The sequence below is a fragment of the Patulibacter ginsengiterrae genome, from assembly GCF_056269115.1.
This window is the reverse complement of sequence record NZ_JBWDOG010000001.1, coordinates 570,105-627,775: the sequence shown is the minus strand read 5'-3', so window position 1 is coordinate 627,775 and position 57,671 is coordinate 570,105. Positions and strand designations below refer to the sequence as shown.

The following is a 57,671-nucleotide window of genomic DNA, read 5'->3' as shown; positions in this document are numbered from 1 at the left end:
TCAGGGCGTCGCCGTTGCCGCCGCTGATGAACGCCGCGGGGAAGTCCTTGGTGACGTGGAAGTACGGCGACATCTGGCGGATCATGGGATCGTCGAAGTCCCTCGTCCCGGCGTAGGCCCAGACGGTGACGTCCGCGCCCCAGCCGACGATCTTCGGCAGGTTCGGATCGTCCTGCGTCAGCCCCTGCACCTCGAAGATCCCGCAGTAGAGGATCACCCCGCTCAGCTGCTTCGGCTTCAGCGTCGGCTCGATCCCGACCTCGGCCGCGTACGCCGGATTGGTGATCAGCGCCGCGGTCTGGCTCGCCAGCTGGGCCCCGGCGGAGTCGCCGGCCAGGACGACGCGGTCGGGATCGACGTGGAAGCGGGCGGCGTTGGCCTGCATGTACGCGTTCGCGTCGTTGATCTGCCGAATCGCCGTCGGGTAGGTGTGGTTGGGGGCGAGCGCGTAGTTCATCGCGATCACCGTGTAGCCCTCGGCCGCGAGCAGCTTGAAGTACGGCGCCGCCTGGCGCTTGTCGCCGGACAGCCAGGCTCCGCCGTGGGTCCAGACGATCACGGGCAGGCGCTCGTCGGTGTCCCGCACGCGCTCGGGGAAGTACACGTCGAGGGTCGCGTCGTCGTTCTGCGGCTGGTACCGCTGATCGGCGATCGTGCTCACCGGGACCGGCGGCTTGTGCGCCTCCATCGCGTCGCGGACCTTGGAGCCTTCGTAGTTGAAGACGACGCGGATCGCCATCGCTCCCGGCCACGGGCTCACGCGGAGCGCGACGCCGACGACGACCACCAGGCCCAGCAGGCCGAGGCCCGTACGCAGACAGCACTTCCGGTGGCGACGCATCAGCGCACCTCGATCGGGCGGGCGACCGCGTCGGCGTGGTGCTCCACCCGTGCCGCATCGATGCCCCGGCGTCCGGCCCGGACGGTGGGCTCGAGCCCGGTTGGTTGGGGACGCTGCTCGCGGGTGGGGATCACGGTAGCGGCACGCTACACGGTGGGTTCCCGGGACTTCTCCGGCCGCGGGAGCCGGAACGCTCGGAGACGTCCGCGGCTCCCGGTGAGACGGTGGCCCGCTGCTCGATGGACGCCCGGGCCGCGCCGCGCTCGTCGTTCCCGGAGCCGCACCCGATCTGCTGACACGGCGTCTAGCATGGGCCGGAGTGGAGACGCTGCGCGAACGCGACCTCTTCGATCGGGAGCGCGAGCTCCGGGTGCTGGTCGACGCCGTCGTCGCCGCCCGGAACGGCGACGGCACGCTGGTCCTGCTCGACGGTCCAGCCGGGATCGGCAAGACCGCCCTGATCGCGCGGGCGCTGGACGGGGCCGAGGCCGCGACGGTCTCGGTCGTGCGGGGGCGAGGCGGCCCGCGCGAGGCCGGCTTCGCGTTCGGCGTCGTGCGCCAGCTGTTCGAACCGGTGATCGCGCGGCTGACCGACGCGGAGCGGGAGCGGGCGTTCGAGGGGGCGGCGCAGCAGGCCGCGGTGCTCTTCGATGCGGTCGACCCGGAGGCGACGCTGCCGCTCGACGCCGGCTTCACGATGCTCCACGGGCTCTACTGGCTCGTCGTCAACCTGGCGCGCGAACGCCCGTTGCTGATCGCGGTGGACGACGTCCAGTGGGCGGATCCGCCGTCGCGGCGCTGGATCGAGCACCTCGCTCGGCGGCTCGACGGGCTGGCGGTCACGCTGGTGCTCGCCCGCCGTCCCGGCGAGGTCGCGGCCGCCGACGACCTGGCCCGCGAGCTCGCGCGCGAGCCCGCCGCCCTGATCCTCCGGCTCGGCCCGCTCAGCCCGGGTGGGACCGCCCAGCTGATCCGCTCGGCGTTCGACGCGCAGGCCTCGGACGAGTTCTGCGCGACCTGCCACGCGGTCACGGGCGGCAACCCGCTGCTCGTCCGCCAGACCACCGGCGAGCTCGCTCGCCGCGGCGTCGGTCCCGACGACGATGCAGCCGCCGGCGTGACCGACCTGATGGCGTCGGCGATCGCGGAGCTCGTCGCGGCCCGGCTGCGGACGGTCGGCGCCGACGGGCTCGCGCTCGTCGCCGCGCTCTGCGTGCTCGGCCAGCCGGCGGCCCGGGGGCTCGCCGAGCAGGTCGCCCGCCTCCCGCCCGACGCGGCGAGCACCGCGATCGGACGGCTGCACGCGCTGGACATCGTCGCGGTCGGTCCCGAGCTGGAGCTCTGCCACCCGCTCGTCCGGACGGCCGTCGAGCAGCACCTCGGTCCGGAGCTGCTCGAGCAGACGCACCGTCGCGCCGCCGAGGTGCTGGCGGCCTCCGGCGGACGGCCGGACGTGATCGCCCCGCACCTGCTGCTGGCCTCCCCGGCCGGCGATCCGTGGGCGGTCGAGGTCCTGCGGGCCGCCGCGCACACCGCCGCCGCGCGCGGGGCGAGCGACAGCGCCCGCACGATGCTCGAGCGGGCGCTGGCCGAACCACCGTCGAGCGAGGCCGAGACCGCACGGGTCCAGCACCAGCTGGGGGTGATCGTGTCGCACTCCGACATGGCCGCGGCCGTCCCGATCCTGACCGCCGCCCTCGAGGGGACGGCCGACGTCCAGCGGCGGGCGCGGATCGCGATGGACCTCGCGTTCCCGCTGCTGGTGAGCCTGCGGACCCGCGAGTCGGTGGAGCGCCTGGACGCGGCCCGGGTCGCCCTCGGCGCGGAGGACTCCGAGCTGGCGGGAGCGCTGGAGGCGACGGCGCTCTCGAACGCCCAGTGGGACCTGGAGCTGGGGGAGGACCTGACCGCGCGCCTCGGGCGGGCCCGGCGCCTGGCCCGCCCCGACACCCCCGTCGGCCGGCTGGTGCTGGTGCTCGCCGGCGTGCACGACGCCATCACTTCGGGCCCGGTCGGCATCCAGCAGGTGCGGGCAGCGCTCGACGCCGGCCTGATCGACGACGTCGGCGCGCACGGTCCGCCGTTCGGGCTGGCCTGCGTGACGCTGATCCTCGGCGGCGACGTCAGCGGCGCGGTGCGGCACATCGAGACCGGCGCGCGGGCGGTCGCCCGGACGGGCTCGCCGGTCGCCCAGTCGCACCTGGCCAACGCCCGCGCGACGCTGCTCCTGGCCCAGGGCGCGCTCGCCGACGCCGAGGCCGAGGCGATCCTGGGCCTCGAAGCCGCCGAGGTGCCGATGGGGATGCCGACCCTGGTCGGCTCGCTGGTCGACGCGCTCGTCGCGCGGGGCGAGCTGGACCGCGCCGCCGGCGAGCTGGAGCGCTACGGCGGGCAGGGCATCCTCCCGCCCCTGCTCGGGTGCCTGCTGCTGCTCGCCAGCCGGATCCGGTTGAAGGAGGCCCAGGGCGACCACGTCGGGGCGCTGGCGGACTGCGATCTGGCCGCGAGCTGGATGCGGATGGCCGGGGCGGCCACGCCGCTGCCGATCTTCTGGCAGCCCCACGCGGTGGCGTGCCAGCTCGCGCTCGGCGACCGCAGCGAGGCCCGCCGGATCGCCGACGAGGCGGTCGACGTCGCCGGGCGGCTCGGAGAGCCCCGCGCTCGCGCGCTGGCCCTGCTCGCCCTCGCCGGCTGCACCGCGGGGAGCGAGCGGCTGGCGCACTTGAGCGGGGCGGTGGAGCTGGCGACGGAGGCGAACGCCCGGGTGGTGCTCGCGACGGCACAGGTCCGCCGGGGAGAAGCCCTCGGTGCCGCGGACCGGACGCTCGAGGCCCGGGAGGCGCTGCGGTCCGGCTACGAGCTGGCGGCCCGCTGCGGCGCGGCACCGCTGGCGACGCGGGCGCACGCGGCGCTCGTGGCCGGTGGCGCGCGCCCGCGTCGGGCGACGGCGTCGGGCCCATCCGCCCTGACGCCGGCCGAGCTGCGGGTGGCGCGGCTCGCCGCCGACGGGCGCTCGAATCGCGAGACCGCCGAGCAGCTGTTCGTGACGGTCAAGACCGTCGAGATGCACCTCAGCAGCAGCTACCGCAAGCTCGGGATCGGGTCGCGATCTCAGTTGGGGGAGGCCCTCGACGGTGCCCCGGCGCCGGCCAGCGCCGACGTTCGTTAGCGGCCGGCCCGGCGCCGGTCCTGCTGGCCGTTCAGCACCGCGGTCGCTGGTTGCGGGTCAGGGGGATGCTCCGGAGATCGTGGCCGACGCGGACCCGGTAGCGCTCACTGCTGGCGCTGTCCCGACCCTCCACCCAGCTGAGGGTGGTCGGGGTCTCGAAGTCCGGGCTCTGGGAGATCCGGTGGCCGGCGGTGCGCGGGAGGGTCCGAAGGCGGTTTCCGCGGTGTCCGCCGACCTCGGTCAGCCAGCCCGTCCTGGGGCCACAGAGTCGTTCCCCGTTGGTGTCGACGTAGAGGAGCACGCGGTCGCGCCGGATCGCGGACCAGAACAGGACCGGCCGTCGCAACGGCGCCTCCGAGACGCGGTGGATGCGACCGGCGGCGTCGACCACGACGGGCCAGAACGATCGCTCGGCGTCCAGCTCGACCGACAGCGCCAGCGAGCCTTCGGGCGTGAGCTGCGCGTCCTGCACGGCGACGCCGCCCTTCGGCTGGACGGCGGCGCGGAGCGCGCTCTGCCGCAGGTCGTAGATGACCCGGCCGGAGCTGCGGTCGCGGACGTGGATCGCGGTCCAGCTGGGGCCGGCGCTCTGGCTGGGATCCCCGTGCCGCCGATCGTAGGCGTCCGGGTCCCTCCACGACACGAACCGGCCGGCGCCTTGCACGTCGCGAGCGTTGTAGGGGAGGCGCCGAACGAGCCGCCGGGTGATCGCGTCCCGGAGCAACGCCGGACCGGACCACCGCCGGACCAGGTACGAGATCCGGGTGCCGCCGACGAGCAGCGGGGCCTCGCGGGGTCGGGCCGAGCGGAGGACACGACCGGTGCGAAGCGAGAACTGGACGTCGAAGCCGCGGCTCTTCAGGCAGTCGTTCTCGTCGTCGCGCTCCAGGCACCAGTCGCCGGCGACGAATCCGCGCTGGCCGGCGACGAAGAGCTGCGTGTCGCTGCCGCCGAGCGTCTCGGACTGGAGGTCGCTGCCGCGAGGACGAGGGATCCGCACGGCGCGCGCTCCGGCCTGGCCGTCGGAGAGACGACGCCAACGCAGCACCGGTCGGTTCAGGCGGTCGAAGGAGACCTGCCAGATGCGGCCGTTCGCCGTGGCGGTCGCCGATGCGGTCTCCGGCTCTCCGAAGAAGCGGGCCGGCGACACCGACCAGCTCGACAACGCGTGAGCGTCGGCCGTCGTCGCCGCGAGCGCCAGGCCCGTCGCCCCGAGGACGGCGACGATCGCGCTGCGCAACCTGGTCGATGGATGGGGGACGACATGAGCACGCACAGCCGCATAGAACCGCGGGATCGAGCCAAGTTGCGCTGCGCCCCGGGAAGTGGCGCTCGTGGAGGTAGATTCACCGGCATGAGCTTTCGCGTCCTGCCCGCCGACGACGCGTTCTGGCGCCCGTCGAACCAGATGGGCGTCCTGAACACGGACCTCGCCCGGCAACTGGAAGCGACGGCGTTGGGCGCGCGGATGTGGCGCCTGGAGCCGGGGCAGGCGTCGACCCGCCACCGCCACCAGCAACAGGACGAGCTCTACGTCGTGCTCGAGGGCACCGGGCGGATGCGCGTCGGCGACGAACTCCTGACGCTCCCGCGGCTCTCGAGCGTGCACGTCGAGGCGACCGATGTTCGGCAGGTTTTCAACGACACCGAGGAGTCGGTGCTGTGGCTTGTCGTCGGGGCCCCGCTCGAGGCCGCGAACACGCTCGAGATGACCGACGAACAGCTGACGTTCCTCTACCCCGACGGCACCAAGGCGCTCCCGCCGGAGCTGGAGGGGCGGGGCTAGCCACCGGCACCCGGAGGCGCGCGGCCGACGCGCGAGAATCCCGACCATGGTCGAACGCCAGGACCCCGCCGCGCCGGACCGCACCCCGCTCGACTGCATCGTCGCCGCGCCCTACGACTGCTCCGGCCGGTTCGCCGGCTGCGAGCGGATGCCGGCGGCCCTGCGCGGGGCAGGGCTGGTCGCCGCGCTGGGGCTCGAGGACCACGGCAACCTGCAGGTGGTGATCGCCGATCCGGAGCGCGATCCCGCCTGGGGCGTGATCGGGTTGGCAGATCTCGTGGCGGCCAATCTCGTCGTGCGGGATGCGGTCGAGGCCCTCCTGCGGGCGGGCCGGCGACCGTTGTTGCTGGGCGGCGACTGCACCGTCCTGCTCGGCGCCGCCGCTGCGCTTCAGCGGACGCATCCGGAGGCGGGCCTGGCGTTCGTCGACGGGCACCTGGACTGCTACGACGGCGGCAGCTCCGAGAGCGGCGAGGGCGCCGACATGGAGCTGGCGGTGCTGCTGGGCGTCGGGGCACCGCCGCTGACCGGTCTCGGCGACCGCGTGCCGCTGTTCGCCGACGATCGCGTGATCTGCCTGGGGCCGGTCGACGAGGCGGAAGCGGCCGCGCACGGCGCGCCCGATCCGCGCGCGTTCGCTCCGGGCATGGCGATCGTCGACGGGACCGCGCTGGCCGGCTCCCCGGGGGAGCATGGCCGCGACGCGGTCACGCGCCTCGCGGGCGACGGCGGTGGGTTCTGGCTCCACCTCGACCTGGACGTCCTGCACGCCCGGGCCCTGCCCGCCGTCGACTACCCGCAGGACGAGGGCCTGGACTGGGACGAGCTGGAGCGGCTGCTGGTGCCGCTCCTGCGCAGCCCGGCCCTGATCGGCATGGACCTGACGATCTACAACCCGACCCTGGACCCCGACGGCACCTACGCCGGGCGGATCGTGGAGCTGCTGGCGGGGGCGGCGGGGACCGGGGCGTAGGGCCTCCGGTCCCCGGGCCGTTCGCTACTGGATGACCGCGAACCGCAGCCGGCGCACGACCGAGCGCTGGCCGTGGTCGTCGGTCGCGAAGACGGTCAGCTGGTAGCTGCCGGCCTGCAGCTTCCCGTGCTCGCGGTCGACCGTGGTGGAGTGACGGCCGGCGGGCTGCCGGAGCTGCCGGACCTGGCCCGGCGTCCATCGCTGACGGCTCCGCGAGGTCGGGGCGCAGTGGGTCCGGATCCGCGCGTTCCTGCTGCGGCGCAGGCGGAACGTCACCGTGGCCCCCTTGGAGAGGCGGTACCCGACGCGGAGGCTGCGCGGGCGCGCGTCCTTGGTACCGGCCACGGTGATGCAGGCCGTCGACCGGCGGACGCCGGTGAGCTTCGGTCGCCCGCTGACGCGCGTCAGCTTCGGGCGCTTCGGCGTTGCCCGCTTGCCGGCCGCGCGGGCCGTCGCCCGGCTGCTCGCCGGGGCGCTGAACTGGATGCTCAGCGTCGGCGGCTGCCAGTAGTTGTAGGTCACCGCCTGCGCGCTCGCGGCCGGGGTCACGAAGCTCGATCCGCCGCCGCCCCCGCCACCTTCGGCCGCACCAGGATCGCCGGCACCGCCGCCGTAGAGCCCGCCGCCCCCGCCGCCGCCACCGCCCGCGTAGTTGCGGCCCTGTGAGGAGAACGGCGGCAGGCCGCCGTACGACGAGCCGCCGGTCCCGCCCTGGGCGCCGTTGCCGGCGGTGCCGGGCGAGCCGGCGCCCTCGAACGGGAACGAGTTGCGGGCCGACGCCGCGACTCCGGCGGCCCCGGCGCTGGCGCCACCACCGCCGGCACCGAGCTCGTCGTCGGAGCCGAAGGGGGCGCTGTCGGCGTCACGGCCGGCGAGGCCGCCGGGCCCGCTCATGCTGTCGGCCTCGCCGGAGGCGGCCGGGTCGCCGCTGCCCGCCCCGCCGCCACCGGCGGCCACGAGCACCGGGGTCTGCCCGACGCTGATGCGGCTCGCGCCACCGCCCGCACCGCCCGCCAGGGCCGGCACGGTCCCGCCGCCTCCGGCCGCGCCGGGGCGGCCGCCCGCGCCGCCGCCTCCGGTGGTGGCCTGCCAGCCGTTGCCGTCCGCGCCGACGGCGACCGTCAGGGTGCTGCCGCCGGCGACCGGGCTGCTGCCGCCGACGGGGATCGTCGCGGTGACGCTCGCGCCCGCTCCGCCCCGCAGGCCGTAGCTGTTCCCGACCGCCGGGGTGCTCGCGCCGCTGCCGCCGAGGGCGGTCACGGTCATGCTGGTCGCGTCCGGCGGAACGGGCACCGAGCCGATCGCGCCGGCGGCGAAGGAGTAGCTGCAACCGGCCCCGGGACCAGAGGCGACGATCGTCTGGGTGAGCGCCGCCGAGGCGCTGGGCGCGTTCTTCTGGTCGCCGCCGATGGAGTTGTCGCCGCCGTAGGAGGCGATGATCGAGTGGCTGCCTGCGGTCAGGGTCGCGGTCGTCATCGCCGCGTGGCCGCTCGCATCGACCGCGGCCTGGCCGATCTGGTCGCTCCCGTCACGGAACGTGACCGTCCCGGTCGGGGCGCTGCCGGAGACGGTCGCCGTCAGCGTCACCGGCGCGCAGAGGTCGGCCGAGGGCTTCGACGAGGCGAGCGTCGTGGTCGACGGGCCCTCGCAGCCGGCGACGCTGACGCTGATCGGGGCGGAGACGCGCGGCGCGTTCTGCTCGTCGCCGCTGTAGGTGGCGACCAGCTGGTGGGTGCCGCTGGAGAGCGCGGCGTCGAAGGTCACGATCCCGCCCGGCCCCCAGCCCGCTTCCTGGCGGACCGGGTTGGAGGCGACGGTCCGGCTGCCCTCGGTGACGGTCACCGTGCCGGTCAGCGTCGTGGTCGAATCGGGCGCGACGAAGAGGCGGACCGTCGAGCACGAGGAGGCGGGCGCGGGGGAGGCGACGAGCGACAGCGGCTTCGCCGGCTCGAACCGGAGCTGCACGCTCGAGCTGCCCGTGGTGTCGGTGCGCTGAGCGACGTTCGTCACCGCACCGCGGACGAGGTCGGATCCTCCGCCGCCACCGCCGGCCCCGTCACGGACCTCGCCGCGCACGTCGGCGTAGTAGTCCCAACCCTGCGGGGGATTGATCTCCTGCTGGCGGACGATGTCGCTGCCGCCACCACCGCCGCCGCCTCCGGCGTAGCCGCCGCCACCGCCGCCGCCACCCGCGAGCGCGTTGCCGCCGCCACCGCCGTCCCCGCCCGAGAGTCCGCCGCCGCTGTTGCCGGTGGGCCAGCTCGGGGGGACCGTCGGGTAGTAGCTGGAGTAGGCGGGGCCGCCGCCACCGGCGTTGCCGCCGTTCGCGCCGCCGCCGCCCATGCCGCCGAGCCGTCCGCCGGGGTTGAAGCCGTCGAGCATGTAGGGCATGCCCGCGCCCTGGGCGCCGCCACCACCCGGGCCGCCGCCGGCGCCGCCGTTGAAGGTCGTGTTGGTGTAGAACGGGCCCTCGAGGTTGCCGCCACCACCGCCGCCCCCGCCACCGGCGATCACGAGCGTGGAGTCGTCGGTGGAGACGGAGCTGGCGCCGCCACCGGCACCACCGTCGGCCTGGGCGCCGGTCCCGCCGGACCCGCCGCCGCCGAAGGGGGCGGTCCGGCCGCTGTTGCTGCTGCCGACGACGGTCTGGAGCGTGGTGCCCGCGCTCAGGCCCTGGCCGGGACCGACGAAGTACCAGCCGGCCACGTAGTCGCCGGGAGCACCGCCGTCGGACCCGTTGGCGCCGGACCCGTGTCCGCCGGTGGCCCCGACGAAGGCGACGTCGGCGCCGGCGGGAACCGAGCAGGCGTAGGTGCCCGCGGAGGAGTAGGTGGTCGTGGTCGCGCAGTCGGCGGCCGACGCGGACGCGGGCGTCAGCGCCAGGCCGGCGGTCGCGGCGAGCAGGCCGATCCGGCACGCGGCGGCGCGCCCTACGGAATGGGGAGATCGGAGCGACATGGGGCCTCGACGCGGTATGACGACGAGGAGCGAGGCTCCGGGTCGCGGGGAGGGCGAACGGAGGCAGCCTATGGGGTATTCCGGGGATTGACGGGAGGCTGGCCCAATGTTGTGGGGGCGGTCTCGTGGCGTGCTCGTTTCGCAATGGAGCCCCGGCCTCGCGAGTGATTCCGCGGTCGCTCGTCCGCGGCGGAGGGGCGTCACACGGCGGACGGCGACCGCATCGTTCTGGTGGCTCACGATTCCATTTCGGTGCGCTCACGGAACGGCAGGCGGCGACCGCACCGTTCTGGAGCGGGTCGGCCGCATGCTCGCCCGGCTTCCCCGCCTGACGCTCGGTCCCGTAGGGCCTCAGGAGACCGCCGGAACGCGCCCCACGTCCAACGACTCCCCGGGATCAACGACCTAGGACTGGTTCAGCTCGACCGCCGCGCGAACCAGGCCCGCCAGCGCCTGCTCGTCGAGCTCGTCGCCCTCGTGCAGGTCGATCGCCCGCCGGACGTTGCCGTCGAGACTGGAGTTGAAGAGGCCGGAGGGGTCGTCCAGCGAGGCACCCTTGGCGAAGGTGACCTTGACCTTGTCCTTGTACGTCTCGCCGGTGCAGAGCATGCCGTCGAGGTACCAGGTCGGCACGCCGCGCCACTTCCACTCCTCGACCACGTCGGGAGCGGCCTGCTGCACGACCTTGCGAACCCGCGCGAGCGTCTCCCCACGCCAGTCGCCCAGCTCCTCGATCCGCGCGTCGATCAGGTCGGAGGGGGAGGGTTCCTCCTGGCCGTCCTTGGGATTGCCGCCGCCTGTCGCCATGGTTGCCGTCGCCCTCTCTCGGTCGTCCTGTTGCCTGCCCGACGAGACTATTCGCGGCGTGGGCGGTGGTCGCGGGCACCGCGATGGCCCTCCCGGATAGGGGCACGTGCGGATGGGCCTGCTGGTGCTGACCGCCGTGTCGATCGACGAGGCGATGACGAGGCGGGGGAGCGATCGTCCGCGATGAGCCCGCCGCGGGACGAACGAGGGGCAACGGCTCCTCCTCACGACGGACCTCGGTTCCGTCCGTGGCCCGATGCGGGTGGATGCGGACGCGCTCACGCTGAGGGCATGAGCTACGCACCACCCGTGTTCGAGACCCGCGGACGCGCCAAATGTCGCGGCCCGCGCCGCACCATGCGGATCGTGGACCCGGAGGCCCCGCGCGGCGTCGCCGGCTCGTCGCCGGCCGCAGCCGTCAAGCGGTTCGGTCCGAAGACCTCGCACCTCGTCGCGCTGGTCGCCGCGCTCGCCGCGCTCTTCGTGATCGCCCCGGCGAGCCTGGCGGGCGGCAGCTACGGTCGGAGCTTCACCGACAACGGCTCGCTCGTTGACGCGACCCGCACCTCGTTCGCCGCGTTCTGGAGCGCCGGAAGCGGCGACTTCCCGCCGGCGCTCCAGTCCGCGGTCGACTACTGGGCGCGGTACCACGTCGTGAAGGCGCTGATCGCGGGGCTGTTGCTGGCCGTCCTGCTCGTGCTCGGGGCACGCGTCGGGCGGGCGCTCTCCCGGTCCGGGGCCGTGGGCGGAGGAAGGACGGCCACGCTGATCGCGGCAGCGGTCGGCATCGCCATCTCCGCGCTGGTCGCGATCGTCCTGGTGACGGTGAACGTCCAGGGCGCGATGGCGCCGTTCGCCTCGCTGCTGTCGTTGCTGGGACCCGAGCAGCGGGGCGGAGATCTGGCCGCCACGGTCGACCAGGTCCGCCAGGCGCTCGCGCAGCCTGCCGGGGCGTCCGGCGTTTCCCGATCGCCTGCGCTGGACACCATCGTCGACGACTTCGCCCACTACCACGCGGTGTTCGCCGTTGTCGCCGCGGTCCTCGCCGCCGGTTTCGTCGCCGTTGGCGTGCAGGGGTGGCGGGCGCGCCGCTCGGCGAAGATCGCGAGCGTTGGCGTGCGACGGATGCTGGGAGCGTCCGGCGTCTCTTCGGTCGCGCTCACGCTGCTCATGCTGGTCGTCGCGGTGGCGAACCTCTCCAACGCGACGGCACCGGAGGAGGGGGTGCGGATCTTCTTCGGCGGGGTGTAGGGAGCGCCTGTGCGGGGAGGGGCGTCTCCGAAGCTCGCCCCCGGCCCTCACGAACCGGGATCCCCACCAACCCCCAGCGCCGTCCCCATCCGCCCAAACGCCTCCCGGGTCGCGTCATCGCCCGGGACGAACTGGGTCAGCCGCAGGTCGGGATGGCTCGTCGGGACCGACTGCAGGTGGTAGATCTCCAGCCGGCCGAGGTCCGGGTGGTCCATGACCTTCGTGCCGAGTTGGGCGGCCAGGACCTCGTGGCGCGGCCACAGCTCGCGGAAGAGCGGACTCGCCTCGTGCAGCGCCGCGACGAGGGCCTCGAACTCGGGATCGCCGTGCCGGCGGGCGTGCTCGGTCCGGAAGCGCGCGAGGGTCTGGCGGACGGTCGTGTCCCACATCTCACCGCGGCTGTCGGCGGTGAACATCCACCAGAGCAGGTTCTGCCGGCCGTCCGGGCCGGCGGTCGGCGTGCCGAGGAGGCAGGTCGCGGCGGGGTTCCACGCCAGCACGTCCAGGCGTGGGCCGAAGAGGTAGGCCGGGGCGGGGGCGAGGCCGGCGACGATCGCGGCCAGGTCCGGCGGCGCCTCCTGCGGGTACGGCCCCGTGCTCGTCGGGACCGGCACGCCGGAGAGGTGGAACAGGTGCGCCCGCTCGGCGGTGGTCAACTGCAGGACCCGGGCGAGCGCGTCGACGACGCCGGCCGACGGCGTGACGTCGCGGCCCTGCTCGAGCCACGTGTACCAGGAGAGCCCGACCCCGGCCAGCAGCGAGACCTCCTCGCGACGCAGGCCCGGCGTGCGCCGCCGGCCCTCCGGGACCAGTCCGACGCTCTCGGGGGTGGTGCGCTCACGGTGCAACCGCAGGAACTCGCCGAGCTCGGCGTGACGGCTGGGTGGTGGTGCCACTCCCATGATCGCTCCGGTCCTTGTCACCCTTCCGACCGTAGCGCAGGCTGGATCCATGACCCAGCACTCCACCCTCGGTGACAAGACGGTCCGGCGGATCGGCTTCGGCGCGATGCAGCTCGCCGGCCCCGGCGTCTTCGGCCCGCCCGCGGACCCCGAGAGCTCCCGCGCCGTCCTGCGACGGGCCGTCGAGCTCGGCGTCGACCACGTCGACACCGCGCAGTTCTACGGCCCCGACGTCGTCAACGACCTGATCCGCGAGGCGCTCCACCCCTACCCCGACGGGCTGCGGCTCGTGACGAAGGTCGGCGGACGTCGCGACGACGCGGGCGCCTGGCTGCCCGCGCAGTCTCCCGCCGAGCTGCGGGCGTCGGTCGAGGACAACCTCCGGTCGCTCCGCGTCGAGCGGATCGACCTGGTGAACCTGCGCCGGATGGACGAGCATGGCGCGCCGGACGTGCCGCTGGCCGAGCAGTTGGGGGTCCTGGAGGATCTGCGCCGCGAGGGCAAGCTCGACCTGATCGGCCTCAGCACCGTCGACCGCGAGACGCTGGAGGAGGGCCTGTCGCTGACGGAGATCGCCGGCGTCCAGAACGCGTACTCGATCCTCGATCGCTCCGGCGAGGACGTCCTCGAGCTCTGCATCGAGCGCGGCCTGGCGTTCGTGCCGTACTTCCCGCTCGGGTCCGCGTTCACCGGCGGCCCGGCCAAGCTCGCCGCCGACCCCGCGGTTGCCGCGACGGCGCAGAAGCACGGCGTCACGCCCTCTCAGGCCGCGCTGGCGTGGCTGCTGCACCGCTCCGAGCGGATCCTCCTGATCCCGGGCACGAGCTCGATCGGGCACCTCGAGCAGAACCTGGCCGTCGGCGAGATCGCGCTGGACGCCGAGGACATGGCGCTGCTGGAGACGGTCGAGGTGGCGGGGAACCCGCTGGCGGCCGGGCACTAGGCACCGAGGCGCCACCGCCGGGCGCACGTCTGTGGCCCGAGCTACAACTCAGTCGAAAGTGCGAAGGTCGTGAGCGAAGGCCCACTCCAGCAGACGGGTAAGGCGGAGCACTAGGCTGCGGGCCATATTCTGCTTTCCCGAACGCATCTGGTAGATGGAACTAATTGCCTGAGAGATAGTAGGCAGCGCATTGGAACCGCCGACTTCCGGTAGTTTATAAAGGTATTCGAGTCTGCGAAGTAGGCGTGTAAGGTAAGTTGGGCCGACGGCTCCTTCGGATGCCTCTCGTAGGGCCGGCAAAACAACTAGTGCGATCGCCAACCCTGCAAACTCGCTGTCGCTCCGGGGGTTAAGTTCAAGGCGCCGGCATAGCGTGGCGATCGCGAGGTCACGGACTTCTTCGTCGACGGCGGCGGCAGCACGGAGCTCGGCCGCCTCGACCGAAAGCAGCGGCTCGCCAGCGGGGCCGAATAGCGAGAGTCGCGGGCCCGCGATGCCGTCGAGCGTTGCGATCCCGCCGAGCACTGGAATGGCCTTCATGAGCGAGATCTCATCTACGTCGAGAGTGATCTCGCACATTCCGTCGGCGACGGTGAGGACGTGGTACCCCTGGGCTGCGAAAAGCGCGCGGATGATGGTCGTCAAAAGGCCATCTAGAGCGTCAAATTCGGGCGGTTCGCCAAGTTCTGACGACACGTGTTCGCGTGCTGCAAAGCACGCGAGGCCAGCGTCGAGCCCGAGGACGGCGCTCACCAGGTCTTCTACTGCCGCGGTGAGTTCGTCCAGACTCCAGCGTTGCCCTGTTCGAAGGTCTTCCGCCTCGGACGTTTCGCGGAGCCACCGGTATTGGGCATGAGAGGCAGCGTTGCGAATCTTGCGGTTGACACATCCACCGATCTGAACAAGCAGATTGTTTTGGGAGGCGTCCAATCTTTCAGCGAGCTCGCCGAGCATCGGTGGAGGTGTGTTCTCCAAAGCTGCGGCGGAGAGGTGATGGAGTCGATAGACCGTCCAGGCGAAGGTCCGAAATGGGGCCTCGGCAAGCTCGCGATAGGCATTCATTACTTGCATCAACGCGTTTGCTTCATCGACCCAGCCGTGTTCTTCGGCTAGGGCAAGTAGTCGGAGGCCGTTCTGGGCTCTGCTCAGGCCACCCAGCACAAGAGCGGCATCCTCGCTTGTCGTGCGCAAGCAGTCAAGCGTCGCTGCTGCGTTCTCCTCCCAGGCGGATTCCAGCGTCCGCACGGTTCCCCGCAGAATTTGGTGTGCAGTGAGCGGACGATCGAGACTCGCCAGTCCCATCATGGGGAGCGTAAGAATTACTGCGGCGCCCGTCGTGACCTCAACGTCCCCGAGGCAGTCGGCGAAATAGCGCCGTGCTACCGCGTCGATGGCCCCCAGGGGGTTCTCTTCGTTCGAGAAGGCACCGAACACCAGGGAGAAGTCGATGAAGCCTGCTTCGTCCGTGAAGGGCCCCGGCCTCCCGAGCACGAGTTCAAGGCGACTGTTGGCGTCGGGGCGCGTCGCGGCCGTGATCTCATCGAGGACTACGATTGCTTCCTGCACCGCCGGTGATCCTTCGAGGAAACCCTGCAATACGGCGGTGGCGCGTCGCGCCTCGTAAGGAGATGGCGCGACGAGGGCCTCCAGTGTTGCTCTTACTGTGCCGGCAGCCCACTGGCTTCCTGCGATCGTGAGGTTCTGCAACCTGAGGCCAGGGCCTTCAGGTTCAAACCACGCGAGATCTTTCGCAGCGGACACGAGCGCTTGAACTTCTGGCACGAATCGCGCGATCGCTGCCCGGGTGTGCCCTCCGATTTCGGCGGTGTCGTCGAACTCTAGATCCTGGACCTTCCTGGGAAATCCAATCGCACTAGCCGCAAGACCGTAGATGTCGAGGTCAACGACTATCGAGTTGAGCTGGTCGGCGGACACGACGGTAGATCCGGTCCGGATGGCTAGGAGAGCAGCCTCAAGCGCTTCGAACTCCCGGAGGAGCGGGCTGAGGGCGGCGATGCGCGCGGTGACGAGGGCGTGGTCCTCTGCTGGAGCAGGAATGGGTTCGCCGCAATGTACGCAGGCTCCCTCTTCGCCGGCCTCGCCGCACCCTTCGCATTCGACCCCTCCGAATGGGAGGTCGATCGTGAAGCGGTACGCGTCGTCGTCCGTGGCTTCGCTTGAGCCGCCAGGAAGGTCCGACGTGGGTCCACTGGTCAACTTTCGCTGCTTTCGCGTCGATCGACCAGAATCAGGGTGCTGATGGCGCTCTTGGTTGCAAGGTGGCCAGTGCCTTGTGTCTCGATTTCGCCATTGCGGGCACGCCCCTCGAGGTTGCTCCGCTCGGCCTCGCCGATCGGCTCTGCCTCTTCAGGCCAGATTGGAGATATCCACACCCCATGAATTTAGGCGGTGTGCCGGATGCCTGTTCCCAAGGTGCTGGTCGCGTTTGGCTGCGGGAGGCGGGCTGTGCGTGGGCTTGGCCCGCCTCAGTCCTTCGCCAGGACGTCCGGCCCGAGAGCCTTGACGTCCTTGTCCGCGGCGTGGCCGAGGCGGTCGAGGCCGAGCAGGTCCTGGAAGGTCCGCAACAACGAGTAGGGCCCGAAGCTGGTGCCGATCGAGGTGCTGCCGGCGGCGAACGGCGAGAGGACCAGGGCCCCGGTCGGCGCGACCGGGTTCGCGGCGGTCGGGACGATCGCGATCAGGCCCGACGCCTTGAAGGCGGCGCTCTTGCGGATCGGCTCGACGAGCTGCTTCAGCTGGTCGTCGAGCCCGGCGGCGTCGAGGGTCGGGTCGGTCGCGAGGTAGGAGAACGCCGGCGTGGCGTCGTCCGACTCGAGGTCGTCGGGGAGGGCCGAGAAGCCGGCGACCGCGTCCGCGCAGTCCGCCGCCGAGGTCACCAGCGGGAACGCGAGCAGCGGGTTGACGCCGGGCGCGTCGGTGCAGCTCGGGGTGCCCGGAGCGTAGACCCGCCACGACCGCTTGGCGGCGGTCAGCTGGGTGGTGATCGTCTTCGCGTCCGCGGACGGCTCCTGGCCGGCGACCAGCGCGGCGGCACCGGCAAGCGGGTCGGTCGAGGCCGGCGTGTACTTGGGCAGCTCGGTGGCACGGGCGAGCAGGGCCTCGCCGAGGTAGCCGCCGTCGCGCGGGGCCACCGGCGCGCCGATCCCGATCACCCAGATGTGGCTGATCTTCGGCAGGTTGGACGCGACCTTCGTGCCGGACCGCTTGCCGCCCTTGCCGGACGACGGGGTCGCCGCGCGGCGCTTGGAGGCGGGCGTCTTGGCGTTGGTCTTGGCCGGCGAGGGGGAGGGGGACGACGCGCTGGCGTCGTCGGCCGGGGCGGGCGTCGCATCGGCGGGCGCGGGCGTGGCGGCGGGGGAGGAGGTCTCCGCGGCGTCGGAGGAGGACGCGGTCTCGGCGTCCCCCTTCTCGGACGCGGAGTCGGCAGGCGCGTCGTCGGTGGTCGTCGGCGCGGCGGTCGTCTCGGGCACGGCCGTCGACGGCGTCGTCGCTTTGCCGGCCGGTCCGGCCTGCGCCACGGGCGTGCCGCCGGCCGTACCGCCCTGGGGTGCTGTGAGGAAGCCGGCGGTGACGCCCGAGGCGAGGGCGAGCACCGTCGCGATCGACGTGGCGGGCCGGCGCCAGACGCTGACGGGCGCGGCGGGCGCGGGGGGCGCAAGGGGCGCGGCGGGCGCGGGTGATGGCGTCTCGACCGGCGCGGACGGTGCTGCCTCGCGGGTCTCGCGGACGCCGCCGCGATCGTGCCCGAAGGCGATCGCCTGCTCGATCTCGACCGAGCGCTGGCCGATCAGCGCGCCGCACCCGAGGCAGTAGCGCTGCGCGGGACCGTGGGCGGTCCCGCAGGTCGGGCAGACGGCGGCGGTCATCCGCGTGGCTCCGCTGCGGGGCCCGCAGCGGTAAATAGGTGAAAGCGCATCGGATTAGTGTAGTTTCTCCTCGCCGTGTCCGCCACCCTCCCTCTCCCGACCTCCACGCCGGTGCTCGACGGCGCCGTCTGCTCCGTCTGCCACGCACCGCTGGGTCCCGCTGCGCGCTACTGCCTGAGCTGCGGCGCACGCCAGGCCGGAGCGCGCACGGAGCTGCTCGACCTCGTCGCCGGGCCAGGCTCAGCGGGGCCAGTTCCTGGTGTCGCGTGGTCGGCGGCCGCGGTGCCGCCCGCGGCCGCCCCGCCGCCGACGCTGCCTTCCGACGCCGGGCCACGCACGTGGCCGTTCGCGCTGACCGCGGTGGTTCTGGTCGCGCTGGTCGTCGGCCTACTCGTCGGCCGCTGGTTCGCCGATCACCGCGACGGGCCAACCGCGACGCCGGTCGTCCGCGTCGAGGGCGCGGGCGGTGCTGCGTCGCCGTCGCCGTCGACGGCCCGGGCCGCGTCGACCGGTGCGCCTGCGTCGGCCCCCGCTGATCCGGCCTCCGCCGCGTCGGCTTTCGCTGGCCCGCCGGCTTCTGCCGACCCGTCCGCCTCGACCGCTGCGCCCGCGTCCGCCGATCCGCCGGCTTCGGCCGATCCGCCGGCTTCGGCCGATCCGCCTGCTTCTGCCGATCCACCGGGTTTCGCTGATCCGTCGGCCACAGTCGATCCGCCGGCCTCCGCCGATCCCTCCGCCTCCACCGACGCGCCGGCATCGGCGCCGTCCACGACCCCGAAGGCCCCCAGATGACCGTTGACGATCTCACCGCGCTGCGCGCGCGACGTGAGGCGGTCGCGCGTGCCGTGGCCACGCTCACGTTCGACCTCGGCGGCCTGGCCGCCGAGATGGCCAACGCGGGGCAGTTCCGCCTCGACGTGCTGACCCGGCACGCGGCGGAGCTGCGCGCCGTCGACGCCGAGCTCACCGAGCTCGACCGCCAGCTCGCTGCGGCCGAGCAGCACGTCGCCGGTCGCTGTAGTCGCTGCTCTGCGGTGAACGCTTCTGATGCCGCCTTCTGCTCGCGCTGCGGTGGGGCGTTGGCCTCCGCCGCGTCGCCCGCCGCGGGGTAGTGCCCGGTATCGGGTCCTCCTCGCGGGTGGCCGCGCCTCGTGCCGGGCACTCGCCTCGACCTGGGTGTCGTCGCGGGCGGGGTTGCTCCGTTCGCGGGGTCGAATCCGCGGGTCGGGGTGTGGTGGGCGACGCGTTCTGACCCCAGGGCACGACCGGCCTGTCGCTTCTGGCGTCAGGACGCGTCGGGCCCGACGCTCCGGAGTCGTTTCGCGTCGGATAGCGACGCAAGAAGACCCCAGAACGACACGGGCGACGCGTCCTGACCCCGCCTGACCCCGCCTGCCCTCGCCGTTCCGCTTCCGCCGTTCCCCTCCCGCCGCTCCCCTCCCGCCGCTCCCCTTCCGTCGTACGCGCCGCCTGACCCACCTGCCCTCGCCGCTCCCCTTCCGCCGCTCCCCTCGCGCCGCCTGAAGCGCCGCCTGACGCGCCCCCTGACGCCCCGCCTGACGCGCCTCGGCCGCGTCGCGGGCCCGCTCGTTGGGGGGCGATTCGGCGCGACGCTGCGACCTCGCGGATCCCGATCTCGGAGGCGGGATCCGCCGCCACGACGGCCTTTTCGGGGCCTCTCGTGGCCGCTGGCCGAATGTGTGATCCGTTGAATTCGGTAAATCGGATCAACTTAGGGTAGTTTTGTGCGGCGCATCCCTGGCGCACCCCCTAAGCACGGTTGAGAGCACGATGAATCCAAACTGGTCGACACTCGGCCCACTCGCCGCGATTGCGGTCAGCTGGGCCGCCATCTGGTGGCTGCGCAAGCGGCAGATCAACTTCAGCCTGATCGCGATCTTCGCGCTCGCGATCGGGGTCCCGATCGGCCTCCTCGCGGGGGAGCACCTCGACGCGATCAAGCCGATCGGCCACATCTACATCAACGTGCTGCTGGCGACGGTCGCCCCGCTGATCCTGGTGTCGATCATCGCCTCGATCACCTCGCTCGGCAGCCTCGCGAAGCTGCGCAGCATCGGCCTGCGCTCGGTCTCCTGGCTGCTCTTCAGCAACGCCCTGGCCGTCGCCGTCGCCCTCGGGCTCGGGCTGGCGCTCCAGCCGGGAAGCGGCGTGCACCACGCGCTCGGCTCGCTCTCGACCGACACCATCCAAGGTCAGGTGCAGGGCTTCGGCGACGTGGTCGTCGGCTTCTTCCCGACCAACGTCGTCGGCAACTTCGGCGCCAACGACATCATCCCGATCATCCTGATCGCGGTCACGCTCGCGGTGGCGTACCTCGCGCTGGCCGAGAAGGAGCCCGAGAAGGCCCGGCCGTTCGCCGTCGGCACCGAGGCGCTCAAGCTCGTCATCTTCAAGGCCGTCGGCTACGTCATCCGACTGACGCCGTACGCGATCGTCGCGCTGACCGCCGACATGGTCGGCAGCAGCTCGAACCTCGGCGACACCTTCACGTCGCTCGCCGGGCTCCTGGCGCTCGTCTGGGTCGCCTGCCTGATCCACACCTACGTCTTCAACGGCGCGCTGCTCGCGGCGGTCGGCCGGGTCCCGGTGATCGCGTTCTTCCGCAAGATCTTCCCGGCCCAGCTGATCGCGTTCAGCACCCAGAGCAGCGTCGGATCGCTGCCGGTGACGACCCGCCAGCTGACCCACGAGGTCGGCGTCCACCCCGAGATCGCGCACTTCACCGCGCCGCTCGGGACGACCATCGGCATGCCCGGCTGCGCCGGCATCTGGCCGGTCCTGATCGCGATCTGGGGCATCAACGCCTACGGGCTCTCGTACTCCGTCGGGGACTACGCGATGCTCGCGGCCCTGAGCGTCGTCGTCTCGGTGGGGGTGGCGGGTGTGCCCGGCGCCGCGACCGTGTCCGCCGCCACCGTCCTCTCCGCGGCCGGCCTGCCGCTCGAGTTCGTGGCGGCGACGATCCCGATCGGCGTGATCGCGGACATGGCCCGCACGTCGACGAACGTGACCGCGGCGGCCGTCAGCGCCACGCTGGTGGCGCGGCAGACGAACCTGCTCGACGACGAGATCTTCGCGGGACGAGCGGCGTACGTCGAGGAGGCGCCCCTGGCCTCCGGCGCCGCGTCCGGAGCCGTCGTCGCGCCTCCGGCCCCGGCACCGACGTACTCCGGCTTCCCGCCGGCGGCCGCCCTGACGGCGACCTACGCCGCGGTGCCACCGGCCGAGGCCCCGACGGCGACGTACCCGGCGGTGCCTCCGGCCTCGGTGCCCACCTACGCCAGCGCGCCCGCCGGTCCGTCCCCGGACATCCCGGTCCCGGTCTGGTCCGCACCGACCGCGGCCCACGAACCGCTGCCCCGCGTCTTCTGGGGGACGACCGAGCTCTCGCTCGCCGCCGACCCCGATGTCGCGCCCGCCCCGGCCGACCGCCAGCCCAGCCTCACCTGAGACAGCAAAAGGAACCCCCAGTGACCTCCTCTCCCATCCGCTGGTCGCGGTCGCCCAGGCTCGCCCTCGGCGCTGCCGTGATCTCCCTGGCGATCGCGCCTGCCGCGCAGGCCGCGGACATCACGAACCCGGCCAAGAACCCCGCCCCGATCTCGATCAAGATCGACGGCCAGACCTACACCGACGGCGAGGACACGCTGCCGGGCTACGACGATCACGCCTGCACGCCGATCCCGAACGTGCAGTACGACTTCGCCGAGAGCCAGATCCAGTACTACGACGGCGACGGCACCCTCGTCAAGACGGCGCGCTGGAGCGAGTGGGACCGGATCAGCTCGTACCAGACCTGGCTCAAGCAGCAGCAGGGCGGATCCTCGCCCTCGGGTGGCGGCAGCACGACCACGCCGTCGACCGGCACGGGCTCCTCGGGCAGCGGCTCGTCCGGCAGCGGCTCGTCGGGCGGGGGCTCCTCGGCGGGCGCCGCCGGCGCGGGGGCCGCGGCCTCGGGCCCGGCGGCCAGCGCCCCGACCACGACGTCCACGCCCAAGACGACGGCGACGTCCAAGACGCCGAGCGCCGGGAAGCCGAACGGTGGCTCGAGGACCGCGACCAAGACGACGTCGAAGCCCAAGACCTCCTCGGGCGCCGCAGCCACGACCCACAAGACGGGCGCGAAGAGCACCGGCTCGGCGGCGGCCGGGGCCGGCGCCGGTGCGAAGGCCGGACGCTCGAACGGGACCACGACCACCGCCGGCGCCACGACGACCGCGAAGGCGCCCGCCGCGGCCCACGCGAAGGGCCGCGGCGACGCGACCACGACGGCCGCCGCCGGAGCCGCGACACCGGCCGCCGCCGGCGCGGGGGCCGCCACCGCTGGTGCACCGGCCGCGAACGGCGCGGAAGGCGCGAACGGCAACGGCGCGACCCCGGCCGCGGACGGAACGCCGCAGTACAAGCTCGTCAGCGACACCGGATCCGGTAGCAGCGCTGGCGATACGCGCCCGGCCGGCATCGGCATCCTCGCGGCGCTCTTCGCGATCGCCGGTCTCGGCTTCCTGTTCGGCATCGGCCGCCGCAGCTTCCTGCGGCCGACCGCCTAGTCCTCCTCTGATCCCCCCGACAACGAAAGAACGACGATGAACATCCCTCGCCTCCGGCCACGATCGATCGGCGCGCTCGCCGCCGCCGCGGTCGTGACGTTCGCTGCGGCTCCGGCCGCCGACGCCGCGTCCACCACGAAGTACACGACCGCGGGCTACCTGCAGCGCGAGCTCGGTCTGCCGGCGACGGACGCCGACCCCGCCATCGAGCCCATCACCTTCGACCGCTTCCAGTGGCTGCTGCGGCAGGAGGGCCGGCTCGCGATCCTGATCGGCGACCCGGCGACGGACACGACGTTCCGCGCACGTGCACAGGACGCCGAGGCCGCCGCGAAGGCCGCCGGCGCCAAGACCGTCTACTGGTTCAACCCGAACCTGTCGGGCAACGCCGTGGTCGGGAGCACCGTCGAGCCCAACCTCGACATCCGCAAGCCCGCGGGCATCACCTCGCTGGCCGCGCCGTCGCAGGCGATCTACGGGAAGGCCTGGTCGGCGCTCGTCGGCGAGTCGCTCGGCAACGGCCTCAAGATCACCCGCAACCTGCCGGACACCAAGAACGCGACCGTCGACGTCGCCGACGACGCGAGCATCAGCCACGACGCCGGCGGGACCGAGGTCGACCAGAAGCCCGGCGCGCTCTACGACTACGTGGGCGGCGCGGCGGCGGCCCCGGCGGACGTCCAGGACAGCTTCTTCCTCGTCTACGACAAGGACGGGCAGCGCGCCGGCCAGGAGGCGCGGATCCTCGCCTGGACGAACCTCTCCGACCAGCCGAGCACCGCCGCGGCCAAGGAGGACGTGACGAAGGCGATCGGCGTCGTCGGCGGCGCCAACCTCGCCACGATCAGCGAGTTCTCGTGGTGGAAGCACGAGGCGAACGCGAAGCACCTCGCCCAGACGACCCAGGTCAGCCAGGGCCGCGACGTGCCGGTCCTCGGCGACGCCGACGCCCAGGCCGGGTGGCGCGTCAAGCAGATCACCTACCCGCAGCTCGTCGACCTGCTGGAGAACGTCGGCCCCGACGAGAGCGCGCCGCTCCTGTTCGGTGGCACCTGGTGCCCGAACACGCGGCCGGTGCTGCCCGCCACGAACGAGAACGCGGCGGACAACGACGCCACGGTCTACAACTTCGACACCGTGCTCGACGGCGGCCTCGTCGGCGGCACCACGACCAGCGCGGTCAACCCGCTCCAGACGCGCAACACCCAGGACTACACCCCGCGCAACGGCACGAAGATCGACCGCGCGAACCCGAGCTTCCTCTACGGGGACCTCGTCAACACGTACCTCAAGAACATCAAGACGGAGTACGGCTCGGACGTCACCTACTTCCCCGGTGGCCGCGCGGACGTCGCGCAGTCCTCCGCCCGCAAGCTGCAGGTGCCCTTCGTCCTCGGGTACCGGGGCAACGCCTCCGGCAACGGGGTCAAGCGGCAGTGGATCATCAACAAGGGCGACGGCGGCTACGCGGAGTACATGTCGCAGTGGTTCCTGACGAAGCCGCAGCCCAACCAGCTCGGCCTCGCGACGACGATCCCGCTCGATGCCCCGATCTGGGGGACGATCAACGCGCAGGTGCAGGACCTCACCTGGCGGACGGACCCGGCCACGCTGTACCCGAACACGGCGACCGAGACGGACGACGCCCAGTACCTCGTCCCCGCCGACACGGCGAAGGTGACCTACACGCCCGCCGCCGGCTCGACCCCGGCCTCGGTGGCCGTCGTCAGCGGTGGCCCCGTCGTCATCAGCCCGCAGGCGCTGTCGACCGCGCTCGCCGCGCTCGGCTCGCCGGCACCCGCGAACGTCAGCGCGGCCAAGGCCGCCCTGATCACCGCCGAGACGACGACGCCGCGTGACGAGACGCGGATCGCCGATCTCCGGACGGTCGTCGGCGCCTGGAACGTCGCGCAGACGCGCAAGTCCACGCTGCTGGCCCGGTGGGGCGTGGCCACCGACCCGAACACCGTCGTCGGCGGCATCGCCGCGGTCCACGCGCTCGACGTGTTCTTCAGCGGCCTGCCGGACGGCGTGCCGTCCCGCCGCACGCTGACGGCCGAGACCGTCACCGCCGGCAACGCGCCCAAGGTCACCGTCGCGATCGCCGACGACTACGGGTTCGCGCCGACCGGCGCCCTCTCGCTCGTCCTGAAGCAGGACGGCACGGTCGTCGGCTCGGCGTCGGCCTCGGTCTCCGGCGGCAGCGCCACGTTCACGCTCCCGACCCTGGGCGCGGGAACGTACGACTACGCGGTGTCCTACGCCGGCGACGACGAGCTCGCCGCGTTCACGGACACGGGCCGGCTCACGGTCTCGCCGGCCCCGGACCAGCCGACGACGCCGATCGTGACGCCGGACCCGACGCCGAACGTCACGCCGACGCCGAAGCCGGGCCCGATCCCCTCGGGGCCGGCCAAGACCGCGCTCGCGAAGATCAGCAAGGTCAAGGGCACGGTCGTCAAGGCCCCGACCCAGCGCAAGGGCGGCAAGTACAAGGTCACGATCAGCGTGCCGAAGGGCGCCTCGGCGGTCGCCGGCAAGGTGACGGTCAAGCTCAAGAAGGGCGCGATCACCAAGACCCTCACCGGCCGGCTCTCGCGCGGGGTGCTCACGGTCAACGTGCCGAAGCTCGCCAAGGGCACCTGGAAGGTCACGATCAGCTGGCCGGGCGACGCCCGCTTCGCGTCGGCGTCCGCCTCGGGTGGGGCGATCAAGGTCACGAAGTAGGGCAGTAGGGGAGGGCGGCCCCGGGGGAGTGATTCCTCGGGGCCGCGGCGCCTCTCGCTCGCCCGTCGAGTCGATGGCCATGCGCATGCGCCGCGATCCTCCCGGCGGTTAGTGGTCTACGCTCCGGCCGTGAAACCAATCCTGGCGCATGAGACCTGGTTCGTCCACGACGATGTCGGCGCCGATTGGGGGTTCGTGACCCAGACGGCGACGCTCGTGATGCTGGCCGTCGCCGTCGTGTTGACGGTGCTCGCCCGGGTGATCGCGCGGCACTGGCGGTCGGGCGTCGACATACCCAGGATCGCCGCGCTGTCGGACTGGATGCCGTTCGTGATGCGCATCCACCTGGGCGTGTCGTTGATCGGCCTGCTGTCGCTGGGCTACTACCTCTCGCCGACGATGCCGTTGGCCTGGGACCTTCCCGGGGTGCTGCTCGGGGCGGTGATGGCGGTCGTGGCGGTGCTGGTCTTCGCGGGCTGGCACACCAAGGTCGCCGCGTGGCTGCTGATCGCCGCCGGGCCGATCGGGATGCTCGAGTTCGGGGTGCTCGACATCGCCCAGCGGTTCGACCTGTTCGGCGTTGCCGCGTTCCTGCTGTTCACCGGCAGCGGTCGCTGGTCCGCGGACGACGAGGCCGGGCGGGCGCCGGTCCTGACCCCGGAGCGGATCGCGCGGGCGGCGTGGGTCCTGCGCGTCGCCGTCGGCTGCACCCTGATCCTCGTCGCGTTCAACGAGAAGCTCGCCCAGCCGGATCTGGCGTTGAAGTTCCTGCAGGCGAACCCGCACTTCAACGTCTTCGCCGAGCTGGGCCTGGGCACGACCGACCTGCAGTTCACGCGGGTCGCCGGGGCGATCGAGATCCTCTTCGGGCTGCTGGTGATCTCCGGCGCCCTGCCGCAGGTAGGGGTGATCGCGATCGGGATCCCGTTCAACCTGACGCTGTTCTTCTTCGGCAGCGTCGAGCTGCTCGGCCACCTGCCGATCTACGGGACGCTCGTCGTCCTGCTCGTCTGGGGCTCCTCGGGTGCGTACCGAGACCTGCTGATGGATCCGTGGCCGTTCGGCGCGCGGACCCGCGGGGCTCGGCCGGTCGATCCGGTGACGGCGCCCGCAGCGGGCTGAAGTGGTCTGCGGGGGTGCGGTCGCGGGTTGCCGGCCGCGGCCTCGGCTGGCGCCCCACCGGATGCGGCCCGCGAAGCCGTCCGGGCGTGGGAGGATCGAGCGGATGCAGCGCAACCCCGCCTTGGTCTCGCTCTCGCACGACCACCACCAGGCCCTGTTCGTGGCCCAGCAGCTTCGGCGTGCCGACGCAACCGGTGCCGAGGCGGCACGCGCGGCCTTCGGTGACTACTGGGCCTCGCACGGAGCACGGCACTTCGAGCTGGAGGAGCAGGTGCTGCTGCCCGCCTTCGCCGAGGTTGCCGACCCGCATGTCCCGCTCGTCGCCCAGATCCTCTGCGACCACGTCGAGCTGCGGCGCCGAGGCCGCGAGGTGCTCGAGCGCACGGTGCCCGATGTCGAAGCGCTCCAGGTCCTTGGCCGCCGCCTCGCGGAGCACGTGCGGGTCGAGGAGCGCGAGTTGCTCCCGCTGATCGAGGAAGCGCTGTCGCCTGACCGCCTTGCGCGCCTGGCTGCAGAGCTCGAGCGCGCCGAGACCGTGGGCTGAGCGCCACGACCGTCAGAATGTCCCCATGACCATCGAGACGCCCGAAGAGCTGGAAGCGATGGAGCGGGTCGGCGCGCTGGTGGCCGAGGTGCTCGCCGAGATGCGGGCCGCCGTGACGCCGGGGATCACCACGGGCGCGCTCGACGCGATCGCCGCCCGCGCGTTCCGCCGGGCGGGTGCGACCTCCGGCCCGGCCGAGCTGGTCGGGTTCCCGGGGACGACCTGCATCTCGGTCAACGAGGAGGTCGTCCACGGCGTGCCCGGCGGCCGGGTCCTGCGCGAGGGCGACCTGGTCACCCTCGACGTGACCCCGCTGCTCGACGGCTTCTGCGCCGACGCCGCCGTCACCGTCCCGGTCGGCAAGCCGAGCCCGGCGGCCGCCGCGCTGCTGGCGACGGCCAACCGCTGCCTGGCCGGGGCCGTGCGCGCCGCTCGGGCGGGCGATCCGCTGCGGTTGATCGGCCGCGCGACCGAGCAGGCCGCGCGTGCCGCGGGCGCGACCGTCTACACCCAATTCGGCGGCCACGGCGTCGGTCGCACGATGCACGAGCCGCCCCACGTCTCCAACGTCCACGAGCCGCACGTCCGGCAGCGCCTGCACGACGGCCTCGTGCTGGCGATCGAGCCGATGATCGGCCTCGGCACCCGCGAGCTCGTCACCCGCGACGACGGCTGGACGATCGCCACCGCCGACGGCTCGCTCTCGGCGCACGTCGAGCACACCGTGGTCGTCCGCCGGCGCGGCGGTCGGGTGCTGACCGCAGCCTAGTTGTAAGTACCGAGACCGTCGGGTCGCCGACCGGCTCGACCTGGTCGAGGGTCGCGAGGCCGTCGGCCGTCGCCGTGTCAGAGCGAGGCGAACGGGAGTTCCCGCCCCTGGAGTCGGGCACCCTCCTGCTGCTCCCGGCATCGAGCTCCCCGGAAGGACCTGCTGCGCGTTGCGCTTCGACGTGCGCGACGAGCGGTGCCTGGTATAGATGTCGGCGGGTCGCCGAACGGTGGCGAACCCCCGGACGATCGCGCGACGTACCCGGACTGACGACGACGCGCCCCTGAGGTCCACACCATGGATCAGCGCTCGCAACCCGTCCCTACGGACGACCGCAGGACCGGCCCGGTTCTCGCCCGTGAGCAGTACCCGACGCTGCGAGAGTGCGTCTACCTCAACCAGGCGTCGCTCGGGCTGATCCCGGAGGCGACGACGGAGGCGATGGTCCGCCTGCTCCAGGACGTCGCCCAGCACGGCAACGTGCGGCTGTCCGACGAGGCCGAGGCCGGGATCCTCGACGACGTGCGGGCGGCCGGCGCGGTGCTGCTCGACGCGGCGCCGCACTCGATCGCGATCGTCGGCGGTGCGAGCGAGGGGCTCGGCCAGCTCGCGGCGATGCTCGCCGCGCCCGAGGGCGAGGTCGTGCTCGTCGCCTCGGACTTCCCGAGCGTCACCTACCCGTGGCTGAACGCCCAGGCGCGGCTCGGGATGGCCGTCACGTGGGCCGAGGACCGGCCCGACGAGGAGCTGACCGAGTCGCTCGTCGACGCGATCGGCGAGCGCACCACCGTCGTCTGCTTCAGCGCGGTGCAGTACGCCACCGGTACGCGGGTCGACGTCGCCGCGGTGGTCGCGCGGGCGCGCGAGGTCGGGGCGCGGGTGATCGTCGACGTCACGCAGCTCGCGGGTGCCGCGCCGGTGAGCATGCGCGAGTGGGGCGCCGACGCGTTGGTGTCCAGCGGCTACAAGTGGCTCTCGACCCACGGCGGCGTCGCGCTCCTGGCCGTCGGCGACGACCTGCTGCAGCAGACGCCGCAGATCGTTGGCTGGAAGGGCACCGAGCACCCCTTCGACTTCCAGCCCCAAGCGCTGAAGCTGGCACCCGACGCCCGCAAGTTCGAGCTCTCGACGATCGCCTACAGCTCGGCCGCGGGGCTGAGCGCCTCGATCGCGATGCTCACCGACGTGGGCATGTCGGTGATGGCGGAGCACGCCCGCGCGCTGGCCGAGGAGCTCGTCGCGACGGTCGCCCCGCACGGTTGGACGCCCTATCGCCCGGTGGGGACGCCCGGCGCGAGCGATCACATCGTCTCGATCCGCCACCCGACGCGGGACGTCGCGGCGGTCCAGGCCCAGCTGGCGGAGGAGCACGGCATCGTCGTCGGGTCCCGTGTCGGCGGGATCCGTGTGTCGCTGCACGGCTACAACGACAGCGCCGACGTCGCGGCGCTCGGCGTGGCGCTGGGCAAGCTCGCGTCGACCTAGCCCGTCGACGGCGCTCCGCTGAACGCCCGGCCGCGCCGGAACCGGGCGGCGGGGTGCTGGCGGAGCTCATGGAGTCGGATCCGGTCGTCGCTCACCCGGGGCCACCGGCACCTACCGCGCGTGCCCGGGCGAGCCCGAAGGCTGCGCACCTCGTCTCGCTCGAGGTTTCAACGGTTCGGGTGGTAGGCGTGGTTGCTCACCCAGACACCATCACGTGTTGTCGTAGGAGTCGTGCGATCACGCCGAACGACCGGCCGTTGCCGGCGTCGTGCGCCGCGTTCCCGGGGCGGTCAGAGCGCCCGAACGACGGCCGCGTCCGAGCGGTGCGAGCTGGTCATGAGCGACCTGGTCGTTCGCGGTCGGTCTGGGCGACGGTGCGCCCGTCGGCGTCGAGCCAGACCAGGGTCGCCGGGTCCGCGGCCGGGCCCCCGTCCTTCGGTGCGAGGTCGATCGGGAGCTCGTAGTAGTTGTCCGTGACGTCGACGGTGAGGAGCTTGCCGGTGGGCAAGACGACTCGGACGCGGGCGACACCGTCGGGTACGAGTCTCGAGACCCGGCCGCGCTTGACGTCGGTCAGGGTTCCGCAGGAGGCGCCGGATATGGGCGTGGGTGCGGGGATCGATACGGTGCCGGACGTCACGGTGCGCGGCGGCGCGGTGTCGTCCTCGATGACAGCCGAGTAGACGCAGAGCCCCTCGTGGATCTGGTGCTTGGGGTCCTCGGCGGGGCCGACACGACGGAACGGGAGAAGCAGGACGCTCTCGTGCGGGCGCTCCCGCAGCAGACGGATCCCTTCGACGTGCAGGCCCGAGCCGACGCGGGAGCTGACGGTGCGGAGGGCCCGGAGCACCGCGGGACTGCGGTCCGCGTCGGTCTGCGCTCTGCGGAGCACGCCGAGTGCAGCCGTCTGGTCTGCGGGGACGTCCCCGCCGGCACGGGTCGGCGAGTCGGTGCCGTGGTCGCCGCCGATCGTCGGGTTCCAGGGCGCGGTCGCGGCCACGGCGGTGCCGGTGACGAGGACGGCCACGACGGCGAGCGCGCCAAACCGCGACGGTCGCCACCGGTTGGGTCGCTGGTGCCGCCGGTCGCTGGTCGACCGGTCCAGACCGGTGTCGTGGGCGTGCTCGAGCTGATCCCGCAGCTCGTCGAAGGGGTCGGTGGGGCGGCTCATGTGGGCTCCTTGACGGTGCGGCGAAGCGTGGCGAGCCCGCGAGAGACGCGTTGACGGACGACGTGCTCGGAGCAACCGATGCGCTCGGCGATATCGGGATAGGGCTCTTCGTCGACGATCCGCCGGCGCACGGCGTCACGCTGGTCGGCCGGCAAGCGACTCAGGAGCGCTTCGAGGTCGATGTTGGTGCGGCGGTCGATGGCGGCCAGTCGCGGGTCGTCGAGCGGGACGGGCTGCATCTGCAGGCGCCGGCGGGCGTCGGCGGCGATTCGTCCGGCCTTGATCGTGTCGATGAGGAGGTTGCGGGCGATTCCGAGCAGCCAGGCGATCGCGGGGCCCCGCGTGGGGTCGAACTGTGCGCGGCGGGCGAGGGCGCGGGCGAACGTCTCGGCGACGAGGTCGAAGACCTGATCGGACCGGCTCGTGCGGCGCGCGAAGAACGCGACGACGACGTCGATGTGCCGTTCGTAGAACGAGCCGAAGTCGGCCCGGTCGTCGCTCTGGAGGAGCGCCGCGTCGGTGGGTGGGTGCGGGGCCATTGCTTTCCTCTACTGCGCACTGCAGAAGTTGTGACAACGAGTTGCGCCCAGCGTGTGGAAGAGGGCGATCGCGGTGCGATTGGGGGAGGTGCCGGGTACTCATCGCTGTTGGGGGCGTCGCCTCGGCAAGGGGTCTGCCCCCAAGCGTGACCGACGAGCGTCGAGATCGATGGCCGCGCGAGCTAGACGGGCTCGAACCGTCGACCTCCTGCATGCGATGCGCCAGCTCTGCTCGCGCGAATCGGGGTAGGACGCGGCGCTTGCAGGGATTCTGGGGACTCGCTCCGATCACTCCAAGAAGGGGATCGCCTTCGATCCTCGCCGTTTCCGGGCGATTCAGGCACCTCGGGGCAGGAATGCCTGGGCGACCCTGCAGGGAAAAGTCGTTCGCGTGCGACGCGGCTGCGAGGCCTAGCGGGAACCGCTGGGCGGTGGTACTCCCAGGTCGCGGCAGATCTTGCGCGCGAGGCCGGGGGCGATCTCACGGTGGCGGGGGAGAGCGGTGCGTGGCCGCCCGGCTGCTGCGGCCCACCACGAGTGCTGCGACCCTTCACGGTCGAGGCGGCAGCCGTGGGCCTTGCGGTGTCGTTCGAGGTCGCGGCGCTTCACGCGGCGAACGTGAGGTGCACGGGCTCGGCGTCGGCTCCGGCAGGTACCGAGCCTTGGGTGCCGGCTTGGTCCTCGACATAGAACCGCAGCCAGTCGTTCAGCGCCGAGAGGACCATCTCGCGGGCTTCTGCCCGCGTACGCCCCTGGCTGTGCACCCCCGGGAGCTTCGGGATCGTCGCGACGATCCAGCCGTCCTCGGGGGGCTCATAGACGATCGTGAGATCGAGCTGGTCGGCCATGGGGCGATTGTACTCGCGGTCCGGCCGTCGTCGGAGCTGATGGATGTGGAGAGCCCAGTGGGCGCGGCTCAGCCACCCACTACCGACGCAGCACCCTCGTCGCGGTATCGGTCGTACAGCACCCGCATCGCGAGGTACGTCGTGCGCTGACGGAAGTCCTCGTCGTCGAGGACGCCCTTGAAGAAGTCCTCGGACGCCTTCCCGGCGTCCAGCGCGCCGTCGACGACGAACGACTCCTTGCCGCGGACGAAGTCGTCGAAGTCGTTGCTCGTCGCCTGGGGTCGGAGGGTCTGCGACTGCTCACGGTCGATGTGGTCGATGAGCGCCTGAGCGGGGGGAGACGCGCGTGGTCGCCGTCGACGGGCGGTCCGGGGCGGGCAAGACCACGCTCGCCCGGCGACTGGCGGAGCAGCTGGGGGCGACGCTCGTCCAGCTTGAGGACCTCTACGACGGCTGGGACGGCCTGGAGGCGGGGATCACGATCGCCGCCACCGACGTCCTCGCGCCGCTGCCCGCCGGCCGCGCCGGGGCCTGCCGCCGCTACGACTGGCACGCCGGCCGCTACGCCGAGGAGCACGCCGTCCCGGCCGGCGGCACGGTCGTGCTCGAGGGCGTCGGCGCGGCCGCCGCGGCGATCGCCCCGTTCGCGGCCGCGACCATCTGGGTCGAGGCCCCGCTGGCGGTCCGTCAGCGACGGGCGCTCGGGCGCAGCGAGGAAGGCGACGCCTACGTTGGCCACTGGGACCGCTGGGCCCGGCAGGAGCAGGCTTACCTGGGACCGCGACCGGCCGGCCGAGCGAGCCGACCTGGTCATCGACGGTGCGGCGAGCGACGTGGGCGGCGATCGGTTGGTGATGGTCCGAGCGCCGTGGGCGGCGGGCGTAGCGGCCGGGACGTAGGCGGGGCGGCCGGGGTGACCGCTGAGGCCTGGCGGGGCGAACGGCATCGATCTGGGCTGGGTGCGGGTAGACGCCAGAGGGAGCGGTCGGCACGTCAGAGGCGGGGCGTGCGAAGGGTGACGAACGTGTCGCGGCTCGTGAGCGCCCGTGAGCCCCGCACGATCGATGCCCGGACGAGGGCCTGGTTGTGGCGTGCGACCCGGCGAAGGCGCTCCAGTCCGTCGCGGCTGACGGCCACGACCACCCGCTCGGTGCGTCCGGCCAGGACCTCGAACGGCGCGCTGCCGACCGTCGTCGTCCCGCGTCGCAGGCGCAGCGTGTCCGCGCAGTTCACTGCTCCGCTCGGGCACGAGACCGCGTAGCGCAACGTCCGCAGTCGCGTGTGCAGGAAGACCTCGCTCGAGGCCAGACCTGCGGTCGGGGCGGCCTGACCGCGGCGCGCGTAGGCGTTGCAGCGCTGCAACGCCGGTGCGATCGGCGTCCCCTGGCGGGTCAGCTGACAGATCTGGAGCCGGGCGGGACCGCCCGCCACGATCTGCCCCGAGAACGTGTTGGCCGTGCCGCCGATGGCCGGGCACCCGGAACCGAGGAGGTTGAAGGCCGGACGGAAGTCCGCGTACTCCAGCGCGCTGCCCGAGAACTCGTAGGCCGGAGCGGAGGTCGCGGGCGCGCACGGGTAGCCGGCACTGACGACGCGCCCGACGAAGCGGCCGTCAGCGCCGCGCGTGAAGGTCAAGCTCTCGCCGTACTCGTTGCCGATTCGGGCGGAAGCCAGAGCTCATACTTGGCCCTCGCGAGACTGCACCGTCGTCATGCCTGCGAGTGCTTGCGCAGCGCCGATGTAGTCCCAGTATGCGACCCAGTAGCCCATTTTGCGCGCCGTCAGGCCTTCGAGAAGCTGCTCCGGTGGCTCACCGGCGTTGTGAATGCCGTCGATCAGGTCGATGACCGCCGTCACCGCCACGATGAAGTCATCGAGCTTGGAAGGCGCAGACGTTTGACCCACTCGGACGTGCATTCGCGCGTGAAGGTGTCCCAGGGTCTTGCGGTGATCCGCCACCTCCCCGCGAATCTGCCCAACGGTCTGCATACGGCGAGCAAAGGCGCTGTCAAGCCGCTCCACGGAGTGCGCTAGCTCGTACGCACATACGGCTCCCTCGTCCAGCAGCGCGCGGATTTCTATCTGTTCTGCGCGCCCGATCTCAAACGCAAAGCGTGCCTCCTCGCCCTCTCGCTGATTCCGACCCGTGATGAAGGGGGCACCGACTGAGGTAACGCCTGCGACTATCACCGAGAGCCCGGCAACGATGGTAGGTCCGTCCATCGGGGCATGATCCAGTACGAGGCGGACGAACGCCGCAGGACGCGTGAGCTTCGATTTTTAGTTTCAGGCTGTTCCACGGTGTTCTAGTACCCGATTAGGCCGGCGTACAGCAGACTCCGTATTGGCGCGGCAACGGCTCGGGGTGAGGCTTGGCGCTACGTGATCGTCGACGAGCGGGGAGTGCCGCTCACCGAAACTCCGATGCCCGAGCTTGGCTGTTGGCCGCTGAGAGCGATCAGGAACTAAGTACGAAACGGCCCGAAGGTCCGAGCGAGGCACAAGCTCTGGGACGGATAGCACATTGCGTCCGGTATTCGATCGGCAGCGGTCCCAAAGCGAAGAACAGGAGTCGCTAGTAGAGGCAGCGGCTTGAGTGCGAGCCCGCGCTTGGTCCTAGCGGTCGAGCCCCCGCTTGCGCTTCTCGGCAGAGATATCCTGGCTGAGAGCGTCCGCTCGATAGTCGTCCTCGAGACCGCGCAGGAGGCTGGCCGCTCGAGGCCAGCGGTCAGCGAACTGCGCAGCCCATGCTCCGTAGCGATCGGCAAGAACGCGCTCTTGGTCTCCGCCGTCCTGCAGTCCTCGCGATGTGATGCCGCGCCGGTTGTAGATCTCGCTCGCAAGCGAGCGGTCAACCCGGTCGCTTTGAAGGTCTTCCAGGAGGTCGCGTACAGTTCGTGCCGGTTGCACGCCATCATCATCGGGGGGCGCTGACGCCAGCATCTGGCCGACCTGCATCTCGCCGACCTCGAGGCGGTCCTCCTCACCTAGCTGGGCGAGGGCCGTCGAGATCCAGCCGGCGAGCGCGTCCGGATCGAGCACCCCGTCATGGACTCCGGGGACGGTTCTCCAGGTAGAGAGAAGCCGGTAGCCGTTCTCGGCCACCGCTTGGTTCTGCGGAGCGGTCTCACCTGAGGTCTCGTCCGACCTCTTTCGGTAGATGGCTTTCATTAGGTCCACGAAAAAGCTGGGGTCGTCAGCGAGCGCGGCGTGCAGGCTAGGGACGACTGGCTCGAATCCGAGGGCAGCCAAGTACGCCCATTCGAGCCGGCCCACTTCCGTAGTGCCTATCGATTCGCGGTGTCGCTCAAGGTAGTCGAACAGGCTTTCGAACGTGTAGGACTGGAGTCGTCCGATTTCGGGATCCGCTTCGTCAAGGGCGAGCATCGCGTCTAGGGACTCGACGATGGCTTCGGCGAATTGTGGATCGTCCTTTCGGCTGTGAAGAGCGAGACCAAGAAGGTCGAGGGCAGCCGCGCATCGCCCGACGGAGACGAGCCCACGTGCACCCTCGATGACCGCCTCTGGATCGCTCTGCACGCCGCCGTACCCGGGCCATTGCTCCCAGAAGGTTTGGAGCACGGTAGACCCGAGCCGCTCTGCGCATTGCCAAGCAGCGCGTGAATCCTGAGTCGCGATCAAGAGTCGCGCGATCACGACTGGCGACACGATCTCGCCGTCTTTCAGCAGCGCCTCAATGGCGGGCCATCCTGCGTCCCGGAATCGCTTCCAGGCGAATCCGCTCGACATTGCGACCTCAGCTGGCTCACTTGACGCCAAGAGCGGGATGATGCTGTCGGCGTGCTGATCTCCCGTCGCCGTCGCCAGTCCGATGCCAACCTCTGCTGGTACCACCGAGGAGGACGTCAGCGTGAGGATGCCCGAAAGGCCATCCTCCTGGTAGACCCGACCGGCGACTTCGGCGCGCAAACGCGCGACTTCCTGCTCGTAGGCGGAGAGATCTTCCCGTCGTCTCTCGTCGGAGTCGAGGTCCGGACGATGTTCGCTGAAAAGCCATGCGCCGCTTTCGCGCGCACCTGTTGGTTCGAGATGGGCGGTGACTGAAGCGAGGATCTCGAGCTCACTCGGCGGTAGGGCCCATTTGGCATCCCGAAACTCGCGATGTTTCGCAACGAAACCGCGAAGGTAGTCCCAGAGTGTCTTGCCATCGTCCCCTTGGAAGGTTCCGCTTTCGGCGAGCGACTGCAGAGCCCCCTGGATCACGGTGCGCTGCTCGGGGGAAAGATGCGTCGCGGCTTCGATCAGCTCGCTCCAGCGAACAGCTTTCGTCCCGGCGTCGGCCTGAAGTCGAATGGCGACGCCATTCACGAAGTCTTCGTATTCAGGGACCAAGACTTCGCGACGAGACGGCCGCCAGTCGCGAAAACGCGGTGAGGCTGTGGGGTGATGGATACCGTGGAACTTCGGAAGGAGCTGCAGCATCAGTCGCCATGCCGTGGCCTCGTGTCGAGTGCGCATGCCGTCGAGCGCGTTGAGTCGACTTTCCGCGGATGCCCCGGTTTCCGGACGCCAAGGACAATAGATCTCGATCAGCGACGCGAGGGGTCGGTTGCCCATGCGTCCGCCGGGGTCCACTTCGTCAAGTCGGGCCAGAGACTCGACCGCTGCCCCGAAGTGTTGGGGATCCCAGGCTATTACCTCAAGTGCCCACAGGAGCGCGTTGTGAGGCGAAGTTGGACCGAAGAGGCCTGAGCCATCATGCTTGTCCCGGAAAATGTCGGCGAGCAGCGGATCTGGCCCTGTTGTTCCTGCTCGAACGGCTTGCAGAAATACGTCGGGTGCTGCCTCCGCGAGCAGCGACAGATATGGAGCGAGACTTGCCCAGACGTCGGCCCCGCCGGCACCGTTGGCGGTCTCCAGGAGGTCACGAACGACGTATCCCGCCCACGAATCACCCGTGGATCCGCTGCTGAGTTCGAGGGCCCGGCCATGAGTCCCGAGAAGTGCGAGCGATCCACACAAGCCCCTACGGAGCGAATCGGAATATTGCCGTCGCTTGCCCTCGAACTGCGCGACAAGCCGTTCTGTCTCGGTGAAGTTGGCCAGGGGATCGGGCTCGAGCAGGACGTCCATGACCGCAGTCTTGAATCGCTCGAGGTCATCCCGCCGCAACGAAGGCTGCAAGAGCGACCATGCGTCATCTGCTGATACCAAGCTCCATACGCCACCGCCGCTGTCGATGAGCGAGTCTTCTGCGCGGGTCAGGGCGTCGAGGCGCTCTCGGGCCTCGTTCGCGTCCACCCCAGCGAGGCCGCCTAGCAGGGCTAGGTCGCCGTCCGAATCGGATGCGGCCCGGCCCACGAGGAGCACGCCCCGGAGAAAGCGGTCCGTCGGAGGCTGCGCCCATGCGGGTCGGTGAAGCTCTGGTTTGCGCGCAAGACGACGTCGCAACGCAATGAGGCTGCGTCTGGCGAGCGTTCCAAGATGCTCGGCTCGCTCGGAGTCGACGCTAAGCGCCTTCAGCTCTGATGACGCTTGATCCGATTCGATCGGAGGAACGTCGACGTCTGCGCCTGTCGGTGCGGATATCGGCACGATCACGTAGTGGTTCGCGGCCGATCGGGCTTGGTCGATGACCTCGGTCGTCATCGCGACGAGAATCAGGCGCTTGCCGCGGCCGGCGAGGGAACGCCAGGTTTCCACGTTGTCCACGAACACCGTGCGCGCGAGCAGGTCACCGTCTCCGCTCGCATCTTTTGCGAGCACTGTGGCCGCGATGAATGCCAAGGCCTCTTCGTGACTTTCCGCGTGGAGCGTTGTGATCGGATTCGATTCCGCCAACCGTGTTGCAAGCCTTGCCGCCGCCGTGTCCCGGCCGGCGAGGACGAGCGCGGGCGATAGCTCCGGCGCCGTCGCAGTCGACCACCCCGCCCACCACGTGGCTGCGGTTTGCATGCCGAATGGCTTGAGCCCCAACAGTTCTGAGATCCAGGTATGCGTGGCGGGAGCACATTCGAGCCACGCGAGAACATCGTCAACCCCATAGGCACGGACTTCTCGCCATCGGCCTTGCTTGCCCTTGGCTTTCGCAAATTCCTGACGCTTGGTCCATGGGCGCAAGATGACCTGGCAGTACGTCGTTTCTGACGTAGGTGCGCCATCAGGCGAGGTCTTGCGCTTCGCGTAGTCGGTATCGGCCTTGGCATAGGAACTCTGTACTGAGAGCTCCCACGCAGAGAGGCCTGCCGGGACGAATGTGGATGTGCTCGCTGTACGCGCCACGCCATCCCAACCGCCGGCTGCAGTGCCCTCATCGGCCGGGAAGTCAACCGCTTCTACGGCGTTGCCCGTTTCCAGGACGAGGCGTCGAATCAGTCTCGGGAGCGCAGCCCGGGAGCCTGTCGTGTCTGCCCACCGCAACAGATCTTGGCGCGTGGCGAAGCCTGGACCGCTCATTTGTTTGTCACCTGGCGGCGGGTTGCTAGGAGGCCGATGGACCTGGGGATGGGAAAGACGGACTCTCGACGGGCGGCCGCCGGCCGAGCAATACGGACCCCGGGCAATCGTGCGGGAAGCCTCACGGCGGTGAGCTCGGTACCGATGAGCGCGGTCATGGCAACAGCATTCCACGGGGAGCCGACGGGTCCCGCGAAGTTAGTAGCTGCAGCGGTTCCGCTGGCCAAGGGGCACTCCACCCGCCGTCGTGCGTCGCCAGAAACGACGAAACCCCCGTCAGAGACGGGGGTTTCGGTACCGCACTGAGGTGGAGCTAGACGGGCTCGAACCGTCGACCTCCTGCATGCCATGCAGGCGCTCTTCCAGCTGAGCTATAGCCCCAGCGCGGCGACAAATTTAGCACGACTCGGCCGAGTGATGACGGCCGGGTCGGGGTCGGCGCGGTTTCGTCAGCGGCGACGGAGGAACTCGGGCGGCTCGAGCGGCGGGCCGGAGGGGCGGGGGCCACGGCGGACGCCCTCGGCGGAGGCGGAGGGGCGGGCCTGCGGGGCGCGGGATCGGTCCGGCGCGACGCGGTCGAGGGTCGCGATCAGGGCGGCGTGGCTCGCGCGGACGTCGTCGAGCAGGCGGTGGGCGTTGGCGTCCAGCGAGCGGCTCAGCTCGCGCAGGTTCTCGGCCAGCGCCTCGCCTTCGGAGAGGACCTCCATCGCGACCTCGCGCGCGTTGGTCAGCTGCGCCTGGGCCCGGCGGTGGGCGTCCTCCTCGCTACGGGCCGCCTCGCGCTCGGCCTCGCTCAGCGACGCGCGCGCCTCGGTGTGCAGCCGCCGCGCCTCCTCGGCGGCCTGGGTCCGCATCGCGGTCGACGCCGCCTCGGCCTCCTGGCGCAGCCGCTCGGCCTGGGCCTCGGCCTGCTGACGGAGCGTCGCCGCTTCGACCTCGGCCTCGCGGTGGACTCGCGCCGCTTCGGCCGCTGCGGCCTGCTGGGCGGCGGTCGCGCGTGCCGACGCCGCCTCCTGGACCCGCCCTGCGTGGACCTGGGCGTCCCGCTCCAGCCGGGTTGCCTCGGCCTCGGCCTGCTCGCGGCGCTCGCGGGCCTCGCGCTCGACCCGATCCGCCTCGGCGACGGCCTGCTGGCGGCGCTCGCTCGCCTCCTGCTGGGCCTCCTCGCGCAGGCGGGTGGCGTGGGCCTCGGCCTCGCGCGCGGCGGCGGACTGCTCGCTCTCGGCCTCGGTCCGCGCCTTCTGGAGCAGCCGGGTGGCGGAGTGGCGGGCCTCGGCGACCAGCTCGTCGGCCTCGGCCTCGGCCGCCTCGACCCGCTGGCGGGCGGCCCGCTCGGCCTCGGCGATCCGGGCGTCGGCCCGCTGCTCGGCCTGGTGGCGGAGGGCCGCGGCGGCGGCTTCGGCCCGCTCCTGCAACTCGGCGGCGGTCGCCTCGGCGGCGGCGACGATCTCGGACACGCGCGAGGCGGCGACCCGGCTGCCGCTGGTGCGTGGGTCCTCGGACGCGGGCACGCGAGCGCCAGGCCCGTCGGGCGCGTCGTGCGGTCGGGAGTCGCCGGGCATCCGGCGCAGGATCCCAGAGTCGGGCAGGCGCGTCGACCGCCGCACGCTCCCGCCCGCCCGCGGCGACCGGACCTGCGAAGGGGGCCCGGACGCAGATACAGTGGACGGTCGCCCATGGAAGACCGTTACCACCCTCAGGAGATCGAGCCCCGCTGGCAGAAGGTGTGGGCCGACGAGCGCACCTGGGAGGTCCCCAACTCGGCCCTCGACGAGCCGGGCGTCGAGCCCGTCTACGTGCTCGAGATGCTGCCCTACCCGAGTGGCGAGCCGCACGTCGGGCATCTGAAGAACTACGCGATCGGCGACGCCGTCGCGCACTTCAAGCGCCGCCAGGGCAAGACGGTCCTGCACCCGATGGGCTTCGACTCGTTCGGGCTCCCGGCCGAGAACAACGCGATCAAGACCGGGCAGCACCCGCGCGAGGCGACCGAGGCCTCGATCGCCTCGTTCCAGCGCCAGTTCCGCGAGTGGGGCGTCTCGATCGACTGGCCGCGCGAGCTCGCCTCGCACCGGCCCGAGTACTACCGCTGGACGCAGTGGATCTTCCTCCAGCTGTACAAGCACGGCCTGGTCGAGCGGCGCAGCGCCGCGGTCAACTGGGATCCGGTCGACGAGACCGTGCTCGCCAACGAGCAGGTCATCGACGGCCGCGGTGAGCGCTCCGGCGCGCTGGTCGAGATCCGCCAGCTCGAGCAGTGGTTCCTGCGGATCACCGACTACGCGCAGCGGCTGCTCGACGACCTCGACACGATCGAGTGGCCCGAGCACGTCAAGACGATGCAGCGCAACTGGATCGGTCGCTCGCAGGGCGCCCAGGTCAGCTTCCGCTGCGACGAGCTGGAGACCGACTACGAGGTCTTCACCACCCGTCCGGACACGCTCTTCGGGGCGACCTTCTTCGTGATGGCCCCGGAGCACCAGGACGTGCTGCGGCTGGCCGAGGGCACCGAGCACGAGGCCGACGTCAAGGCCTACGTCCAGCAGGCCCTGACGGCCGAGCGGACCGAGCGCGGCGCGGCCGACAAGCCGAAGACCGGCGTCCCGCTCGGGCGCTCGGTGACCAACCCGGTCAACGGCGAGCAGCTGCCGATGTACGTCGCCGACTACGTGCTGATGGACTACGGCACCGGCGCGATCATGGCCGTCCCCGGGCACGACCAGCGCGACTTCGACTTCGCCCGCGCCTACGGGCTGCCGGTCAAGCGCGTGATCGCCGACGCGAGCACCGCTCAGGGTTCCGCCGCCGGCGACGACGCGATCCAGCAGGACCCGGTCTCCGACGCGGCGGCCGCCGCCGGATCGACCTCGCCCGACGACGACGGTCTGCCGTACGTCGGCGACGGTCCGCTGGTCAACAGCCATCCCGACTTCGACGGGACCCACAACCGGGCCGCGCTCGACGCGATCACGGAGTGGCTGAAGACCGAGGGCAAGGGCGAGGCGTCGATCAACTTCCGGCTCCGCGACTGGCTGGTCAGCCGCCAGCGCTACTGGGGCTGCCCGATCCCGATCGTCCACTGCGACGACTGCGGGATCGTGCCCGTCCCCGAGGACCAGCTGCCGGTCGTCCTGCCGGACGTCGAGGAGTACAAGCCGAAGGGCAAGTCGCCGCTCGCCGCCGCCGAGGAGTGGGTCGCCACGACCTGCCCGACCTGCGCCAAGCCGGCCCGCCGCGAGACCGACACGCTCGACACCTTCGTCGACTCGTCCTGGTACTTCCTGCGCTACACCGACGCCGGCAACGACCAGGCCGCGTTCGACCCGACGACGGTCAACCGCTGGATGCCGGTCGACCAGTACATCGGCGGCGTCGAGCACGCGATCCTGCACCTGCTGTACGCGCGGTTCTTCTGCAAGGCCCTGAGCGACATCGGGATCATCGACGTGCAGGAGCCCTTCAAGGCGCTCTTCACGCAGGGGATGATCACCAAGGACGGGGCGAAGATGTCCAAGTCCAAGGGCAACACCGTCCCCCCGCGCGAGATCGTCGAGCGGTTCGGGGCCGACACCGCCCGGACCTACGCGCTGTTCCTCGGGCCGCCCGATCAGGACGCGGATTGGTCCGACGAGGGCGTCGAGGGCGTGCACCGCTTCCTCTCGCGCCTGTGGCGGCTGTCGGCGGAGGCCGCGTCCCGGATGACGCACCCCGCAAGGCTGGCCGGCTCGGACGATCCGTTCGGTCCCGCGGCCGGGGCGTTGGCGCCGGAGAGCCCCGAGGGCGACGACCTCGAGCTGGTCCGCAAGGCCCACTGGGCGATCGACAAGGTCACCGGGGACATGGGCACGCGGTTCGCGTTCAACACCGCGATCGCCGCGGTGATGGAGCTGACCAACGCGATCTCGGTTCGCCGCAACGCGGTCGTCGCGGCCGAGGACGCCGGCGACAGCTCGCTGGTCCCGGACCTGGAGGCGTGGGCCGCGATCCGCTTCGCGCTGGCCACCGGCAACACGCTCCTGCAGCCGTTCGCGCCGCACCTGACCGCGGACGCCTACGAGCGCCTGACGGGGATGCGCGTCTGGGAGCAGCCGTGGCCGACGGCCGAGCAGCGGTACCTGGAGCGCGACGAGTTCGAGCTGGTCGTCCAGGTCCAGGGCAAGGTCCGCGACCGCCTGTCGGCGCCGACGAGCGCGTCGAAGGACGAGCTGGAGGCGCTGGCCCTCGGGCGCGAGAAGGTCGCGCCGTTCCTCGAGGGCAAGACCGTCGTCAAGGTCGTGGTCGTGCCCGGCAAGCTCGTGAACATCGTGGTGCGGTAGGCGGGCAGCGGCTGGCCGCGGCGGGTCGTCTGGGACCGCCGCGGGTCGTGGGGGCGCGGCGGCTGGCGGGTCGTGGGGCCGCCGATCAGCCGGCGAGAGAAGCGGCGCTCGTCTCGCCGAAGCGGATGATCGGCCGGCCTCCACCGAATCGGTGCGGCGCCTGCGCGCTATTGGCACGGTTCGACGCACACGTGCAACGCGAGCCGCCGTAGCGTCGAGGGCGTGCTCGATCGTCCCTGGATCCGCCTCGTGCTCGGGGTGCTCGCGGCCGCCGCGCTCGGGGCGTTGGCGGCCCGGGTGGCGGGCTCGGTGCCGGGCCCGCAGGAGCCGTCGAGCGCCGCGGCGAGCGCGGAGAGACGCGGGGGAGGCGAGGCCGAGCACGGCACGTCCTCCGGAGCATCGGGTCGCGGGGCCGGCGCGCCCGGGGCGGTCGAGGTCACCGGAGGCTCGAGCCAGCTGACGGTCCACGTCACCGGGGCGGTGCGGCGGCCGGGGGTCTACCGGTTGCGCGAGGGGGCACGGATCTTCGAGGCGGTCCGGAAGGCCGGCGGCGCGACGTCGCGGGCCGACCGCCAACGCCTGAACCTGGCGGCGGCGGTCCGGGACGGGCAGCAGGTGCTGGTGCCCGAACGGGCCGCGCCGGCCGGGAGCGGAGTCCGGGGTGCGGGCGGCGGAGCGGGGAGCGCGTCGGGTGGTGGCGGTGGCGGTTCCGGGGCCGCGGCGGCGGGCGGCGGCACGCCGATCGACCTCAACACGGCCGGGGTCGAGGAGCTGCAGGGGTTGGAGGGGGTCGGGCCCACGACGGCCGAGAAGATCGTGCGGCTGCGGGAGCAGCGCGGGGGACTCGGGGGCGTCGACGACCTCGACGAGGTCCCCGGGATCGGCCCGAAGAAGCTCGACGCGCTGCGGGCGCAGCTCGAGCCTTGATCGCCCGCTGGCCCCAGCACCATGCGGTGGCCGTCGCCCTCGTCGCGCTCGTGCTCGCCCCGCGGTGGCCGCTCGGCCTACCGGTGCTGGCGGTGATCGCCTGGGTCAGTCAGCCCCGTCCTGGCTGGGCGGCGGCGACCGTCGTGGTCGCCCTGGTCGCCGGGGTCGGCGGGAGCTGGCGGCTGGCCGAGGCGCGGAACGCGGCGATCGCCCCGCTGACGGCAGGCGCCGCGGTACGGCCGGACGAGCCGGTCGAGGTCCTCGAGCAGCCCGAACAGGCGCTCGACGGCGGTTGGCGGACGACCGCGCGGCTGCGGGGAACGATGGTCGAGCTGCGAACGGCGGTCGCGCGCTCGGCCCCCGCGCTGGCGATCGGGCAGCGGGTCCGGGTGGCGGGGCGGCTGCGGCCCGTGGCGGAACGGTCGGTCGGCGCGCGGGCGCGGGGGATCGCGCTGACGCTCGATGCCAAGCTGATCGGAACGGCGGGGCGCCGCGGGGGCTGGCGCGGGGCGATCGACCGGATCCGGGAGCGGGCCGAGCGGACGTTGACCGACGGCGGGGAGGCCGAGGCCCGGAACGGCTCCGGCGCGGCCGAGGGCGGCCCGGTCACGACGGGCGTCGGTCCCCGGACCGCCCTGCTGCGGGGGATGGTCCTCGGACAGGACGCCGGGTTCGGGGACGAGCAGGAGGAGGCCTACCGGCGCAGCGGCCTGTCGCACCTGGTCGCCGCGAGCGGGCAGAACGTGGCGCTGCTGGCGGCGATGGTGATCGGGATCGGGATGCTGGTCGGGATCGGGCGGCCGTGGCGGATCGGCTGGGCGCTGCTGGCCGTGGCCGCCTACGTCCCGCTGGCGGGCGGCGGACCGTCGATCCGGCGGGCCGGCGTGATGGGCGTCCTGACGCTGCTCGCGTTGGCGCTCGGTCGCCCCGCTGACCGCTGGTGGGCGCTGTTCTGCGCGGCGGCGGTGACGGTCCTGGTCGACCCGTTCTCGCCGGGGCAGCTGGGTTGGCAGCTGAGCTTCGCGGCCGTCGTCGGGCTGCTGTTGCTGGTCGACCCGCTGGCCGCGGCGGCCCGTCGGGCGGGACTGCCGGAGTGGGTCGGTCGGGCGGCGGCCGTCCCGCTCGGGGCGGGGCTCGCGACCGCCCCGGTGCTGGCGGCGGGGGTCGGGGACGTCTCGCTGACCAGCCTGCCGGCCAACCTGATCGTCGAGCCGGTGGTCGCGCCGGTGACGTGGTTGGGGATGGTGGCCGGGGTGCTGGGACCGGAGGGCGCTCCGGTCAGCGGCGCGCTGATCCGGTCGACGGGGCCGCTGCTGGACTGGATCAACGGGGTCGCGGCCTGGGCGGCGCGCCCGGGCTGGGCGGTGGTCCGGCCGGGGCCCGTGCGTGCGCTGGTGCCGGTCGCGCTGCTCGGGGCGGTCGTGGTGCTGCTCGCGCGGCCGGCGTGGATGGTGCGGACGGGGGACCGGCTTCGCCGCCGTCGCTGGTTCCGTCGCCTGCGCGGCGGCGTCCGTCGGCTCGGCGGCGGGCGGAGCCGACGGGTGCGGAACGTCGTGCTGGCGGTGACCGCGGGCTGCCTGACGGTGGCAGCGGTCACGATCGGCAGGATCGGAGGCGGGGCCGGCGGTCCGGCGACCGGGGACGCGGTGGTGGTGCTCGACGTCGGGCAGGGCAGCGCGACGCTGCTGCGGCAGGGCGACGCGACGATCCTGGTCGACGCCGGGCCACCAGGGGGTCGGGTGCTCGACCGGCTCGCCGAGCAGGGGGTCCGGCGGCTCGACGCCATCGTCCTCTCGCACGCGGCCGAGGACCACACCGGCGGCGCCCCCGCCGTCGTCCGTCGGCTCCGTCCGTCGTTGCTGGTCGACGGCAGCGACGGGCATGCGGACCCGCGCGCGCAGCTGGCGGGGGCGCTGGTGCGGGAGGCGGGCGGGCAGGTCGTCGTGGCCCGGGCGGGGCAGCGGTTGCGGGTTCGCGGGCTGACGGCCGAGATCCGCTGGCCGCCGGCCCGCGACCGGCCGCCGTCGGCGGGGGAGGATCCGAACGAGCGGGCGACGGTGGTCCGGGCCGTCGTGGGTGGGATCCGGGTGCTGGTGCCGAGCGACCACGAGGGCAGCGCGTTGCGGCTGGCCGCCGGAGGGCCGGTCGACGTGCTGGTGCTGCCCCACCACGGGAGCGCGGACCCGGACCTGCCCCGGCTGCTGGCGGCGCTCCGGCCGCGGGTGGCGATCGCCCAGGTGGGGGCCGACAACGGCTACGGGCACCCGGCGCCGCCCACGCGGGCGGCGGTGCAGGCGGCGCGACTCCCGCTCTGGCGGACCGATCGCCACGGCAGCGTGGCGGTGACGGCGGCCGGTACCGCTGGCGACGTCGCGCCGGGCCTGCGGGTGCGGACCCGCAGGCGGACCGGCTAGGCGGCGGTGTTGCCGTTGCTGCTGCCGTTGGGGGCTGGGAGGCGGACGCCACGGCCCTCGGGCTCGAGCTCGCCGGTGCGCTTGAGGCGACTGACCGTCGACGCGACGACCGTGCGCTTCATGCCCGTGGTCCGGGCGATGTCGGCCGCGGTGACCCCGGGACTCTTGGCGATCACGGCGAAGATCGCCCGCTTGTTCTTGCCCTGCTGGCGGCGACCGCCGGAGGCCGGCCGAGGGGTGGGCACGCGACCCTCGGTCGCCTCCAGCACCGCACGAAGCTTGGCGGCCTCGTCGAGGTACGGCTGGAGTTCGACGAGCCGCTCCTTGACAGTCCGGATGATGTCGTTGACGACCTCGCCCTGTTCGCTGTCGTGTCCGCTCTCGTTTGTCGTCATTTTGTCTGCTCCTGGTTCCGTGCCCACGCACACCACCGTGGCGTGATCAAGCCTGCTGACCACTGTCTCACACCTGAGGATCCCATCGGTTGAATGTGACAGCCGTTTACGGAGCGGTTACGTGGAGCGGTCGCCCACCCGGCCCGCCGCCCGCCCGCCGGCTCGCCAGGGCTAGGGCGGGCAGCTCCCCGTGCTGCAGTCCCGCAGCGCGGGCCCGAGGCTTCGGCCGCCGCGACCGAGCGGGCGGACCCGCGGTGCCGGGCCGCCGGCGTCCGCGGCGCCGTTCGCCGGGCTGCGGCGGAGCACGAGCGCGAACGCGCGGACGCCCCCGGCCCCCGGCACCGGGACGCTGCGGCGCGTGCGCCGGACACCGTCGAGCGTGACCGCCACCGCCCGTACGGACGGACCGGCGAGGCCGTGGACGACGACCCGGTCCGCGGTCGCGAACGTGCGGGGCACCACCGCGCGGCGGCCCGGTGCGGCCTGGCAGTCGGGGTCGACCGACGCGCCCGCGACCGTCGGGCCGGCGGCGGTCAGCGAGACGCAGAACCGCCCGCCCCGCCGCGCCACCTGCAACCGCCAGTCGGCAGCGCCCGCCGAGCCGCGCAACACGGTGACGGCCGGCCCGTCGCCGGGGGAGGACGAGCTGCTGCGGGTCAGCGCGGTCGCCGTCGCCCCGACCGTGCACGCGACCAGCGCCAGGACGAGACCGCGCGGAACGATCCCGCCGACCGCCCAGCCGGCCGGCCGCCGGCCGCGGGGCGCCGTCCCGTCGACGTGACCGGCCCCGACCGCCGACCTTCCGGAGGGCTCGCTCTGGGCGGCGGTTCCGCGTCGTGGATCGCCCGCGCCGGCCGCGACTGCCGCCGCCCGCACGAGCTCCTCCAGCTCGCGCAGGATCGGCAGGCCCGGGTCGTGGTGGGGGCTCGTCGTCGGTGCAGGGCCAGCGGCAGCCCGCGGCCTGGTCGTCGCTGACCCTGCGGGGGCTCGGTGCTCGGTCGGCGGGGGCCCCGCGGAGGCCTCCCGCTCGTGATCACGGTGCGGTTCCCGCTGGGAGCGCCCGTGGTGGTCGCCGGTCATCGGTCGTGCTGCCAATCGTCGATCGCCGGGCCCAGCTGGCGGTGGAGGAGGCGCAGCGCGCGGGATACGCGGGTCCGCGCAGCGTCGCTTCGGATTCCCAGCCGCTGGGCAACCGCGGCGTAGGTGAGCCCCTCGACGACGTGCAGACGCACGGCTTCCTGGGTCTCGGGGGGCAGGTCGTGCAGATGGCGAGCGACGTCGGCCCGCAGGGAGGTCGTGCCGGCGAGCTCCTCGACCCGCTCGATCTCGACGTCGGTCAGCGCCCGCCGCTGGAGCGCGAGGCCGGAGCGGTGCTGCTGCTCCCGCTGCTCGCGGACCTGGGCGCCGGTCAGGACCGACTGGGCGATCCGCCACAGCCAGCCGTGCAGCTCGCGGTCGCTCGTCCCGCGGAACTGGTCGCGGCGGTCGATCACCAGCTCGAAGGTGTCGGCGACGAGGTCGACGGCGAGCTCGGGATCGTGGATCCGGCGCTGGAAGAAGACCAGCAGGATCTGGGCGTGGCGGCGGTAGAGGGCGGTGATCGCGTCGGCGTCGAGGGCCAGCGGCGGGGCGTGGCCCGGGGGCGGGGCGTGGTCCAGGGGCCGGGCGTGGTCCGGGGGCGGGATGTGGTCCAGGGGCCGGGCGTGGTCCAGCGGCGGGGCGTGGTCCGGGGGCCGCCCGTGGTCGTTGGCCGGCGCGGAGGATCGGCCGGTGGAGGAGCTGGGGTGCCGCTCCCGCTCGTCGTCGCTGTCGGGCCGGCCGACGGGACCCTCCGGTCCACCCGCCGTGCTCATCCGCCGGCGCTGAGGTCGACGCGGGCGAGGGTGGCGTTGAGCACGGCCGCCCGCTGGCGCTCGGCGGCGAGGAACGGGCCGGGGTCGACACGCCGATCGGACGGGGTCAGGCCGTGCTCCCGCAGGGTCCGCCGCCAGCGGGCGCCGACGAGCACGCGCGTGACCCGGGCGCGCAGGCGGACCAGGGCCGGGGAGGAGGTCGCAGGCGGGGCGACGAGGGCGATCCAGCGGGCCGGGGCGGGGCCGGGCCAGGCCCCGGCGAGCGGACGCAGCCGGGGATGCTCGGGAACCGCGCGGGCAGCGGTCCGGGTGCTGATCAGCACGTCGACCTGCCCGTCGGCGACGGCGATCGCCGCCTCCCGCGCGGACGCGAACGGTCGGTAGCTGACCGTCCCCTCGACCCCGGAGGAACGGACCAGGGTGGCCAGCGCCGCGCGGGTCCAGCTGTCGTCCTCGATCCCGAAGACGCGGCGGCCGGGGGCCGCGCGGAGACGGTCCGAGAGCTGCGCGACCGTCCGCAGCCGGGAGCCGGCGCGGACGCTGAGGACCAGCGGATCGGCCGCGATCGTCGCGACCGGCCGGGCGCGGACCAGCTGCCGCCAGGCCCGCTCGGCACGGACGGCGACGCCCGGGACGATCCGCTCGCGGCGGTCGCGCTGGAGCTGGACCAGCGTCTGCGGGGTCACCACCAGCAGCCGGTGGTCGCTGCCGTCGGCGAGGCCGAGCACGGTCTCGACCGCGGTCGTGGTCGCGCCCGAGAGACGCTCGGCGCGGGTCCCGGCCCCGAGCGCGGCGGCCAGCGAGGAGACCACGGGGACGATCGATCCGTCCGCGCCCGCCGCGGGGACCGCGCCGGTCGGCTTCGGTCCGCCGTCGCCCGCGGTGGGGCCGTTCGGCGCGCCGCTGCCCGGGGTCGGGCCGCCCGCCGGGGCGTCGCCCACGGTGAACCCGCTCGGGCCGCCGTCGGCCTCGGTCCCGGCGATCGAGAGCCGCAGGCCGTCGCCACGATCGGCGGCGTCGGCCCGCGGCTGGAAGGGACGGAACGGGTGGCGGACCAGGTCGCTGCCGGCGAAGCCGAGCACGAGCACGAGCAGCACCGGCCAGGCGATCCGGGTCGACCGGGCGAGCGGACGCGCCACGGTCCGGGAGGCGGGGCGCGTCCGGGCTCGCGAGCCGGCGGGGTCAGGACGTGGCGTCGCTGCGCTGGTAGCGGGCCTCGCCGTCGGGACCCGCGTCGCCGCTCCCGTCCCCGCCGTCGCCGCTGGGCAGGCCGAGCGGGATCGTGTCGATCGGGGTCTCGATGACCCCGGCCAGCAGCGCGTCGAGTGCGTGTCCGGAGAGGGTCTCGAACTCCAGCAGCGAGGTCGCCGTCTCGCGCACGATCGCCCAGTTGGCCTCGAGCACGAAATGGGCGCGACGCTCGGCCTGGCTGACCAGGACCTCGACCTCGTGGTCGATCGTGTTGAGCGTGTCGGAGCCGATCGAGCCCATGTCCTGGAGCGCGTTGCCGAGGAAGACCTCACCGGCGGGCTCGCCCATCGTCACGTGGCCGAGCCGCTTGGACATGCCGAACGAGGTCACCATCGTCCGCGCGAGCTTGGTCGCCGCGTGGAGGTCGTCGCTGATCCCGGTCGACTCCTCGCCGAACTCGAGCAGCTCGCCCGCGGTCCCGGCCATGATCGCCGCCAGCTGCCGTTCGAGGTCGCGCTTGCCGTGCATCACGGCGTCCTTGTCGGTCATCATCGACGCGGCGGTCCCGAGCTGGCGCCCGCGCGCCACGATCGAGAGCTTCTGGGCCGCGACCGTCTGGCCGACGGCGCGGGTCACGACGGCGTGCGAGGCCTCGTGGACGGCGATCGTCCAGCGCTCGTCCTCGGTCAGCACGTGACGCTTGGCCGGCCCGGCGACGACGCGGTCGATCGCCTCCTCGAGCGTCGCCTGGTCGATCGTCTCGCGCTGCTCGCGGACGGTCAGGAGCGCCGCCTCGTTGACGAGGTTGGCCAGCTCGGCGCCGCTGAAGCCGGGGCAGAGCTTGGCGATCTCGCCGAGGTCGACGTCGGGCTCGAAGCTGCGGCCACGGGCGTGGAGGTTGAGGATCTCGAGCCGGCCGTGGACGTCGGGCACGTCGACGACGACCTGGCGGTCGAAGCGGCCGGGACGCAGCAGCGCCGGGTCGAGGATGTCCGGGCGGTTGGTCGCGCCCATCACGACCACCCCGGCGTCGCCGCCGAAGCCGTCCATCTCGACCAGCATCTGGTTGAGCGTCTGCTCGCGCTCGTCGTTGCCCTGGCCGACGCCGGCCCCGCGCTTGCGGCCGGCGGCGTCGAGCTCGTCGATGAAGATGATCGACGGGGCGGCCTTGCGGGCCTTGGCGAAGAGGTCACGGACGCGGGCCGCGCCGACGCCGACCAGCGACTCGACGAACTCGGCGCCGGAGGCGGAGAAGAACGCCGCGTCGGCCTCGCCCGCGGTGGCCCGGGCCAGCAGGGTCTTGCCGGTCCCCGGGGGGCCGACGAGCAGCACGCCCTTCGGGGCGGCAGCCCCCTGCGAGAGGTACTTCTGGGGGTCGTCGAGGAAGTCCCCGATCTCGCGCAGCTCGGCGACGGCCGAGCCGGCCCCGGCGACCGAGTCGAAGGTGATCGGCGAGGAGCCCTTCTTCTTGCGCTTGCCCTTGCCGCGGAAGGCCGAGAACGAGGCGATCCCGCCGCTGGCGTCGGCGCCCTGGCGGGTGAAGAAGGCGAAGAGCGTGACGAGCAGCAGGATCGGCAGCAGGAACTGGACGATCACCGTCCGCGTCGGCTTGCTCGCCTGGGGGTCGATCTTGGCCGCCGCGCCGCCGCGGTGGAGCCGCAGCAGCAGGTCGTTGGTGGCGGTGTCCGACGACGGATAGTCGGCGTAGACGAGCATCCCGTTGTCGAGCCGCGCCATCACCTGGTGGTCGCGGTCGAGCAGGGTCGCGTTGCGGATCCGCTCGGCCTTGGAGAGGCTCAGCACGTTGCTGTAGCTGACCTCCTGGCCCTTGGCGCTCGGACCGAGCGACCCGAGCAGGCTGAAGAAGGTGATCGCGACCGCGATCGCCGCCAGCAGCAGGAACAGGGCCATCTTGTCGCGGGTCAGCCACTTCCAGATCCCCTTGAGGATGTCGAGGGCGACGGTCGCGGCCTCGCGGAGGGGCGAGCGCTTGCGGTGGGAGGCGGCCAGGCGTGGGTTGCTCACGGAGTCTCGCTGCGGGTCGGGTGGAGGGAGCCGGCGGCGACGGTGCGGTCGCTCGTACGCGGATCGGGGACGGAGGTCATGGCCTGCACGACCGGACGGGGACGCGGCCGGTGAGGGCCCGTGGCGGCCGACGATAGTCGACAGCGTGTTACCAGAACGTCAACGGACGGCAAATTCACAACATCACCACAAGGCTTCACTTGGGCTTCACAACCGTTTGGTCGAGCGGTCGCGGGGACGGGGTACGCGGGAGCCGGCTCGGGGTCGGCGGAAGCGCCTGGTCCCGGGCGTGTCTGGGGGTCTTCGTCGTACGCGGGCCCGCCGCGCGGATCGCCCGCGGGAGCAGCGGCGTCACGAGCGGGGGAGCCGCAGGCGCTGGCTGGTCGAGGCGACGAGCACGGTGCCGGTCGGCCGGCGGAAGCTGACCCGGAGGGTCACGGTGGCGGTTCGGCCGGGACGGAGGCGCGTACGGCCGGCGGCGGTCGGCCGCAGGCGCACGCGAGCGTCGCTGGCCGCCGCGACCCGCAGCCAGCCGCGACCGACGGTGACGATCCGTCCCCGATCGCGGACCGTGGCGACGACGGTCGCCTGGCCGTTGGTCGGGAGCCGCGTCGTGACCTCGATCCGGCGTCCGCTGCGCACGCCGACGGTGAGGATCGCGACCCGGACGCGGGCGGCCGGGCCGGTCTGGCGCTTGACGTAGGCGCAGCGGAAGCGCTCGGCGGTGGTGACGCTGACGCCGCCGGCGAAGCCCCCACGGTCGCGGTTGTCGTAGACGCTGACGAACTGGAGGCTGGACGGGACCGGATTCGCGACCGAGCCCGCCGCGGCGCTCCCGGTCGTCGTGGTCAGCAGCGTCGAGGACATCTCGCGCAGGTCCCGGCGACGGTTCGGGTCGACGTACGCCAGGCTCGGGTTGTCGTCGAGACGGCCGGAGAGGCGGACCTTCGGCGCGACGCCGACCAGCTGCGCTGCCGTCGGCAGATAGCCGCCCAGCGCCACGCAGCGGTGGCTCGCCCCGCCGTAGTCGGCGACCCCGCGGACGTCCTTGTCGAGGCACCAGGTCCGGAGGTCGGCGGTGCCGGGGGCGCAGGCGATCCGGGCGCGATCCTCGGTCAGCGTGCCGACCCGGGCGGTCCGGCGGGCGCGGGCGACGGTCGGGATCGCGCCGGCCGGGAAGCGCTTGTCGGGCCCTAGCCGGAGGACCTTGCCGGCCTGGGGCGCGGTGCTGGTGCGGAGCGCGCCGCCCCCGACGCTGACCCCGGTGGCCGCGAAGACCACCGCGGCGACGGCGACGAGGAGGGCGAGGCCGCCCAGGACGGGAGCGGTGCGGGAGGAGCGGAGCATCGGGCCTGGTCGGACGAACGGGAGCGCGGATGCGCGACGCCGGACGCTACGGGCGCGACGGACCGCGGACGTGAAGATCGCGAGAACCTGCGGACGGGCTCGCCGAGGGGGACGCCCGGCCGTTCGGGCGGATCCCGCGCGACCGACGACCGGCTCGCGCCCGGGTGGCTCGGCCCCGGGTGACTAGCGCTGGTGGCTCGCCGGGACCCGGACCCGCAGCCGCACGTCGAGGCTGTTGCCGGCCCGGTCCGCGGCCCGCACCACGACGGTCCGGCGGCCGGGCTTGGCGTAGCGGTGGCTGGCCGAGCGGGTGATCCCCTCGGACCGCTCGCCGTCGCCCCAGTCGATCGTGGTCCCGCCGGGGGCGGGTCCGGACGCCTGCTTGCCGCCGGGGTCGGCGACGCGGACGCGGAACCGCTTGCCGACCGCGGCGATCGTGGCGGTCGGCCGCCGCCGGTCGGTCCCGAAGGTCACGGTCGGGGTCGCGGTCTCGCCGCCGCCGGTGCGGCTGCGGGCGAGCACGCGGAGCTGGTGGCGGCCGTCGCGGAGGGCGCCGGGCCGCAACCTCAGCGATCGCTCGTAGACCGTGCGGGCGACGGGCTTGCCGTCGATCTCGACGGTGTAGTCGCGGGGGCGGGGGTCGTTGACCGGCCGCTCCCAGGTCAGCGTCGGGCGGCGCAGGCTCGTCCAGTCCCCGGGCGGCTCGACCAGGAACGGGACCGGTGGCGCGTCGACCCGGGCGACGGCGATCTGGCCCTCGCTGCTCTCGCCCTGGTGGAACGCCACCAGCGCGTTGCCGTTGCCGGCTCCGGCGATCCGCAGCTCCTTGACCGGGCCGCCGGCCGGGCCGGAGACGCCCTGGGTCGCCTTCGGCGCGGCGCCCGCGAGCTCGCTCACGAGGACTCGTCCGCCACCGTCGGTGGTCGCGGCGGCGACGGTGCCGCGGCCGTCGATCCCCTGGGTCAGGACCGGGGCCGGCGACGCGACCCCGGCGCCGAGGTTCGAGCTCGCGGCGATCGTGGTGCCGGTGCCCTGGGCGATCGAGACGGCCCCGTCGAGCTGCCAGCCGACGAGCAGGCCGAAGCGCCCGCCGAGCCCGAGGTTGGGTGGACCGGGGACGCCGGAGGCCGGCGCGACCGCGACCCGGGCACCGGTGAAGGCCTTGCCGGCGCCGCTCTCCGGCTCGTCGAGCTGGTTGACGTAGATCCGCGGGGCCTGGCCGCGAGCGGTCGGGTCGGGCTGCTGGCGGAGGGCGACGACGGCGCGGCCGTTGTCGCTGATCCGGACGTCGAGCGCGTCGGCGGCGCCCCGCTGGGGCACGCCGTCGACGGCGGTCGGGCTGACCGGGAGCACGGTCCCGAGCCGGCCGCCGAAGATCCGGCGGGCCCAGATCCGGTCGGTCAGGCTCTCGTCGGGCTCCTGCCAGGCGACGACGGCGGCACCGTCCGGGGCGATCGCGACCCGCGGGGCGTTCGCGGCGTCCGGCAGCCGCATCGGGGCCGACGGGATCCGGTTGGCGGGCGTGCCGAGGCCGCTCCAGCGGCTGCCGTCGAAGCGGGCCAGCTTGATCTGGCTGCTGACGTAGCCGGTGCCCAGCAGCGGGTAGACGAAGTTGGTCACCCGCTGGTAGACGAGCAGCGCGTCGCCGCCGGGGGACATCGCCAGCGAGGGGAACGCGGCCTTGGCGTCGCCGATCGTGAAGTCGACGAGGGTCGGCGGGAGGAAGCGGTCGCCGCCCCGCGGCAGCACCGCGGAGTACATCGAGTCTTGGTTCGGCGGTCCCTGCTGGACCCAGGTGACCACCAGCCGCCCGTCGTTGGCGGCTCCGATCCGCGGCCAGGTCGAGGTGAACCGCTGGCCGCTGTCGATCCGCTGCGGCGCCCGCCAGCGCTCGCCGTCGTAGGCGGCGGCGTAGACGTGCGGGGCCCCGTCCTCGAACCGGCGGTAGACGACCCCGCCGGTCCCGTCGGGCGCCATCGCGACGTCGCCGAGGTCGACGATCGCCGGATCGGGACCGGCGACGGCGGCGGCCGGGGCGACCCGGGCCTGGGCGGCGGCGGGCACCGCCAGGGCCACGATCGTCGACAGCGCGGCGAGAAGCCCGGGACCTGAACGCGGCATCGGCGGGACGGTAGTCGAGCGATCGGGCCGCGATCCGGTCTCGGCGCCGAATTCACGGCTTGTTCACCGGAGGGTCACCGGTGGGACTCGGGTGGCCGGCCGCGGGTCGGGTCGTGGGGGCGTACGGCGGCCGCTCGGGCTGCGGCTCGGTCCGCCGGTGGGCGTCCGGCGACCGACCCGACCCGCGCCGACGGCGCCGCCGTTGACCGCTTGGTCACCGTCCGGTCACGGCGCGGCGACATCTTCCCGGCCCCTACCGCGCGGTTGGTGTGGTGTTGAAGATGGGATGTCGAGAAGCTTCCCGGAGGTCGCCGGAAGTCTCAGGATCTTGACGAGTTTGCGGTGGGGATCGGGTTGTCTGGTGGACGGCCACCGCCCGGTGGTCCGGCGTCGCCGTCGGCGCCGTGCGTGCTTCCACAGGAGGACCCCATGTCCAAGATCCATCGTTCCGCCGTGCTCGTCGCCGCGACCCTCGCCCTGGCCGCCGCTGGTGCGCCCGCGGCATCGGCCGACGCCGCCGCCCCGACCGTCTGCGACGGCGTGCTCTCCGACGCGGTCGTCGGCGACGTCAGCGTGCCGTACGGGAGTGATTGCACGCTCACGAACGTGCTCGTCGACGGCTCGATCACGACCGAGCCCGACGCCGGCGTCATCCGCCTGCGGTCGACGGTCGTGACCGGTGACCTCGTGACCCAGAGCCTGCGCCTCGAGCTGCGGGGCGCCGCCGTCGGCGGCGACCTGTCCGCGACCGACACCGTCGACGGCGTCGTCGTCACGCAGAGCGCCATCAGCGGGGCGGCGTCGTTCGCCAACACGGCGACCGAGCTGAAGATCGGGGACCTCGACCGCTTCAGCAGCGGCAACCTGATCGGCGGCAGCCTGTCGATCGCGTCGACCTTCGGGCCGGCGACGATCGGCGCCAACGCGGTCGGCGGCGACCTGCTCGTGCGCGGTGGCCGGGCGAAGGCGACGGTCCGGCGCAACCTGGTCCGGGGCGCGCTCGACTGCTCCGGCAACGTTCCGGCGCCGACCGGTGGCGCGAACCTGGCCGGCAGCACGATCGGGCAGTGCGCGGCGCTCTAGGAGCCCGTCGGGGAGCTCGGCGGTCCGTCTGCGGGCCGCTCGAGCTCCAGGGCGGTGATCGGCAGAGCGGCGCGGCGGGCTCGCGCCGCGGAGAGTAGTAGGCGAGGGTCCGCTCCGGCGGGCCCTCGTCGTCGTGGGGGAGTGCCGTGCCCGAGTGGCGGCCGGGCGCGCGCGGTCACCGAATGGTCACCGCAGGGCCAGCCGCTCGAACTCATCCTTTCGGTTCGTCGTATTGGTGGTAATAGTGGCGAATTGTTCACAGGTTGTGTGGTGGGGTTGGTCAGTATCCGAGCTGCGGGTGGCGAGGTCGCCCGCCGAGCCGCCTCCGGCGGTTTCGGAATGTTCACGAGGTCACCACGAGGAAAGGTCTTGGACATGACGTTCAAGAAGCTTCTGCAGACGAGCGCCGCCGTCGCCGGTGTCGCCGCTGCCTTTGTCGTCGTCCCGGGCAGCGCGAGCGCTGCCTTCGACGCCAGCCACACCGACACGTGCCAGAACGCCGGCTCGATCGCCGGGGTCGGCGCATCGTTCCAGCGCGACGCGCAGCTGGAGTGGGGCGCCGAGCTGCTCGCGCCCAACGCCGGCGGCCCGAACGCCACCGGCTTCGGCTACCTGGACCTGTTCGACGCGTCGACCAACGTGACCGGCCACGGCTGCACGGCGTTCGCGGTCGGCGGCAGCCTGCGGGTCAGCTACGAGCCCAAGGGCTCCGGCGACGGCCGCAAGGCGTTCGGCGCCTCGACGGCCCTCGGCGAGGCCGGCGTCCGCAACACCAACTACGCCTTCGGCGGCGCCGACGAGCCGCCGACCGCCGGGCAGCTGGCCGAGGCCAACAACGGCCCCGACCACGCTTCCGGAACCGGCGACGACGCCGTCCTGCACACGATCCCGGTCGCCCAGTCGTCGGTCGCGGTCGACGTCAAGCTGCCCGCGGGCTGCACGTTGACGGCGAGCTCGGCGACGCGCAAGATCTCGCGCGACGCCCTCGAGGGCGTCTTCGCCGCGCGGACCGGCTACACCGAGTGGGGCCAGATCCTGCCCTCGATCAGCGGCCCGAACTGCACGACCCTGCCGATCCAGCGCGTGGTGCGCCTGGACAGCTCGGGCACGACGTTCGCGTTCAAGAACTACCTGCGGTCGATCGCGCCGAACGGCTCGACCGACTTCCCGGCCGCGACCTCGTCCAACAACACGGTCTGGCCGAACGACTCCGGCACGACCGCGGTCGTGCGGGCGACGAGCAACGGTGCCGGCCCGCAGCTGGACAAGCTCGCGAGCCTGGCCGGCGGGGGCATCGCCTACGCCGACGTCGCGACGTCGCGCAGCAAGGCCTTCGACTGGATCACGGGCGCGACGGCCGGCGCGGACGACAAGGTCTGGCTCTACGTCGAGCGCCAGCCGGTCGCTCCGGCCACGACGGGCGTCTACGTCAGCCCGGCGGTCAACAACAACGCCGGTGTGACCGGGGCCAACAAGGGCTCCAAGTGCCAGAACGTCGATTACCAGGACGGCGTCGGTGGCGCGCTGCCGGCCACGACGGCCAGCTGGGCGAACGTCAACGCGGTCTCGACCACGAGCGACTACGCGATCTGCGCCCTGACCTACGCGCTGGCCTGGGAGCGTCCCTCGCTCGCCAACGTCGGGTCGCTGCAGCCGGCGATCAGCCAGGACCAGGCGCGCGCGGTCCGCGACTACCTGGCCTTCGACATCGAGGCCAAGACGGCGATCGGCGACCCGGTCCGTGCCGGCCAGTCGCGGCTCGCCGCGTCCGGCTACCAGCAGCTGCCGGACCCGGTCCGGACCAAGGCGATCACGGGTGTGAGCTCGCTGACCTGGTAGCGGTGCCCCGTCGGCGGCGCCTCGCGCGAGGCCGACGGACCAGCAGTTCACGCGGGGCGTCGCTGACGGCACCCCACGCCACAGGAGCAGGCGCGGTCGGATCCCCCGGGGTCCGGCCGCGTCGTCGTTCGGCGGCCTGGCCGCGGTCCTGGCATGGCCTGGCCTGGCCTGGGCTGGCCCGGCCCCGGCCCGGCCGGGTCCGGCCCGAACGTCTGCCACCCGGGCGCTGGGGTGGCCGCGCCCGAAGCGCTGCCGGTCGTTGTTCACCCGATCGTCACCGGCCGGACGAGAGCGTTTTCTCAGCGCGTCCTGCGGGCGGTCGAGGATGTTTCAGGATCTTCACGTCGTCCCGCGACGGGGTCCATACGGTCCCGGGTCGAGTGCCTTCGTCGGTCCCGATCGGGGCCGACGGACGCGCGCAGCGGACCGCGACCAGAGGACCAGACGTGA

41 protein-coding genes and 1 tRNA gene (1 of these 42 only partly in view) are annotated in these 57,671 nt (G+C 72.8%); 17 read left to right on the top strand and 25 right to left on the bottom strand.

The window, feature by feature from the left end:
• On the bottom strand, positions 1 to 841 hold the 5' portion of the coding sequence (locus ACVUH9_RS02720) for an alpha/beta hydrolase (RefSeq protein WP_475753691.1). The gene continues 182 nt to the left of window position 1, outside the view; the window shows 841 of its 1,023 coding nt (coding positions 1-841); its start codon is at positions 839 to 841; its stop codon lies off the left edge, out of view.
• Positions 841 to 975, bottom strand: a complete 135-nt coding sequence (locus ACVUH9_RS02715; RefSeq protein ID WP_475753689.1) for a hypothetical protein — start codon at positions 973 to 975, stop codon at positions 841 to 843. The genes ACVUH9_RS02720 and ACVUH9_RS02715 overlap by 1 nt, the downstream gene beginning before the upstream one ends.
• A gap of 185 nt (positions 976 to 1,160) precedes the next feature.
• On the opposite strand from ACVUH9_RS02715, the gene ACVUH9_RS02710 reads away from it, so the two are divergent.
• Positions 1,161 to 4,010: a helix-turn-helix transcriptional regulator gene (locus tag ACVUH9_RS02710; protein ID WP_475753687.1), complete on the top strand. Its 2,850-nt coding sequence runs from the start codon at positions 1,161 to 1,163 to the stop codon at positions 4,008 to 4,010.
• Positions 4,011 to 4,041: 31 nt separating this feature from the next.
• Here ACVUH9_RS02710 and ACVUH9_RS02705 read toward each other — a convergent pair whose 3' ends face one another.
• Positions 4,042 to 5,250 (bottom strand): hypothetical protein, encoded by a 1,209-nt coding sequence (locus tag ACVUH9_RS02705; protein ID WP_475753685.1) that lies wholly within the window; start codon positions 5,248 to 5,250, stop codon positions 4,042 to 4,044.
• Positions 5,251 to 5,364: 114 nt separating this feature from the next.
• Here ACVUH9_RS02705 and ACVUH9_RS02700 point away from each other — a divergent pair, with 114 nt between their 5' ends.
• Together ACVUH9_RS02700 and ACVUH9_RS02695 are read left to right on the top strand one after the other, a co-directional pair.
• The gene (locus ACVUH9_RS02700; protein ID WP_475753683.1) at positions 5,365 to 5,796 is read left to right on the top strand and encodes a cupin domain-containing protein; all 432 of its coding nucleotides are present in this window, start codon (positions 5,365 to 5,367) and stop codon (positions 5,794 to 5,796) included.
• 46 nt (positions 5,797 to 5,842) lie between these two features.
• Positions 5,843 to 6,769 carry an arginase family protein gene (locus tag ACVUH9_RS02695; RefSeq protein WP_475753681.1) on the top strand — a complete coding sequence of 309 codons (927 nt, stop codon included), beginning with the start codon at positions 5,843 to 5,845 and terminating at the stop codon, positions 6,767 to 6,769.
• 24 nt (positions 6,770 to 6,793) lie between these two features.
• Here the strand turns inward: ACVUH9_RS02695 and ACVUH9_RS02690 are convergent, their stop codons facing one another.
• Positions 6,794 to 9,727, bottom strand: coding sequence for an Ig-like domain-containing protein (locus ACVUH9_RS02690; RefSeq protein WP_475753679.1), 2,934 nt, complete (start codon positions 9,725 to 9,727; stop codon positions 6,794 to 6,796).
• Between the two features lie 405 nt (positions 9,728 to 10,132).
• Entirely contained in the window at positions 10,133 to 10,534 is a 402-nt protein-coding gene (locus ACVUH9_RS02685; protein WP_475753677.1) for a DUF1801 domain-containing protein, read from the bottom strand.
• 291 nt (positions 10,535 to 10,825) lie between these two features.
• Here ACVUH9_RS02685 and ACVUH9_RS02680 point away from each other — a divergent pair, with 291 nt between their 5' ends.
• Positions 10,826 to 11,785, top strand: coding sequence for a hypothetical protein (locus ACVUH9_RS02680; RefSeq protein ID WP_475753676.1), 960 nt, complete (start codon positions 10,826 to 10,828; stop codon positions 11,783 to 11,785).
• 47 nt (positions 11,786 to 11,832) lie between these two features.
• Here ACVUH9_RS02680 and ACVUH9_RS02675 read toward each other — a convergent pair whose 3' ends face one another.
• Positions 11,833 to 12,681 (bottom strand): helix-turn-helix transcriptional regulator, encoded by an 849-nt coding sequence (locus ACVUH9_RS02675; protein WP_475753674.1) that lies wholly within the window; start codon positions 12,679 to 12,681, stop codon positions 11,833 to 11,835.
• A 55-nt stretch (positions 12,682 to 12,736) separates the two neighbouring features.
• On the opposite strand from ACVUH9_RS02675, the gene ACVUH9_RS02670 reads away from it, so the two are divergent.
• Positions 12,737 to 13,630 (top strand): oxidoreductase, encoded by an 894-nt coding sequence (locus tag ACVUH9_RS02670; protein WP_475753672.1) that lies wholly within the window; start codon positions 12,737 to 12,739, stop codon positions 13,628 to 13,630.
• 48 nt (positions 13,631 to 13,678) lie between these two features.
• Here ACVUH9_RS02670 and ACVUH9_RS02665 read toward each other — a convergent pair whose 3' ends face one another.
• The 3 genes from ACVUH9_RS02665 to ACVUH9_RS02655 form a co-directional block, all read right to left on the bottom strand.
• The gene (locus ACVUH9_RS02665; protein WP_475753670.1) at positions 13,679 to 15,565 is read right to left on the bottom strand and encodes a hypothetical protein; all 1,887 of its coding nucleotides are present in this window, start codon (positions 15,563 to 15,565) and stop codon (positions 13,679 to 13,681) included.
• A gap of 551 nt (positions 15,566 to 16,116) precedes the next feature.
• The gene (locus ACVUH9_RS02660) at positions 16,117 to 17,517 is read right to left on the bottom strand and encodes an alkaline phosphatase family protein (protein WP_475753668.1); all 1,401 of its coding nucleotides are present in this window, start codon (positions 17,515 to 17,517) and stop codon (positions 16,117 to 16,119) included.
• Positions 17,518 to 17,930: 413 nt separating this feature from the next.
• A complete protein-coding gene (locus tag ACVUH9_RS02655) occupies positions 17,931 to 18,521 on the bottom strand; it encodes a hypothetical protein (protein ID WP_475753667.1) in 591 nt (196 codons plus the stop codon).
• Between the two features lie 787 nt (positions 18,522 to 19,308).
• On the opposite strand from ACVUH9_RS02655, the gene ACVUH9_RS02650 reads away from it, so the two are divergent.
• The 7 genes from ACVUH9_RS02650 (at position 19,309) to ACVUH9_RS02620 (ending at position 28,735) form a co-directional block, all read left to right on the top strand.
• On the top strand, positions 19,309 to 20,988 hold the full coding sequence (locus ACVUH9_RS02650) for a dicarboxylate/amino acid:cation symporter (RefSeq protein WP_475753665.1): 1,680 nt from the start codon (positions 19,309 to 19,311) through the stop codon (positions 20,986 to 20,988).
• Positions 20,989 to 21,008: 20 nt separating this feature from the next.
• Entirely contained in the window at positions 21,009 to 22,088 is a 1,080-nt protein-coding gene (locus ACVUH9_RS02645) for a hypothetical protein (protein ID WP_475753663.1), read from the top strand.
• Positions 22,089 to 22,124: 36 nt separating this feature from the next.
• Entirely contained in the window at positions 22,125 to 24,815 is a 2,691-nt protein-coding gene (locus ACVUH9_RS02640) for a hypothetical protein (protein WP_475753661.1), read from the top strand.
• 129 nt (positions 24,816 to 24,944) lie between these two features.
• Positions 24,945 to 25,937, top strand: a complete 993-nt coding sequence (locus ACVUH9_RS02635; RefSeq protein WP_475753660.1) for a hypothetical protein — start codon at positions 24,945 to 24,947, stop codon at positions 25,935 to 25,937.
• Between the two features lie 103 nt (positions 25,938 to 26,040).
• Positions 26,041 to 26,481: a hemerythrin domain-containing protein gene (locus ACVUH9_RS02630; RefSeq protein WP_475753658.1), complete on the top strand. Its 441-nt coding sequence runs from the start codon at positions 26,041 to 26,043 to the stop codon at positions 26,479 to 26,481.
• Positions 26,482 to 26,506: 25 nt separating this feature from the next.
• Positions 26,507 to 27,250, top strand: coding sequence for a type I methionyl aminopeptidase (gene map / locus ACVUH9_RS02625; protein ID WP_475753657.1), 744 nt, complete (start codon positions 26,507 to 26,509; stop codon positions 27,248 to 27,250).
• 297 nt (positions 27,251 to 27,547) lie between these two features.
• Positions 27,548 to 28,735, top strand: coding sequence for an aminotransferase class V-fold PLP-dependent enzyme (locus ACVUH9_RS02620; protein ID WP_475753655.1), 1,188 nt, complete (start codon positions 27,548 to 27,550; stop codon positions 28,733 to 28,735).
• 334 nt (positions 28,736 to 29,069) lie between these two features.
• On the opposite strand, the gene ACVUH9_RS02615 is transcribed toward ACVUH9_RS02620, so the two are convergent.
• The 9 genes from ACVUH9_RS02615 to ACVUH9_RS02575 all read right to left on the bottom strand — a co-directional run bounded on the left by ACVUH9_RS02615 (position 29,070) and on the right by ACVUH9_RS02575 (position 39,272).
• Entirely contained in the window at positions 29,070 to 29,906 is an 837-nt protein-coding gene (locus tag ACVUH9_RS02615) for a hypothetical protein (protein ID WP_475753653.1), read from the bottom strand.
• On the bottom strand, positions 29,903 to 30,445 hold the full coding sequence (locus ACVUH9_RS02610; RefSeq protein WP_475753651.1) for an RNA polymerase sigma factor: 543 nt from the start codon (positions 30,443 to 30,445) through the stop codon (positions 29,903 to 29,905). The genes ACVUH9_RS02615 and ACVUH9_RS02610 overlap by 4 nt, the downstream gene beginning before the upstream one ends.
• A gap of 411 nt (positions 30,446 to 30,856) precedes the next feature.
• A complete protein-coding gene (locus tag ACVUH9_RS02605) occupies positions 30,857 to 31,054 on the bottom strand; it encodes a type II toxin-antitoxin system HicA family toxin (RefSeq protein WP_475753649.1) in 198 nt (65 codons plus the stop codon).
• A complete protein-coding gene (locus tag ACVUH9_RS02600; protein ID WP_475753647.1) occupies positions 31,051 to 31,293 on the bottom strand; it encodes a type II toxin-antitoxin system HicB family antitoxin in 243 nt (80 codons plus the stop codon). Before ACVUH9_RS02600 ends, ACVUH9_RS02605 begins: the two co-directional genes overlap by 4 nt.
• 993 nt (positions 31,294 to 32,286) lie before the next feature.
• Positions 32,287 to 32,928 (bottom strand): hypothetical protein, encoded by a 642-nt coding sequence (locus ACVUH9_RS02595; protein ID WP_475753645.1) that lies wholly within the window; start codon positions 32,926 to 32,928, stop codon positions 32,287 to 32,289.
• 42 nt (positions 32,929 to 32,970) lie between these two features.
• Positions 32,971 to 33,516, bottom strand: a complete 546-nt coding sequence (locus tag ACVUH9_RS02590; protein ID WP_475753643.1) for a hypothetical protein — start codon at positions 33,514 to 33,516, stop codon at positions 32,971 to 32,973.
• Between the two features lie 393 nt (positions 33,517 to 33,909).
• Positions 33,910 to 37,710: a hypothetical protein gene (locus ACVUH9_RS02585; RefSeq protein WP_475753641.1), complete on the bottom strand. Its 3,801-nt coding sequence runs from the start codon at positions 37,708 to 37,710 to the stop codon at positions 33,910 to 33,912.
• 308 nt (positions 37,711 to 38,018) lie between these two features.
• Positions 38,019 to 38,091: transfer RNA gene (locus ACVUH9_RS02580), tRNA-Ala, on the bottom strand.
• A gap of 68 nt (positions 38,092 to 38,159) precedes the next feature.
• The gene (locus ACVUH9_RS02575) at positions 38,160 to 39,272 is read right to left on the bottom strand and encodes a hypothetical protein (RefSeq protein ID WP_475753639.1); all 1,113 of its coding nucleotides are present in this window, start codon (positions 39,270 to 39,272) and stop codon (positions 38,160 to 38,162) included.
• A gap of 114 nt (positions 39,273 to 39,386) precedes the next feature.
• On the opposite strand from ACVUH9_RS02575, the gene leuS reads away from it, so the two are divergent.
• The 3 genes from leuS (at position 39,387) to ACVUH9_RS02560 (ending at position 45,367) form a co-directional block, all read left to right on the top strand.
• Positions 39,387 to 42,026: a leucine--tRNA ligase gene (gene leuS / locus ACVUH9_RS02570; RefSeq protein WP_475753637.1), complete on the top strand. Its 2,640-nt coding sequence runs from the start codon at positions 39,387 to 39,389 to the stop codon at positions 42,024 to 42,026.
• A gap of 222 nt (positions 42,027 to 42,248) precedes the next feature.
• Entirely contained in the window at positions 42,249 to 42,953 is a 705-nt protein-coding gene (locus ACVUH9_RS02565; protein ID WP_475753635.1) for a ComEA family DNA-binding protein, read from the top strand.
• 26 nt (positions 42,954 to 42,979) lie between these two features.
• On the top strand, positions 42,980 to 45,367 hold the full coding sequence (locus ACVUH9_RS02560; RefSeq protein ID WP_475753633.1) for a ComEC/Rec2 family competence protein: 2,388 nt from the start codon (positions 42,980 to 42,982) through the stop codon (positions 45,365 to 45,367).
• Here the strand turns inward: ACVUH9_RS02560 and ACVUH9_RS02555 are convergent.
• From ACVUH9_RS02555 to ACVUH9_RS02525, 7 genes are all read right to left on the bottom strand, one after another.
• Positions 45,364 to 45,762: a MarR family transcriptional regulator gene (locus ACVUH9_RS02555; protein WP_475753631.1), complete on the bottom strand. Its 399-nt coding sequence runs from the start codon at positions 45,760 to 45,762 to the stop codon at positions 45,364 to 45,366. The genes ACVUH9_RS02560 and ACVUH9_RS02555 overlap by 4 nt on opposite strands.
• Before the next feature lie 171 nt (positions 45,763 to 45,933).
• Positions 45,934 to 46,842 carry a hypothetical protein gene (locus tag ACVUH9_RS02550; RefSeq protein ID WP_475753629.1) on the bottom strand — a complete coding sequence of 303 codons (909 nt, stop codon included), beginning with the start codon at positions 46,840 to 46,842 and terminating at the stop codon, positions 45,934 to 45,936.
• Complete coding sequence (locus ACVUH9_RS02545; RefSeq protein ID WP_475753628.1) at positions 46,839 to 47,615, bottom strand: RNA polymerase sigma factor; 777 nt, start codon at positions 47,613 to 47,615, stop codon at positions 46,839 to 46,841. The genes ACVUH9_RS02550 and ACVUH9_RS02545 overlap by 4 nt, the downstream gene beginning before the upstream one ends.
• The gene (locus ACVUH9_RS02540) at positions 47,612 to 48,754 is read right to left on the bottom strand and encodes a type 2 periplasmic-binding domain-containing protein (protein WP_475753626.1); all 1,143 of its coding nucleotides are present in this window, start codon (positions 48,752 to 48,754) and stop codon (positions 47,612 to 47,614) included. Before ACVUH9_RS02540 ends, ACVUH9_RS02545 begins: the two co-directional genes overlap by 4 nt.
• A 43-nt stretch (positions 48,755 to 48,797) precedes the next feature.
• Positions 48,798 to 50,831 (bottom strand): ATP-dependent zinc metalloprotease FtsH, encoded by a 2,034-nt coding sequence (ftsH, locus tag ACVUH9_RS02535; protein ID WP_475753624.1) that lies wholly within the window; start codon positions 50,829 to 50,831, stop codon positions 48,798 to 48,800.
• Between the two features lie 351 nt (positions 50,832 to 51,182).
• Entirely contained in the window at positions 51,183 to 52,178 is a 996-nt protein-coding gene (locus ACVUH9_RS02530) for a hypothetical protein (RefSeq protein WP_475753622.1), read from the bottom strand.
• A 183-nt stretch (positions 52,179 to 52,361) separates the two neighbouring features.
• Positions 52,362 to 54,299, bottom strand: coding sequence for a hypothetical protein (locus ACVUH9_RS02525; protein ID WP_475753620.1), 1,938 nt, complete (start codon positions 54,297 to 54,299; stop codon positions 52,362 to 52,364).
• A 429-nt stretch (positions 54,300 to 54,728) separates the two neighbouring features.
• On the opposite strand from ACVUH9_RS02525, the gene ACVUH9_RS02520 reads away from it, so the two are divergent.
• Positions 54,729 to 55,382: a hypothetical protein gene (locus tag ACVUH9_RS02520; protein WP_475753618.1), complete on the top strand. Its 654-nt coding sequence runs from the start codon at positions 54,729 to 54,731 to the stop codon at positions 55,380 to 55,382.
• 375 nt (positions 55,383 to 55,757) lie between these two features.
• Positions 55,758 to 57,221: a substrate-binding domain-containing protein gene (locus tag ACVUH9_RS02515; protein ID WP_475753616.1), complete on the top strand. Its 1,464-nt coding sequence runs from the start codon at positions 55,758 to 55,760 to the stop codon at positions 57,219 to 57,221.
• Positions 57,222 to 57,671: the final 450 nt, after the last annotated feature.

Excerpts from the sequence above, each read along its gene's own strand:
- leuS (WP_475753637.1), top strand. The coding sequence starts at position 39,387 with ATGGAAGACCGTTACCACCCTCAGGAGATCGAGCCCCGCTGGCAGAAG.
- ACVUH9_RS02600 (WP_475753647.1), bottom strand. The coding sequence starts at position 31,293 with ATGGCCGACCAGCTCGATCTCACGATCGTCTATGAGCCCCCCGAGGAC.
- ACVUH9_RS02575 (WP_475753639.1), bottom strand. The coding sequence starts at position 39,272 with ATGCCCGGCGACTCCCGACCGCACGACGCGCCCGACGGGCCTGGCGCT.
- ACVUH9_RS02545 (WP_475753628.1), bottom strand. The coding sequence starts at position 47,615 with ATGAGCACGGCGGGTGGACCGGAGGGTCCCGTCGGCCGGCCCGACAGC.
- ACVUH9_RS02520 (WP_475753618.1), top strand. The coding sequence starts at position 54,729 with ATGTCCAAGATCCATCGTTCCGCCGTGCTCGTCGCCGCGACCCTCGCC.
- ACVUH9_RS02650 (WP_475753665.1), top strand. The coding sequence starts at position 19,309 with ATGAATCCAAACTGGTCGACACTCGGCCCACTCGCCGCGATTGCGGTC.
- ACVUH9_RS02690 (WP_475753679.1), bottom strand. The coding sequence starts at position 9,727 with ATGTCGCTCCGATCTCCCCATTCCGTAGGGCGCGCCGCCGCGTGCCGG.
- ACVUH9_RS02700 (WP_475753683.1), top strand. The coding sequence starts at position 5,365 with ATGAGCTTTCGCGTCCTGCCCGCCGACGACGCGTTCTGGCGCCCGTCG.
- ACVUH9_RS02685 (WP_475753677.1), bottom strand. The coding sequence starts at position 10,534 with ATGGCGACAGGCGGCGGCAATCCCAAGGACGGCCAGGAGGAACCCTCC.
- ACVUH9_RS02555 (WP_475753631.1), bottom strand. The coding sequence starts at position 45,762 with ATGACGACAAACGAGAGCGGACACGACAGCGAACAGGGCGAGGTCGTC.
- ACVUH9_RS02640 (WP_475753661.1), top strand. The coding sequence starts at position 22,125 with ATGAACATCCCTCGCCTCCGGCCACGATCGATCGGCGCGCTCGCCGCC.
- ACVUH9_RS02615 (WP_475753653.1), bottom strand. The coding sequence starts at position 29,906 with ATGAGCCGCCCCACCGACCCCTTCGACGAGCTGCGGGATCAGCTCGAG.
- ACVUH9_RS02515 (WP_475753616.1), top strand. The coding sequence starts at position 55,758 with ATGACGTTCAAGAAGCTTCTGCAGACGAGCGCCGCCGTCGCCGGTGTC.
- ACVUH9_RS02530 (WP_475753622.1), bottom strand. The coding sequence starts at position 52,178 with ATGCTCCGCTCCTCCCGCACCGCTCCCGTCCTGGGCGGCCTCGCCCTC.
- map (WP_475753657.1), top strand. The coding sequence starts at position 26,507 with ATGACCATCGAGACGCCCGAAGAGCTGGAAGCGATGGAGCGGGTCGGC.
- ACVUH9_RS02610 (WP_475753651.1), bottom strand. The coding sequence starts at position 30,445 with ATGGCCCCGCACCCACCCACCGACGCGGCGCTCCTCCAGAGCGACGAC.
- ACVUH9_RS02680 (WP_475753676.1), top strand. The coding sequence starts at position 10,826 with ATGAGCTACGCACCACCCGTGTTCGAGACCCGCGGACGCGCCAAATGT.
- ACVUH9_RS02695 (WP_475753681.1), top strand. The coding sequence starts at position 5,843 with ATGGTCGAACGCCAGGACCCCGCCGCGCCGGACCGCACCCCGCTCGAC.
- ACVUH9_RS02550 (WP_475753629.1), bottom strand. The coding sequence starts at position 46,842 with ATGACCGGCGACCACCACGGGCGCTCCCAGCGGGAACCGCACCGTGAT.
- ACVUH9_RS02670 (WP_475753672.1), top strand. The coding sequence starts at position 12,737 with ATGACCCAGCACTCCACCCTCGGTGACAAGACGGTCCGGCGGATCGGC.
- ACVUH9_RS02590 (WP_475753643.1), bottom strand. The coding sequence starts at position 33,516 with ATGGACGGACCTACCATCGTTGCCGGGCTCTCGGTGATAGTCGCAGGC.
- ACVUH9_RS02525 (WP_475753620.1), bottom strand. The coding sequence starts at position 54,299 with ATGCCGCGTTCAGGTCCCGGGCTTCTCGCCGCGCTGTCGACGATCGTG.
- ACVUH9_RS02630 (WP_475753658.1), top strand. The coding sequence starts at position 26,041 with ATGCAGCGCAACCCCGCCTTGGTCTCGCTCTCGCACGACCACCACCAG.
- ACVUH9_RS02620 (WP_475753655.1), top strand. The coding sequence starts at position 27,548 with ATGGATCAGCGCTCGCAACCCGTCCCTACGGACGACCGCAGGACCGGC.
- ACVUH9_RS02660 (WP_475753668.1), bottom strand. The coding sequence starts at position 17,517 with ATGACCGCCGCCGTCTGCCCGACCTGCGGGACCGCCCACGGTCCCGCG.
- ACVUH9_RS02585 (WP_475753641.1), bottom strand. The coding sequence starts at position 37,710 with ATGAGCGGTCCAGGCTTCGCCACGCGCCAAGATCTGTTGCGGTGGGCA.